This window comes from Lysinibacillus sp. JNUCC-52, assembly GCF_015999545.1.
In the GTDB taxonomy this organism is placed as follows: Bacteria; Bacillota; Bacilli; order Bacillales_A; family Planococcaceae; genus Lysinibacillus.
On the sequence record NZ_CP065546.1, the window covers coordinates 228,376 to 286,046 of the forward strand.

The following is a 57,671-nucleotide window of genomic DNA, read 5'->3' on the forward strand; positions in this document are numbered from 1 at the left end:
TAAGTATCAACTATATTATCCCTAATTTTTGGGTTTTTTGGAATACCGAAAGAAGACGTTTCGGAAAACCACTAACATTTTTTCGGAATAACGAAATAGTATTTTCGGTAAAAGCTGTGATAATGTGAATCTAGCTTGTGTGAAGGAAAGGGGAGCCTACATGAAAAGATGTGTGCTAACACTAATCCTATTATTCTTAGTCGCCATCGCAGTGTATCCGATAACAACAATGGCTAAAACTATTGTTGAAACGCCAGTTGAAGTGGATATTTGTATTATTGGAAGTGACAATCATTTTGTTTATAAAATTCCTAAACAGCTACATAACAATACGCCATATAATGAGATGAAAAATGATATCGAAGCCTCTTTAGCAAATCATTGGAAAGTGGAAGGTGCACATTTTGAAACGAATCAAAAGGATGTTGCCTATACATTTTTTATCGGAGATTTGTTTCAAGAAAAACAAGATGGTCAATTGAAATTGTCAATACCCTATCGCACGTTAGTTGGCATGTTTAGTGAAGATGAGTCTATTCAATTGCGTATTATGGCAAGTAAATTAACAAATTGGCAAATCAATGCTAAAGAATGGTCAACATTTGGATTTGTCCAACCACTAACATATTTGAGTGAACGTGAATACATCTATAATGGTGCAGTGAATGAACTGTTACAGCAACGCGTTGCCCATTTCGATGGGGCAATTGAAAAACAACAAATGATTTTACGCAGTATTATGTATTTTAGCTTTATTATCGTGCAAATTTTTGCCTGCTTGATTTTATCTAGACGTTTGAAAAAACGAATTCTTCAGCATCCAGAAAATATGCATCAATTTAGAAAACTAAACTACTTATATCAACTCATACCGTTGTTAATTGTTATTGCTCAAATTACTTTCTTAGTGATGTCTGGATTACTGACTGCATTTGGACTCTTTTTTAGCCCTGGTATTGATTTGTTATTTATTGTTGGTCCTATCCTTGTATCAATTATCCTGTTACCGATGTTTTTCGTTGCTACAGAAAATGAAATTTCTAAAGAATTACACGATAAAACATTGGGTTCAGACATGTAATTAGTTTGTTAAAGAGAAGTAGAAAAAAATAGCAGATTTTAATGTTGGAGTTAAAATGTCGTTTCTTTTTATTTGAGCGTTCATTTACTACCGTTAGATGGTATAATGTTCAACAGCATATTTGAAGGAGCTGGTGACAAATTGACGCATCCAGAAACTGCGTATTTAAACTTACTACAACATATATTAGAAAATGGAGTTAAAAGGGACGACCGTACTGGAACAGGCACATATAGTGTCTTTGGCTATCAAATGCGCTTTGATTTAAATAAAGGATTTCCACTATTAACGACAAAGCGTGTTCCATTTAAACTTGTAGCAAGCGAGCTTCTTTGGTTTATTAAAGGCGATACAAATATTCGCTATTTATTACAAAACAATAATCATATTTGGGACGAATGGGCATTTAAAAAATGGGTAGAATCCGATGAATATAGCGGTCCTGATATGACTGATTTCGGCAGACGTTGTCTAATGGATGAAGCGTTCAATGCGTTATATCAAGCAGAGTTGACATCGTTTTGTGACCGCATTGTACAGGATGATGATTTTGCGAAAAAATACGGAGATCTTGGCAATGTTTATGGCAAGCAATGGCGTAATTGGACAACATCAAATGGGGAAAGTATTGATCAATTACAAGATGTCATTCACCAAATTAAACATAATCCAGATTCACGACGTATTATTGTGAATACTTGGAATCCTGAAGATGTCATTAATGCAGGTGCAAAGGGGAGTAAAGCTGCTTTGCCACCATGTCATGTCATGTTCCAATTTTATGTAGCAAACGGGAAGTTAAGCTGTCAATTAATGCAAAGAAGTCTTGATACATTGCTTGGTTGTCCATTCAATATTGCTTCCTACGCATTATTAACACATTTAATTGCCCATGAATGTGGGCTTGAAGTTGGCGAATTTATTCATAGTATCGGCGATGCGCATATTTACGCAAATCACATAGAGCAAGTGAAAGAACAGCTTTCACGTGAGCCACGGGAACTACCAACCTTGAAAATAAACTCAAATAAAACGTCAATATTCGAAATAGAACTTGAGGATCTTTCCATCGAGGGCTACAATCCACATCCAGCAATTAAAGCACCAATTGCGGTTTAATAGAAGAAAGCAGCAACCAAAATGGTTGCTGCTTTTTTGAATAGTCGAATAAAATCGATCCATCTATTGAAAGAAATAGGAAAGAAGTCGGATGGTTAAGTAATGGTACGTCTATTATAGTGTTAATGGTATTAATAGGAATATTTTCTAATTAAATGTTTAGGGGTGGCTGTGTTGATAGAAAAAGTAATGCTTCAAACGACAAACAAAGCAAAAGTTCGTCGGTTGAGGAAAAATATACAAGAACCAGCATCGTTGGAAAAAGAACTGCAGACTCAACACGATAGCTTAAACATTTCAACAACTTTAACACAAGAACAATTAGTGAAAATGATGCAAATAGTTGAAGAAATACGGCTGAATGGCTATAAATAGCTTGAAATGTAAGCGCCTTCCATGATTGAAATAACGCTCATAATCTTAACCATGTTTCGAGTAATCATAAATGACTTCTCCAGTTTTATCATAAAAAGTAAACATTGCTGGGAAAGTATCTTCTACATTTTCAGGTAGTTTAAATGTTTTCATAAATGGAGCGACTGTATCAACTTCAATTTCTTTTTCGAAATTCTTCCAGTTTGGTGTCAATTTGATTTTGGCAACATTACTGTCTAGTTCGTGTACATATAGTGTGCCATAGTTGCCTTTATTTGTTTTATGTTCTCGATAAGTTACTGTGGGATCTGTTGCTAAATAAATAAATTTAAGTTTACCATTCCAACCTTTATTAAAACGTGCATGACCATATTTACTATCGTTAATTTTCAATTGTACTAGCCACATATTGGTTTCTTCTATTCGTTCAAAATGCATTATTTGTATGCTACTATCGATAAATTCCTCTATAAAATCTTTCACTGTCGTTTCGGATGATTTTAGATGATAGTCGTTATAATAAGCATTTCCGTAAATGAAAAGTCCTAATAATAGTAATGGTGAAAATGAGCATATTACGATTAATAATAATTTGATTTTCATACTAAATATCCTCCTTTTTTATAGAAAATCCTTTTACTGATTTTTTTTTATAATTTATCATTTAATTATGAAAAAAAACAAGGAGGAAACCAATATGAAAAAATTATTTTTTATCTTTATTATGATTATTTTCATAGGATTTAATTTGGGAGAAATTCAAGTGAAAGCTTCTAATTTAAGTGCAGAGCAAATGGAACATCTTGAGTCTCTTGGTTTTACTCAAGAAGAAATATTAAAGTTGTTGCAACTAGTACAAAATTTTTAAAAGTGATAGAAAATGATATTTTTAATGAGGAAGATTTAATCAATTTAATTATCGAACTTGATGAGGAGACTTATTTTAAGGAAGTTCAATTACAAGAAGAGAAAGAAAATAGGGGCTTTTTTTCAAATAAATCTATTGTAAAAAGGAATGCGCTACATAAAAAAGATATTGATAAAAGTACAACTTCATATAAAACAGTTACAACAACTATAGTTGCTTTAGAAGCAAAGAAAAAATATCGAGTAAAAACAGCTATTACATGGCATATTATGCCGAAAAATAGAAAAATAGATGTGATAGGGACAAGTATTAACAGTGCCTTCTGGTCTCCTACTCCTGGTTCACAATATGGACAGCAAAGTTGGTCAGTAAGACATTCATGTAATAAAACGAAACATTTAGTAAAAACTTATTCTAGCAGTAGTAATTCTTGGACAAAAGGTCCAACTGGTTATCCTTTAAGTATTGATTTACCTGATGATATTATGAAATCTTATGCATGTCATAGTGAAAAAGTGTTAACTTTATCTGCATTTTCATAATTTACAGTAGATAGATTAACTTCTGCAATTCCAACTCAAATAGATGCATTTGGTAAATATTTGCACCAAGAATCCGTTTGGCAAATTTCTCCTTCTATTAACTTTACCTCTTGGTCATTTGGAGTTTCAGCTAGTCAGTCCAGTAAATTTACAGAAGCTACGACACATGGAAAAGTAATATTTTAATAAAAGCCTTCCCTAGGCGAGTATAGAGACTCAACTTAATTAACGCTATAAATCCAAGCACCTTCTAAGCTATAATGGCTAAGGAGGTGTTTTTAAATGAACGTATTTTTTATTGAAACGATTTCAGGGATGGAACTTTTACATATAGTGTCACATGATGTGGCTGGTATACTCGCTGCAGCTCAAGGGGAGAGCGTGACGTTTCCTGTTGGCCATTTTAAATATGAATTTCATAACTTAGATTTTTATGAAGAAAATGGGCAAATCCAACAAGAGCTAGTTATTTATGTGTCAAAAATATAAGAGGGGTAGTTAGATTTCTCAACATGTATTGTGTTCAGTAAGAATGAACAGGTTATGATAAGAGCAAAATACTTGTGATTATCTCAACCTGTAACTATAATAGTTACAACAGGTGGTGATTCATATGGTGAATAGTCGATTCTCGGTCGCTATCCATATACTTTCGCTCATTGCTACAACATCTGATAAAAGTCAGCTAACATCTGATTATATTGCTGGTAGTGTCAATACCAATCCAGTAGTCGTGCGACGAATGATCGGTGTATTAAAAAGAGCTGGTTTGTTAACATCGCAGTCAGGAATTGCAGGCTATGGGCTCGTTTTTGAACCAAAAGATTTGTCGTTATTAACTATTTATCGTGCAATTGATGGTCCTGAACAACTATTTGCAATTCATGATGAGCCAAACCCAGCATGTGCGGTTGGTCGAAAAATTCAGCATACGTTAGAAGCCGTTTATATAGATGTTTGGCATGCAATGGAAAAACAGTTACAAGCACAAACGTTACAAGATGTGCTAGATCAACTTCGTTAATGTAAAACGAGGTCGGTCTTACTGTGATTAACCTGTAACTAAAATGGTTACAATAGAATTGAGGAGGAATTTAAAATGAAAATAGGGGTAATTGGAGCAACAGGGAAAGCAGGACAAAAAATAGTAGAGGAAGCATTACAACGTGGCCACGAAGTAACTGCTATTGTTCGTTCAGCTTCCAAAGTAAAAGAAGATATTAAAGTGATTGAAAAAGATGTATTGAATTTAACACAACAGGACGTTCAAGACTTTGATGTAGTTGTGAATGCTTTTGGGGCACCTTTCGGACAAGAGGCATTGCATGTGAAAGTTGGTCGTCATTTAATTAATATTTTTAATGGCATTACAACAAAACTATTTGTTGTCGGTGGGGCAGGAAGCTTATTTGTTGATCCAGAGAAAACTATTCGAGTTATGGATACACCAGATTTTCCAGAAATGTTCTTTGCAACTGCAAAAAATCAAGGTGAAAATTTAACTGATTTACAAGCATCCAGTATTACTTGGACATTTTTAAGTCCGTCTGCGATGTTTGATCCTGAAGGACCACGTACAGGTAGCTACATTACTGGGAACGATCATCTATTAGTAAATGCATCGGGTGAAAGTTATGTCAGCTACAGTGATTTCGCTATTGCTGTATTAGATGAAATTGAAAATCCGCAAAATATTAATAAACGTTTTACTGTTTCTTCAACGAAATAATAATGCTACCGAGCGTACGAATTGCGCTCGGTTTTTGTTGATTATCGTCAAAATTAAAAAAAACTTTTGCATTATGGCGAACTGACTGTTTACAAGACGGCATTTATTAGCTACTATCAGTGTGAGTATTACTTCAAAGGAGACGACAATAATGTCCACACAACGTATAGAAAAAGATTTTTTAGGTGAACGAGTATTACCAGGAGAAGCTTATTATGGGATTCAAACGCTTCGTGCAACAGAAAACTTCCCGATTACAGGTTACACAATTCATCCAGCACTTATTAAAGCAATGGGAATAGTTAAGAAAGCTGCTGCGCTAGGTAATATGGAAGTACACCTATTATCAACAGAAATTGGAGAGGCAATTGTCAAGGCTGCACAAGAAGTCATCGATGGTCAATGGGATGCAGAGTTTCTAGTAGACCCAATCCAAGGTGGTGCAGGCACTTCTATTAATATGAATGCAAATGAAGTTATTGCGAACCGTGCACTTGAAATTTTAGGTAAAGCAAAAGGCGACTATCAAACGATTAGCCCAAACAGTCATGTTAATATGTCACAATCAACAAATGATGCCTTCCCAACAGCTATTCATATTGCTGTTTTAAATTTGATAGATGAACTTCTTGTTACAATGGAAAACATGCAAGCTGTATTCCATCAAAAAGCAGAACAATTTGCACATGTCATTAAAATGGGACGTACGCATTTACAAGATGCAGTACCGATTCGTTTAGGACAAGAGTTTGAAGCATATTGTCGTGTAATTAACCGTGATATTGTCCGTATTCGACAAACACGTCCAAATTTATATGATGTAAACATGGGGGCAACTGCTGTTGGTACAGGGTTAAATGCTTTCCCAGATTATATAAAATCAGTAGACGAACATCTTGCTGAAATTTCTGGCTTGCCATTAAAAGGTGCTACACATTTAGTAGATGCTACACAAAATACAGATGCATATACTGAAGTGTCAGGTGCACTTAAAATTTGTATGATTAATATGTCTAAAATCGCTAATGATTTACGATTGATGGCATCTGGTCCACGTGCAGGTTTAGGTGAAATTATATTACCAGCACGCCAACCAGGATCATCTATTATGCCTGGTAAAGTAAACCCTGTTATGCCAGAAGTGCTTAACCAAGTAGCATTCCAAGTAATTGGTAATGACCATACGATTTCTTTAGCATCTGAAGCTGGTCAATTAGAGTTAAACGTTATGGAGCCTGTTCTTGTCTTTAACTTAATTCAATCTATAAGCATTATGAATAATGTTTTCCGTGCATTTACTGAAAACTGCTTAAAAGATATTGAAGCAAATGAAGAGCGCATGAAGGAATATGTAGAAAAAAGTGTTGGTGTCCTTACTGCAGTGAACCCACATATTGGCTATGAAGTAGCAGCACGTCTTGCACGTGAAGCGATTCTTTCAGGACGTTCGATTCGTGAGCTTTGTATTGAATCAGGTGTTTTAACAAAAGAACAATTAGATTTAATTTTAGATCCTTATGAAATGACACACCCAGGTATTGCTGGTTCTAGTATGATGAAATTAAAATAATATTGTACGTCCTTTGCTATATGTATAATATGTATAGCGTTGATAGAAGGCATCAGGAGTGAACTCTTGATGCCTTTTCTTATTGAAAGACATATTTTTAAATTTTTTTGAAAAAAGTCAGCGGAGTAAATTGTCCTCAGCTTTTTTTCATTTCTTAAATAAAAAGTAGGCGTTTTTCTGTGATTATTAGACTAAATCAACTATAATAATGGTATTATAGTAATATTATAGTTGGGGGAATTTAGTATGAGTTTGCGAAAAAAAAGCATTATCGGTTTTTCGGTATTAAATTTAATTATGATGGTTGTATTAATTATTGATTTGGCCAATTTAACATCTTTTGCTTGGCTTTCTACGATTTTAACAATCGTTGGTATTTCGATTACTTTATCTTATATGTTCTATGTCAAATATAAAGTAATTCTACCAATTAACCAATTATCAAATGCTGCGAAAGCGATTACAATTGGGGAATTTGATTCAGTTACAATTGCTACAGATGACAAAAGTGAGATATCAGAGTTAGCTAAAGCCTTTCATGAGATGAAAGAACAACTTCGTACGATGACGCAAACAATTGCGAACAGCTCGACAGATTTATCTGCAAGTATTGAGGAACTTTCAGCAAGTACAAATGACATTACGATTGCTGTAAAAGAGGTAGACCATCAAATGGAGAAGACGTCAACTGGATTAAAACAAGCTGCACAATCTGCTAATAATAGTGCTATTGCGATGCAGCACACGGTAGACGGCATTGAACGTATTACAACTGCAACACAAGGTGTTTACGACCATGCTAAAGAAGCAAATGATATCGCAGGAAACGGAGCAGAAATATTGCATGTTGCGAAAAAACAAATGGAGTTTATATCTTCTTCCACAGATAAAACGAGTGGATTAATGCAACAGTTAACAAATAAAATGACAGATATTAAAGCAATGACAGAAATGATTACAACTATTACAGATCAAACGAATTTACTAGCTTTAAATGCTGCAATCGAAGCTGCACGAGCTGGTGAACATGGCAAAGGCTTTGCGGTAGTTGCAGAGGAAGTTCGTCATTTAGCAGAGCAATCTAAACATTCAGCTACTCAAATTGTTGATCTTGTAGTAGGCATTGAAAGCGATACGAAACAAGTTGCTGTAGCTGTTGAGGAAGATTTAAAAAATGTCCAACAAGGTGTTTATGTTATTGATGAAGCAACAAAATCTTTTGGCAACATTTCAAATCATGTGAGCCAAATGACGAATCAACTCGAAGATATTTCGACTACTGCCAAACATTTATCGGGCAGTGCAAATGAGGTAGCCACATTAGTAACCAATATTGCTGGTGGTATGGATAAATTATCTCATTACACGGAAGCGGTGTTACAATCGATGGATGAGCAAACGGCATCTATGCAAGCAGTCAATCAAGTTTCACAGGAGTTAACGATTCAGGCGGATGACTTGCAAAAGGTTACAAATCGATTTCAAGTAGTTTAATGATTAGACGAGAAATTTTGCGTCAATAAATACTTCTTTAAAATAAAAATATAAGTTTTTTAATATAATTTTTTAAATGTTTCAAACACAGACATAGTAGGCTGTTTCACAAAAGTAATTTATTTTTGTGAAATAGTCTCTTTTTTTTACTTTTTATTCAGAAAACTTGTAAGTTGACAGACAAATAAAAATGTTGAATTTTTTAATATTGTTTCTTATAATAGACTAACTGTTACCTCTTCTAACACACTTCAACTATTGCAACCCGCATTCGCCGGGTCAACATGTCACTTCTATAACCTTCGCAAATCCCAGCGAATTCATAACTTATATGAAAAAACAAACTGTAAGTAAAACTAAATTGTAAGAAAATTGAAAGCCCATATTTTATCTAGAATCATTATAGAAAGATAATTCTGAATTTTTGAAAGAGAGAGATTGGATTGAAGCTATCACAAGTAGAACAAGAAAAATTACTCCTCCATGTGGCAGGAGAACTTGCGCTGAAAAGAAAAGCGCGTGGATTAAAGCTGAATTATCCAGAGGCTGTAGCACTTATAAGTAGTTACATTATGGAAGGTGCTCGAGATGGAAAAACCGTTGCTCAATTAATGAGTGATGCAAAACATGTTCTAACGGCAGAAGATGTTATGGAGGGTGTTGGCGACATGATTTCCGATGTACAAGTAGAGTGTACTTTCCCAGACGGAACAAAGCTTGTTACTGTACACCGTCCTATTCAGTAAAGGAGGAATTGATAATGATTCCTGGAGAAATCAGACCAAAAAATGATGTTATCGAAATTAATGTAGGTAGAGCAACAAAAAAAGTACTCGTTGCGAACACAGGAGATCGCCCGATTCAAGTAGGCTCCCATTTTCATTTTATCGAAGTCAATAGATTTCTAGAGTTCAATCGACAAGATGCCATCGGAATGCATCTTAACATTCCATCAGGTACAGCAGTTCGATTTGAACCTGGTGAAGAAAAGGAAGTAGAGCTTGTCGAGTTTGGGGGCAAACAACATGTTTTTGGATTAAATATGCTAACAGAAGGCTCTACTCATCATAAGGATGAAATATTAGATAAGGCAATTGAAGGTGGCTTTAAAGGAGCGGAAGACAAATGAAAGTAACACATGAAGCTTACGCGAAAATGTTTGGTCCAACAGTCGGAGATAAAGTTCGCTTGGCCGATACAGATTTGTGGATTGAAATCGAGAAGGACTATACAACATATGGAGATGAAGGCGTATTTGGTGGTGGTAAATCATTACGTGTCTCGATGGGACAAAACGGTAAGAATACGCGAAATGAAGGTGTGCTTGACACTGTTATAACGAATGTCATGATCATTGATTATACTGGAATTGTAAAAGCGGATATCGGTATAAAAGATGGACGTATTATAGGCATTGGTAAAGCAGGAAATCCGAATAGCATGGACGGGGTCGACCAAGATATGATCATTGGCGTTGGTACAGAGGTCTATGCAGGGGAAGGTTTAATTGCAACGGCTGGAGCAATTGACACACATATCCATTTTATTAGTCCAGATCAAGTAGAAACAGCATTATTAGCGGGAACAACAACGTTTATTGGTGGAGGTACAGGACCTGCAGCTGGTTCGAAAGCGACAAGCTTAACTGCTGGCGAATGGCATTTACATCGTATGTTACAAGCTGTTGAAGGTTTTCCAATAAATGTTGGTTTACTTGGGAAAGGGAGTGCATCTGATCCAGAGCCAATTATTGAGCAAGTTCGTGCGGGTGCGATTGGTATGAAAATACATGAAGACTGGGGAGCAACACCTGCTGCGTTAAACCAGAGCTTAATGGTTGCTGACGACTATGATATTCAAGTGGCATTACATTCAGATACTTTGAATGAGGCTGGATTTGTAGAAGATACGATTAATGCAATTGATGGTCGTGTAATTCACATTTTCCATACGGAAGGGGCGGGTGGTGGCCATGCCCCAGACCAATTAGTGATGGCATCATTACCGAATATATTGCCAGCATCTACAAATCCTACAAAACCGTTTACAACAAATACGATTGATGAGCATTTAGATATGTTAATGGTTTGTCATCATTTAAAGCATGACGTACCAGAGGACGTGGCGTTTGCCGATTCTCGTATTCGACCAGAAACGATTGCTGCAGAAGATATTATGCAAGATTTAGGGATTTTAAGTATTATGTCCTCCGATTCACAAGCAATGGGTCGTGTTGGTGAAGTGACAATACGAACATTTCAAACGGCAGACAAAATGAAAAAACAGCGAGGTCCTTTACCGCAAGATGAAGGGAAAGATCACGATAATTATCGCGTTAAGCGTTATATGGCTAAGCTCAATATTAACCCAGCGATTGCGCATGGAATTAGCCATGAAGTAGGCTCATTGGAAGAAGGAAAGCTAGCGGATATCGTGCTTTGGGATCCAGCGTTCTTTGGCGTAAAAGCGGAAGTGGTCATAAAAAGTGGTATTGCAGTTTACGGTATTACAGGTGATCCGAATGCGTCCATTCCGACACCGCAGCCGATGAAAGGACGTCGGACGTTTGGCTTCTATGGACAAGGCCCTCAAAATTGTGGCATGACATTTTTACCGAGCATTGCTGTAGAAGAGGGTTTACCAGAAAAATTAGGTTTAAAACGTATGATAGGAACAGTGAAGAATTGCCGAAATATTAGTAAAGCTGATATGAAGCTTAATAGTGCTACACCGAAAATTGATGTGAATCCTGAAACATATGAAGTAAAAATTGATGGTGAGCTAGCTACATGTGAGCCAGTGGATGTATTGCCAATGGCACAACGATATTTCTTATTCTAAAAGAAAAATAGAGAGTGTGTAACAGTATCAGAGGAACAGTAAAAAATTCGATGACGAGGAGCAACATAAATGTTAATTGAAAAAATTATCGGCAATATTGCCAACGAAGAAGAGCATGCACATAAAGCGACTGAGTGGATTGAGCTTGAGTGGGAAGAATTAAGCAAACGTATTCTTCGAACAGAAACTGATAAAGGCACGGATATTGCTTTACGTTTAGAGGGTGACGAGCCACTACAATATGGTGACTTATTATTTGAGGATGATAGCCGTCGCATTGCGATTCGTACAAAGCTCGAACCAGTTATCGTCATTTCACCGAAAGATATGTATGAAATGGGGAAATCTGCATTTGAATTAGGCAATCGCCATACACCTTGCTTAATTGAACAGAATGAAATCATCGTACGAGCTGATCATACGATTAACCCATTATTAGATGAAATAGGAGTGAACTATGAAACGACAGAACGACGATTTAAACAACCGTTTAAATACCGCGGACACGCTCACTAATTTTTCGTTATTGCGTCTATTACAAATTCATGATTCTGCATTTCCAATAGGCTCGTATACCCATTCATATGGGATGGAAACGTATATTCAAGAAGATGTTATTCGCACAAAGGAACAATTAATAGATTATTGCCAAGCGTATATATTTCATAATTTAGTGCATGGTGACGCCTTAATTATTCAGGATGCGTTTCATGCAGCAAAAGTACACGATGTTGCTCGTCTAATAGAACTTGACGAACTTTGTGGGGCTATCAAGCTAGCTAAAGAATCGAGAGATGCTAGTGTCAACGTCGGCAAGCAATTTATACGAACAGTGGCACCACTTATGGACAGCCCCTTATTATTGCAATGGCAAGAAAAGTTAGCAGAAGATAAGGTGCAAGGTCATTACGCTGTACTTTATGCAATTTATAGTGAAGCACTCGGTGTAGATGTCTATCATGCAGTGATGACATATATGTATGCCTCCATTAGCGGATTAGTACAAAATGCTGTACGCGCTGTGCCGTTTGGTCAAAATACAGGTGTACAAGCATTAAATAAACTGCTTGTCTCTATTGAGGAAGCAGCGGAAAAGGTCATGACATTAACGATAGATGACCTATCCAATAATGCTTTAAGTATTGAACTAGCATCGATGAAGCATGAATTTTTATTTTCAAGATTATTTATTTCATAGAAAGAGAGTGGATATAAATGACTCCAATTCGAATTGGTATCGGAGGCCCAGTTGGCTCTGGGAAAACATCTTTAGTAGATCAATTAACACGTGCAATGCATGAAAAATATAACGTGGCGGTAATCACGAATGATATATATACAAGGGAGGATGCCCAGTATTTAATTACTAATGGTGTTCTAGAAGAGGATCGTATTGTCGGAGTGGAAACAGGTGGTTGCCCGCATACAGCGATTCGCGAAGATGCATCGATGAATTTTTCTGCCATTGATGACTTGAACAAACGCTTTGAAGATTTAGATATTATTTTCATTGAAAGTGGTGGGGATAATTTATCGGCTACATTTAGTCCAGAACTTGTTCATGGCTATATTTATGTAATTGATGTTGCAGAGGGACAAGATATTCCTCGTAAAGGTGGACCTGCATTAACACGTTCGGATTTACTGTTAATTAATAAAACGTCATTGGCACCTCATGTTGGTGTTGATCTTGAGATTATGGATCAGGATGTGAAAAAAATGCGTGCTGGACGACCATATATTTTTGCAGATGTACGTTCACAAACTAATGTCGATAAGGTCGTTGAATGGATTCAGCATCACATGTTACTTGAAGGCGCCGAAGCAGTTGACGTGAATGCTTAATCAAGGAAAAGTAAATCATTACGGTAAATTAGAGATGGCATTTGAGCTGAGAAGGGGCTTTACACGACTAGTTCATGTGTATCAGCAACCGCCATTAAAGGCAAGTAGAGAGTTATACACAGCGAATCAGTCAACTGCTACCGTTTTTATAATGGAATCTTCTGGTGGTATGGTAGCGGGTGATCGAAATGACATCTCGGTAAAACTTGCGCCTGAAAGCCAAGTGAAATTACAACAACAATCTGCTCTAAAAATTTATCCTTCTCACACAGGTGAGCCATGCATACAGGAAATTACGGTGGAATTAGCAGAAGGTGCACGATTAGAATGGCTACCTGAAGTAACTATTCCTTTTGAACGAGCGAAATTCCAAGTGAATACAACGATTCGTATGACAGAAAGCTCTACATTAATATGGGGTGAAATAATTGCCCCAGGTAGAGAAATGCGAGGAGAACTCTTTGATTATCAATCTTTCCAATCAAAATACAAAATATTTGTTGAGGAAGCGCTCATTGCATTTGATTCGTTCCTGTTTAAACCACAGGAAATGAACCTTTCTACAATTGGTTTGCTGGAGAAGGCACGTTATATCGGCTCTTTATGGATAGTGTCTCCAAAAGTTGAGCAGCTCAATATTCGAGATTTGCAGGAAATGATTCAACAAGAAAGCTTGATTCAGGCAAGTGTTACAAAACTAACAGATCATGCAATCCATTGTAGATGGCTTTCACAAGAGCAGCGAACACTTCACAAAGAAATCAATCGCATGTTTGAACATGTTGCATCACTGCTTTAAATTTCTGAGGTAAATGAAGGAGATAGAGAATTGAAAAAGTTTTCAGTAGTTATTTTATTATTCATACTTAGTCTTGCGGGCTGTAGTAATGTGTCTAGTCAAGGCGAGGGAAAACAGCCATCCGCTGCTTCCTCCTCAAAGGCTAATGAGCTTATTTATGCATCAGAATCCGAATTTGCGGGGTTAAATCCTATTTTAGAGGAAACGAATTTAGATGCATTACTTTTTAGAGGTCTTATGCGCTTTGATGAACATAATGCTCCAGTAAATGACATAGCAAAAAGCGTTGACATATCAGATGACCTGTTGACATATACGATTTTGATTCGTGATGACGTGACATTTCATGATGGACAAAAATTAACAGTAGACGATGTTATGTTTACTATTGATAGCATTCTTGATGATGCAAATGGGTCTTATTTAAAGTCTGATTTCATCCATGTCCAAGCGATGAAAAAAGTAAATGATACTACAATGACAATTCAATTGGATGAACCATTTACACCAATGTTAGATAAATTAACAGTGCCAATTTTGCCAAAGCATGTCTTTGAAGGACAAGACATGAGAACGGCTACGTTTAACCAAGAACCAATTGGTGCTGGCCCATACATGTTTGAAAAATGGGATAAAGGGACAAGTCTAACGCTTCAAGCGTACACTTCTTTCTTCGGAACAAAGGCATCTATTGAAAAAGTTATTTTTAAATTTATTCCAGATAGTAATGTTCGTGCATTGCAGCTGAAATCTGGCGAGTTAGATATTGCGTTACTGGATCCGAATCAGGTTGAAGAGCTTTCGAAAGTAGAACAATTAAAAATGTACGAAGTAGAATCAGCCGATTATCGTGGCGTGTTATTTAATATGAACTATCCACTTTGGCAAGAAGTCGATGTTCGAAAAGCGATGAGCTATGCGACAGATCGAACAGGCATAGTTAAAGGCATCCTACATGGGTATGGGACAGAAGCTTATTCGCCACTTCAAAAGCATGCCTATGTAAACGAAAATATTGAACATTATACTTATGATGTAAAGAAAGCAAATGAATTGTTAGAAAAATCGGGATGGATATTAGCAGACGATGGGTTCCGCTACAAGGACGGTAATAAGCTTGCCTTTACCATTACGGCACCAATTACAGATTCTGTGCGTGTCAATATGGCGAATTATGTCGCTCAAGGCTATAAGGAAATTGGGGCAGAGGTAGAAGTAGCGGCACTTGATTGGAGCAATATCGTGATTGAAGAAACGGAAGCGTTTATGGTGGGATGGGGTAGCCCATATGATGCGGACCACCATACGTATAGTTTATTCTATTCGGGTGAATCGAGCGTAACAAGTGCGGGCTACAATTATGGAAGCTATGCCAATGCAAAAGTAGATGCTTTGCTTGATGAAGGACGAACAACTGTCGATCCTGAAAAACGCAAGGAAGTCTATATGGCATTACAAGAGGAGCTAGCAGAAGATCCACCGTTCGCTTATTTTGCCTATGTTGATGCTGTTTATGGCATTAATAAAAATATTAGTGGTGTGAAAGAGCGTATTTTAGGTCATCACGGTGCTGGCTTCTTATGGAATGTCGAGGAGTGGAAATGGAATGATCGCTAAGTGGATCGGGAAGCGAGTGATAATGGGGACAATTGTCCTCATTATCGTGAGCTTCCTCTCTTTTTTCATTATGCATGCTGCACCTGGCAATCCTGCTGCTGCTTATTATGGAGGCAATGCTCAAACATTAACAGTAGCTGAGCAACAACGAATTGAAAAAGCGTTTGGCTTAGATAGGCCAGTGCTTCTACAATATGGTACTTGGTTAGGCGAAGCGGTAAAAGGAAATTTAGGCTATTCTGCCAAAGAGGGAAGACCCGTCATAGCGATTTTATTAGAAAGGTTACCTAACACATTACAGCTAGTGGCGCTCACATTATTTGTCGTTACAATTGTCTCTACTTGGCTAGGTTTACGGGCAGGAATGAAGGAAGGTTCTTTATTGGATAGAGGATTATCCATCTTTAGTATAGCAAGCTCTGCGATTCCTCCTTTTTGGCTAGGTATTGTCTGTATAATAATTTTTTCGGTACAGCTTGGTTGGTTTCCTTCTTCAGGTATGAATGATGTGCGTGGTAATGGAGGTTGGCTTGATCGTTTAAACCATATGGTGCTTCCACTAATTGTTTTAGTATTTTCTCATGTGGGCATATTCGCACGCTTTTTACAGGACAGTGTTAAGGCAGAGAATCGTAGTTATTATGTACAAGTTGCGCGTGCAAATGGCGTTCCAGACCGACAAATAAGAAAACTCATACTACGGAATTCTGTTATTCCGTATATCAATTATATTGGTGTGACGATTCCTTCATTCTTTGGTGGTTCCATAGTAGTTGAAACACTTTTTGGCTGGTCAGGATTAGGCTCATTGCTTGTGAAATCCGTTATGGTTAAGGATTTTCCTGTACTTATGGGAGCCATTCTGATTATTGGTGTTGTGGTGGTCATTTGCTTATTTGTAATCGACGTTTTAATGATTTGCATCAACCCAAGATTGAGAAGAGGAAAATTAGTATGAGAAAACAACGGAAGATGCCACTCGTTTGGCTTGCGCTTCTTTGCATTATATTAGGAACTACCATCTTCTCCTCACTGTTGGCACCTTTTGAGCCAAATGCAATGGATATGAATCATATTTATGAAGCACCAAATCTTACACATATACTTGGTACAGATCAGCTAGGCAGAGATGTTTTATCACGGATACTTGTTGGGGGGAAAGTTACGCTTTTCATCGCCATAGTGTCAGTCGTAATTTCAAGCATTATAGGCATTATCTACGGTGGTATTAGCGGTTTTGTTGGGGGTGCCATTGATGTCATTATGATGCGCATTTTGGAGGCCTTTTTAACGATTCCATCCTTAGTAATTGTACTTGCCCTGCAAGCAATTATGCAAGGAAGTGTTTGGCGAATGGCCATGATTATAGGTTTCACAGGTTGGTTTGTTACAGCTCGAATCGTTCGCTCTGAGTTTATTCGCTTAAAGGAAATGGAATTTGTCCAAATGGCTACAATGTTTCGTACCCCATTATGGAAAATATTATTTGGTCATTTATTACGAAATAGTGTGCCTGCTATCTTTGTCGTGACAATATTTAACTTCGCAGGTGCGATTTTTACGGAAGTGTCTTTAAGCTTTTTAGGCATCGGTGTGCCGCCAGCAATCCCGTCATGGGGAACGATGCTGTACACAGCGCAAAATGATTTACTTGTTGGGGCTTGGTGGATCGGTCTTTTTCCTGGAATACTGATTTTTGTGACGATATTATGTGTACAAGCGATCGGGACCACTTTCAAACAAGGAGGAGAACGATCCCATGTTTAGTATCGATAATCTAACTGTTCAAGTGAACGATAAAAACCTCATCCACAATATTTCGTTAACTGTCCCGAAAGGCGAGATTACCGCAGTTATCGGTGAAAGTGGCAGTGGGAAAAGCACAACAATATCAGCTATTTTAGGGATGCTCCCGCCGCAAACTGAGGCAATGGGTGCAGTTTTCTTTAATGGGGAAAATATGCTGACGATGTCAAAAAAAGATAGGTTGTTATTAAGGTCAAAGCATATTTTCACGATTTTTCAAGATGCCACAAATAGCTTTTCACCTACGCAAAAAATGAAACAACAATTGTATATGTTTACTGCCTTACGAGTGGGTGATGACAAAGAGAGGTTTCTCTCTAAAATGACCGCTATATTAAAGGAGTTAAACTTATCAGTAGATATATTAGAAAGCTATCCATTTGAGTTGTCAGGTGGTATGCTACAACGCTGTATGTTAGCTTGTGCATTGTATAATGAGCCAGACATATTAATAGCAGATGAACCAACTTCTGCACTAGATATGCTGCATCAACAACACTTTATAACATTATTAAAAAAACTTCATGCGCAGCTAGGGACAACTATTATACTGGTTACTCATGATTTAGGGGTTGCTGTTTCACTAGCGAATAACATAGTAGTGATGAAAGATGGAGAAATCGTTGAGAAGGGGCAAGCGACAGAAATTTTTGAGCAGCCTAAACATCCGTATACGCTACGGCTTGTCGCAAATCATTTTTAGGAGGCGTATATGTATTGCTTCAGGTTGAAAATATAAGTAAAAGCTTTCGAGCAGGTCAGCAAGTATTAGCAAATATAAATCTTTCTGTAGGAGAAGGTGAAATCGTCGGTCTAGTTGGAGAGAGTGGCAGCGGTAAAAGTACTTTAGCGAAAGTCATTATGCAGCTAGAGTCAGCTAATAAAGGGACCGTCCATTTTCAACAACAACACATCACTAAGAAAAATCGAAAGTCCTTTTATGAAAATTGCCAAATTATATTCCAAAATGCAAGTAATGCTCTAAACCCTATGTGGACAGTCAAGCAACTATTAAGAGAGCCATTGCAACATCAAAAAGTGGTGACGGACAGCTATTTACAAACGATGCTTGCGAAAGTTAAGTTATCAAACGATGTTTTATATGCTTTGCCCTCTGAACTTAGTGGTGGTGAGAAGCAAAGAGTAAATTTATTACGCTCAATTCTTGTAGAACCGAAATTGATAGTGTGCGATGAAATTGTTTCAAGCTTAGATCGTTTAATTCAGCGAGAAATTATTGATTTATTAATGGCGTTGAATAAAGAAAGAAACATGGCTATTTTATTTATTTCGCATGATTTAAAAGCTGTTTCTTATTTAAGTGAACGGATATATGTAATGAGAGCTGGAGAAATTGTCGATGAACAGCACAAGGAACAAGATGGATTTCATTTCACTGATAGCTATGCACAAAAGCTATTCCAAGCAATGGAAGGTGAATAATATTTCGTTTTTTCGCAGCAGAAAACAATTAGATACCGTTTTCTGTTGATTGACTTTAAAATTCCATTACTTTACAATATGATTTAATAGTATACTAGTGAGTTTACTATTTATCTCAACAAAATAGCGTGTAGTAATAGGTGTAAATTGCGTGCAATTTACTGAAAAGGGAAGTCGGTGCGAGTCCGACACTGTCCCGCAACTGTAAATGTGAGTTTTCTTTTCGTATACCACTGTTAAATGACGGGAAGGGGAAAAGAAGCTGTGACCATAAGTCAGGAGACCTGCCTGTTACGAGTACACACCATAACCCTACGAGGAATAGGAGGTGGCATGTTGACAAAGCAGAATGTTCTGTTCGTCACAGTACGTCAAACGACCAATACCAAAGGAATTAAGGATATACGGCATCGAGCCAAATATCTCCCATTGGTTCATTGTTTGATGCTGCTTGATGAATGATAATGATTAGCTGAACGACGGATTTCCTCTCAAAGCAGGAAATCCGTATTTTTATGTGATCGCAACATTTGTTTTGAAAATATGTACGAACTGAGGTGCACGTATGACGAATATTCATGTATGTACAACACAAGAAAAGCAATATGTAGATATGAAGATTTGTAAACTGTCACGAGTTGAAGTTGCCAAGCAGCCTAAAACTAGAATGGTCATTGAAGCTCTTGTTGATCAGTTTTTAGCATCAGGACTTATTCGTAACGAACGTTTATTTAATCAAATATTTTTTAACAAAGATATCATTTGGATTCAAAATGAGGTGTATGACGGTTGTCTTTTTGCTAAAGCAAGCGTGGCGGACGAGCTCAAAACGAAAAAGAACGGCTTTATGATGTACATGCCAACAAATCCAATTGTTTATGAGGTCAATGGTGAGGCGTATCATTTAATAACACGTATTGATTCGATTCGTGCGAAACCAAATTTAGATAGGCTGAATATAGAGCCGAAACCTATTTTAAGTGCTGCGCGAGTCAATGATTTACTATGCTCAATGGTTATGCGTTTTTATATTACCTATTTAGAAGACTTGTCGTTAGTCGTTCATACAAATCAAGATACTAATAAAATATTAGATTTAATAAAATATGTAAAGCATGAATACCAACACTTTCTTGAAAGTGTGAAAGAATTAAATGACTATCATTTAAATTGGCACCCACGAGGTAATGGTCATCAATTATTGCTTCAACTGATCGAGCAATTACAAATTTTAAAGAGTAAACCTGGCACGGTTCTTGTAGATTTTACGAATAGTAATGGTTATGTAATTGTGGAATCGGCAAATAGCTTTGTTGCGAAAGTAAAGAAAGCTTTATAGGAAATATAAAAGGCATCGAGATGTTCTCGATGCCTTCAGTTATTTTTTAAGGAGAATAATATTGATGGATATTGCGGATAACTTTTGAAACCGCCGATAAAAGCCTAGGAATCGCCGATAGAACCGTTGAAACCGCCGATAAACCACTAAAAATCGCTGTGTTGCTATAGAAATGTGTGTCGTTGTTTAATTACAAGCAATGCATGGCTTCTTTTGCGTCATACCAAGGAACGGAATAGCCCTTACCCTTCGCACAAAAAATACTAGACGATGAATAGTCGGGATCAGCTTGCTTATTGTAATTGATTTGCGCTATTACTTCTTCACTATTATGGCATTTATCATAGCCATCAAATTGTAACGATATTGATCCTTTGCCGTTCGTATAAGCAGCGAAAGTAGTACTATAATGCATAAATGTTGCAACAGGAACGCGTCCTGTTAATGTTACTTGTTCCTCTGTTAAGACGGGTGCATCAAATGTACCGTCTGCTTGCTGGATATCGTTCATCATACGACCGATAAAATCATTCGATGCTTTCAATTTGAAGCGATAATACGGTTCAAGCAATATATTTTCGGCTTGTTCCAGCCCTTGTCGAAGTGCACGGAAAGTTGCTTCGCGGAAATCGCCTCCCTCTGTATGCTTGATATGGGCACGTCCTGTCAAAAGGGTGAAGCGTATATCCGTAACGGGGGAGCCTGTTAAAAGACCGTGATGCTCTCGCTCAAATAGATGTTTTTCAATTAGTCGTTGATTGCCAACTGATAAATCATCAGCATGACAAGCGTTAACAAACGTGTTTCCTGTACCTCGAATATTTGGCTCCATTAATAGGTGAACCTCTGCATAATGTTTTAACGGCTCAAAATGACCGTATCCTGTTACAGTTGTTGCAATTGTTTCCATATATAAAATTTTAGGTTCACCAAAAGTAATAGTAAGTGAAAAGCGACTTTTTAACACTTCAGCAAGCACTTCAAGCTGAATAACACCCATAATATGTACATGGATTTCTTGAAACTTCTCATGCCATACGACGCGCAACGACGGTTCTTCGGCTTCGAGCAAACGGAATACTTGTAATACTTCTTTTATATGCTGCTGCCCATCATACTGTACTTTAGCTTGTAAAGTCGGCACTAGCTCATATGGCTGAGGAGTCATTGTACTACCTAAAATATCACCGATTTTTGCTAGACTTAGCCCTTTTACAGCGAAAATTTCTCCAGCTTGCACTTTTTGTGTTGTGACAAAACGACTTCCATTATATAAGCGGATTTCAGTTACTTTTTCAGTCATATCACCAAATGTAAAGTCTTGGCGTGTATGTAAAGTTCCTTCTAAAGCTTTGATAAAGGTTAAACGTTGCATGCCATCATGACGGATTTTAAATACTTCACCTTGAAATGGTCGTTGATGGTCGAATTGCGTTTCTGTAAGTAGGGGTAGCTGTGATAAAAATTCTTTTATTCCAATATCCTTTAAAGCAGCACCAGTAAAGCAAGGAAATGCTTGCTCTTGTTTAATGAACTTTTGCAACTGCATTAGGCATGTTTGTGCATCGAGAGTTTCTGTCAAAAAGGCATCGAGTAGTTGTTCATCACGCTCAGCTAGCCACTCAGCAATGTGGTTTGGTACGTAATCTGCACACAATGGATCGTTTATTAAAAGTACATGCTCCGAACATTCTTTTTGAAGCTGTCCCACAACGGCACCCACATCAGCACCCTCACGATCTATCTTATTTATAAAGAAGAAGGTTGGTACGTTATATTGGCGTAGCAATTGCCACACTGTTTCAGTATGACCTTGTACACCTTCTACAGCGCTTACGATAATGATAGCGTAATCCATTACACGAATTGCACGTTCCATTTCAGGTGAAAAGTCGACATGCCCAGGCGTATCTATTAACGTATAGATATCACTTCCAATTTCCATCCTCCCTTGTTCAGCAAAGATGGTAATGCCACGAGCTTGCTCGATTGAATGATTATCCAAAAAAGTATCTTGATGATCGACTCTTCCGCGCGTTTGAATACTATTCGTGTGGAAGAGTAGTTGTTCACAAAAGGTTGTTTTTCCTGCATCGACATGTGCGAGCACACCAATCGTTTTATACATAAAAAATCCTCATTTCTATTTTTCCTATACGCTCATTGTAACAGATTCAGCTAAAAAACATTTCGTGTTTAATAGTGCTCGTTCATGTTAAAATAGTAGTAAATAATTCATAATTATTAGTTATGGATTTTTTGTGTGATTGAAAACAAAAATTAGTTCTGCTAGGCTATTTTTATAACTTAATACTGCTATATATTGGTGCAAATGGTTTTTGCCATTTGCTTAAAAGGGAAATCGGTGTAAATCCGATGCTGTCCCGCAACTGTAAATGGGGAGTTTATACAACAGTCACTGTAGTTTAACTATGGGAAGACGTATAAATGTTGAACCTAAGCCAGGATACCTGCCAATATGTATTTTTTACTTAATACCACGAGGATGGGAATAGTGATTGGTTCATTAACCATTGTTTTTTCACTATGTCGCCCTCTTGGAAACAAGAGGGTTTTTTTGTGTCTTTTTGAAGAATAGTAGCATGTTGAGTTTTCAATTTATATTAAGAAAAGTCAAGAATAAGCCGTGATCAGTAGCTAAGAAGTCTTTGATTTCTAACTATATAATGAAAAATTACAAACTAAAGGAGAAACAAACATGAAGAAATGGAAAGGCATGTGGTTAGTTCTTGCCATTGCACTATTAAGTATTTTAGGGGCATGTAGTGCAAAAAATGATTCACAAAGTGAAAATATCGAACCAGCACAAACAGGAGCAAAAGAAGTAACCATTGAAAATAATGAGACGACGCAAGTTTATAAAGATGCACCGAAAAAAGCGATTAGCTTAAATCAACACGTAACAGAAATTATGCTAGCACTAGGCTTAGAAGATTCAATGGTGGGTACTGCCTATTTAGATGATAAAATTTATGAACCTTTACAAGCAGCTTACGATAAAGTACCCGTTATAGCTGAGCAATACCCAACAAAGGAACAAGTCATTGATAGTGAAGCAGATTTTTTATACGCTGGGTGGAAAAGTGGTTTTAGTGAAAAGGGTGTTGGTACACCAGAAGAATTAGAGGCACTTGGTATTCACACCTATTTACATACTTCTTCAAGTATTACAAAACCAACATTAGACGATATTTTTACGGATATCCGTAATATTGCAAAAATCTTCCGTGTGGAAGAGCGCGGTGAAGCATTGATTAATCAGATGACAAATGATGTTGATGCTGTACGTGCAAAGTTACCAGAAGAGGATAAAGAACTACGTGTTTTAGTTTACGATAGTGGTGATAAGGAAGTTTTTACAGCGGCTCAAAACTTTATGGATGAACTTGTCACAGTAGCGGGCGGTAAAAACATTTTTGGCGATGTCGAATCGGGCTGGACAACAGTTTCGAAAGAAGAAACTGTTGAACGCAATCCTGAAGTGATTGTCGTAATTGATTATGGTTCCCAAACTGCAGAAGACAAAATTAAATTCCTGAAAAGTGACCCAGCATTAAAAGAAACAAATGCTGTGAAAAATGAGCGCTTTGTCATTTTACCACTTTCAGCCGCTTCAGAAGGGGTTCGGGCTGCAGAAGCTATTGAAATTTTAGCAAAAGGTTTTTATCCTGAAAACTTTTAAATAACAATCAAAAGAGCTAGCTATTTGCTAGCTCTTTTTCATAAGGAGCACAAATGATGAATGCCTTTCATTCGAATATACCAGATCGCACATTTGAAAAACTAAATGTTAATGGAAACTTTACACGCCTTGCAGTAAGTCCAGGTATTATCAATAAGCATTTTACACCAGCTCAATTTCAAAAAATTGCAGAGATTGTCGGTGAAAGTGGCGCAATTAAATATTCAGCTTCCTATAGTATTCTTTTATCTGTTCCAACTATAAAAGTAAAGGAGATTATCAATGAGCTTCAAACAGTGGGCTTATATATTGCTAAGCAAGGTCCCATTGTCGCGATAAAAGCTTGTGATTTTTGTGATGGGGATAAAATGGAGGCGGCTGAAATAACAGAACAACTATACGAAGCACTACAGGAAGAAACTGTGCCTTCTAGACTACGGTTAAATATTAATGGCTGTGCGTCTGCCTGCTATAATGCAGTATATGATGATATTGGACTTGTTTATCAAAAGGATAGCTTTGATGTTTACTTAGGTGCCGTGCCGATGGGGGCCCATGCAAAGGCAGGAACACTATTTGCTAAAAGGGTGTCAGTACAAATAATAGAAAGCTTTCTACAACAAATTATTGAGCTGTATCAAAAACATGCACGCCCAAATGAACCTTTCTATAAGTTTTATCGTAGAACAAATAGCGCCGAATATTGGCAAGCATTAAAGGGAAAGTGATTCTACTTATTTTATTTCTGCTTAGAACATAAGATTCACTGCTTAATAGAGATGATGTTGAATTTCTGCATATACGAAGAAGAGAGCTAGCTAAATGCTAGCTCTTTTTCAAATGGTAAACAATATGAGCAAAGACAGCATTTAGTTGTGCAGATTAACGTTTTTATGGGGAAGTATAAGTCTGAATGAAATGTAAATTTAGATTAAAATAATCAAAAATAGGGAAAGATAAGGACGGCAATCTAAAAATAGGGGGCGAAGAAATGACGACAATAAACGCTCATAAAAACAAACAAGTTTATGTAAGTCGAAATTTACTGTCAGGGTTTTTATTTGGGATAGGTCTAGTAGCTTTTATAGACGAGACTATTTTTCATCAACTATTTCGCTGGCATCATTTTTATGATAAGTCGACAACGGATATTGGCTTGATTTCTGATGGGATATTCCATGCGATTAGTTGGTTTGCAACTATTGCAGGATTATTTTTACTTGCAGATATTCGTCGTAAAAGTGGTTTTTGGTTGAAGAGATGGATGGGTGGTTTGATGCTAGGAGCAGGCGGCTTCCAATTATATGATGGGATTATTCAACATAAACTAATGCGAATACACCAGATTAGGTATGTTGAAAATGTCATCATCTACGATATCATTTGGAATGTCATTGCGGCTATTATCCTCATTATAGGACTTTATCTTACCATTCGCACTAGCAACAACAAAATAAAAGCAAAGGCTATTACTGATGAACGCTAACCATCATCAAATAGCCGAGAGTAGTCATAGTCAAAATCTTTTCGGAATAATACATCCTCAACTAATTTTTTTTATTGTATTTATTACTATATTGTTATTGTATATTTTGGCCGCAGTGATGACGAATCGTAAATATAAAAAATGGCCACATTATCGTATTGCAAGCTTTATTTTAGGGGTTTTATTGGCGATTCTTGCTGTTGTTGGTCCTTTAGCGAATCGTGCTACGGTAGATTTTACAGCACACATGTTTAGCCATTTACTTTTGGGTATGCTAGCACCGTTACTTATTGCTCTCGGCGCACCAATGACCCTATTACTTAGAACTTTAAGCACCCGATTAGCGCGGAAGCTTTCAAGTATGCTAAAAAGTTGGACTGCAAGGATACTTACGCATCCAATAATCACTTCCTTACTGAATATCGGTGGTCTTTGGATATTGTACACGACTAACCTATATTCATTAATGCACGACAATAGTCTAATACATCTATTTGTCCATTTACATGTATTTATAGCAGGCTATCTATTTACAATTTCTATTATCTATTTTGATTCTGTAAATCATAGAAAATCCTTTATGTACAGGGCGATTGTCTTAATTATTGCATTAGCAGGACATGGAATATTGTCTAAGTATATTTATGCTCAACCTCCTAAAGGTGTTCCGATAGAACAAGCAGAAATCGGAAGTATGGTTATGTACTATGGTGGAGATGTAATTGATGCCATAATAATTTTTATCCTTTGTTTGCAATGGTATAAGGCAGTAAGACCAAGAAATCATGAACTGCAAACAGTAAAGGCACATTAACAGTGAATCAAAGAAAGAGTGACTCTAGCGGAGTTACTCTTTTTTAGTGTAGTTTTTGAAGTTTCTATTATTGAGAATTTTTAGTTCAGTTATTAAAATAAAAATATAATCATGTGGTTAAATACTATCATAATGGTTCATTTTCATAACTCTAAGTTTTGTCCTCCATTTTCGCTAGGCGTTTTCCATGAGCATCCAGATTTTACTCGAACAGCTAACATTCTAACATCCCAGTCTAGCCTTTTGATGAGCCATAATAATGGTATTTTACCTAATAAAATATCGAAAGGGGCTAAGATTAGATAAAAAATAAGTTCGTTCTAAATGATTTGAAGAAGATAAAGGGTATTTTAGCTGTTCATGTGATTGGGAGCTTGTCGCTTATATAGATAGAAATTTTCATAGAATGGGACTTAAAGAAAAACTATTTGCTTCTGCGATAAAAATATATTTTAATAAAAACTTATGTAATCCGTTGAAATAAGGAATGGTTAAAATGGTGAAAGCATTAGCTGTAAGTACGATTATTATTTCTTTATTACTTTGGGTACCGAATATTGTGTTTCAAAAACCATCAACTTTATGGATTTTCACGTTTGTATTATCAGGCATAGGTATTGTCTTAGCTGCATGCGTTAAATCTAAAATTTTAATTATAGGGAATATCATCACATTCTTAAGTTTTTTTATCCTAATGTTTTTAGGTTATATTTTTGTTTTTTTAACAAAGTAATGGATACTTGCTTCAAAAAAAGTAGACAAAGTTGAATAACTCGACTTTGTCTACAGTCTAAGAGTGACTTGATGTAAGTCGCTCTTTTTTAGTTTAATTTTTCAATAAAAACAACTTTTAAGTAATTGAATTCAGGATGTTCACGTGGCACGCGGAAATCCCTTGGTAAACCGTATTCCTCAACGATTTTATAACGCGTATTTGTTTCTTTAAACGCTTGGTCAATAAAGCCTTTGAACTTTTTCATGCCAAAGCTTGCATTGTTTGTAGACGCAACAATAATACCATTTTTTTCGGTAATAGCAATTGTATCCTTTAATAACTTTGGATAATCCTTTGCAGTTGAAAACGTCATTTGTTTTGTTCGCGCAAAGCTAGGCGGATCTAATACAACAAGGTCGAATTTTAACTGATGACGCTGTGCATATTTGAAATAATGAAATACATCCATTACTTTAATGTCCTGTGCCTCATAGTCAATATGATTGACACTAAATTGCTCGATTGTTTTCGCTAAACTTCGTTTGGCTACATCGACACTCGTAGTTTTTGTTGCACCACCAAGTGCTGCTGCCACAGAGAAAGCACCTGTATAAGAAAATGTATTTAACACGGTTTTATGTTGAGAATAGCGTTCACGAATGGCAAGTCGCACTTCACGTTGGTCGAGGAAAATACCAGTCATGGCACCATCATTTAAATGAACAGCATAGTTCATACCATTTTCCTTAACGATAAGTGGGAATTCACCAGGTGTACCCATAACAAAATCGTCCTGTTCAATATATTGCCCTTTACTATCAAAACGTTTTTTCTCATAAATGGCTTTAAAGTTTACTGTTTCTGCAAGAGCCTCATAAATGGCTTCTTTAAATGAATAAATACCTGCACTATACCAGCTCACCATATAATAGCCTTCAAAGAAATCGATTGTCATGCCACCAATTCCATCACCTTCGCCGTTAAAAGCACGAAATGCCGTCGTATCAGGGTTATTAAAGAATGTCTCGCGATTTTGTAGCGCCTTGCTTATTTTTTTCGCAAAAAACGCCTTGTCAATTTCTTCATTAGCATCAGTAGTTAATAGCCAGCCGATGCCTTTATTTTGAATACCATAATAGCCTGTGCCGATAAATCGATTATGAATATCTAGTAGACGAAGTAGCGCACCTTCCTCAGCAGGCAGTTTTCGTGTATCAACTGCTTCTTTTGAGATTAGTGGGTAGCCTTTTTTCAATGGGCCTGCATATTGATTATTAATTTGTAATGCAATCGTTTGTGTCATGTTGTCATCCTTTAAAAAACATTTTGCTCTATTATCGCATTGTTTAGTAGCAATACACAAACTTATTTCACGAATGTCGCAATTTTTTCAACTGTCTCCATTGTAGCAGCCTCAAAAAACTCCATCTTACTAAAATAACTATGAATTAAACCTGCCATATGGACATGCTCAACGTAAACGCCCGCTTCAGTTAATTTTTGAGCGTAAGTCAGACCTTCGTCGTAAAGTACATCTGCTTCAGCCGCAATGATTATTGTTTTTGGAAGTACACCAAGGTTTTCAATATACATAGGTGAAACAAGTGGATTGTTAAAATTATTGGCCTCTGTATAATGCTCAGCAAACCATTGCATCCCTTGCTTATCTAAACCAAAATGTTCTCCGTAAGAACTATAAGAAGCCGTCGTAAAATCAAGGTTTGTAACAGGATAAATTAGCGCTTGTGCAGAAATAATTGGACCATCTAAGATTGCTGCTAAGTAGGAAACAATTGTTGCTAGATTTCCCCCAGCACTATCACCAGCTACTATTAATCGCGTGTTATCGCCACCGAACGCTGTTATGTTGTTATAAACCCACAGTAATCCATCATATGCGTCGTTTAGTGGGATAGGGAAGGGGTGTTCAGGTGCTAAACGATAATCTACGGATACGACAATAGCATGCGCTTTGTCAGCTAATAACTGACATCCCGCATCCGAGGACTCTAAATTGCCAAAGACCCATCCACCACCATGATAATAAATAATAACAGGTAATTTTTCTGTATGTTCGGGAATGTAAACGCGGATATTAATCTCGTGTCCATCTCGCATACGTATTTTTCGATTCTCGATAGATGCGAGCACAGGCATATGGACAGATTGCCATGTTGGTACTGCGCGCATAACTCTTGCTTCCTGTGGTGATTGTTCATAATAATGTGGTTTACAATCCGTCGCTTGAATATAGCAAACAGCCTCATTGGTTAAACGTGTCATAACATCATCCTTTAAAAATTTTTATTGTTACCTCTCATTATAAACTATTCTTATAAATTTACTATGATTTAAAACCGAAGAAGAAATTTATTTTAAAAATGAGCAGAAATATTCCGATAGTAAAGTAAAATTATGTTTATAATAGGATGAATGATATAACTTGGAGGGTAATGATGATTTCATTAATAGTAGCGCATGATAATAACCATGTCATTGGATATGAAAACGGGATGCCGTGGCATTTACCAGGTGATTTACAATATTTTAAGGAAAAAACGATGGGCAAACCAATGATAATGGGACGGAAAACATTTGAATCGATTGGTAGACCGTTACCAGGGCGACGTAACATCGTAATTACACGTGATGCCAACTATCGTGCTGAGGGTATTGAAGTAGTAACTAGTCTCGACGAAGCACTTTCTATAGCAGGTGATGTGCCTGAAATCATGATTATTGGCGGCGAACAAATTTTTAGATTGTCAATGGACATCACAGATCGAATTTATGCTACAAAAATTAATCATTCCTTTAAAGGGGATACATACTTCCCTAAATATGAAGAGGAATTTGTGCTCGTCTCGTCACAACAACCTGTAACTGCACCAGAAGGGTACACATTTCAATATCAAATTTTTGAACGTAAAGATTAATTAGATTGTTCTAAGCTCAATGAAGAACAAAGCACACGGATTTGCTTATGCCGTGTGCTTTGTTGCGTTACAAATACATATTCTTAAAATTATAAATAAAAATAAATACAGGCATACATCGAGCCACATCCAGCTAACACAAACAGATGCCAAATTGTATGATTATAAGGGAGGCTACGCCAAGCGTAAAAAATAGCACCAAATGTATAGAAAAGGCCGCCAGCTAATAAGAAACCAAAGCCATTACTTCCTAAGAAAAAATAAATCGGCTTAATGGCAAAGATAATAAGCCAGCCCATACCAATATAAAAAATAAGCGATAGTATTTCAAAGCGATTAATAAAAAAACATTTAAATACAACACCTAGTAAAGCAAGTGTCCAAATAACACACAATAAAGTGACCCCTAATGTTCCACCAATTGCGATTAATAAAAACGGTGTGTAGGTCCCCGCAATTAAAATATAGATAGAAGAATGGTCAAGAATAGCGAAAAAATACTTGTATTTTTCAGGCATACTATGGAGTAATGTTGACATTAGAAATAAGATGATAACAGAGGCGCCAAAAATGCTAAATGATGTAATATACAATGCACTTCCATTTTGGACAGCGGTTAATATTAAAATAACAAGTGCTGGAATACTTGCAAGTAAGCCTATACCGTGAGTAATGGCATTCCACAATTCTTCCTTCCATGTTTTATAGTCAAATGAATCCACCATAAACAACACTCCCTTCGTTCTGTATTTACTATAGCCCAATAATGTGCTTCTTACTATTTACATTTGTCACATATTTACTTATCTAAAATGTCATGTCGAATTTTAGAGGAAATTGTTAGACAAATTTAGTGGAAAAAGGCTATAGTATCGAAGGAAGTGGAATTGAAAAGACTTGAAATAGACACTTGAAATGACAAATGTCATGTTTACATATGGAAACATTAGTCTATATAATTAATTTCAATGATGTTAAAGGATGTGTCGAAGTGGGACGAATTCATATAGTAACGGACTCAACTTGTGATTTAACAAAAGAAGAAGTAGAGCAACACGGTATACATATAGTACCGTTAACAATTCAAATTGATGGGAAAACATATATAGATGGAGTAGATTTAGATCCACAACCTTTTTTAGGTCTGATGAAAAATGCTAAAGACCTGCCGAAAAGTTCGCAACCAGCACCAGGGAAGTTTAAAGAACTATATGACGAACTTGGCAAAGATGGGGACCAAATACTTTCTATTCATATGACAGGTGGAATGAGTGGGACAGTTGAATCTGCTCGACAGGCTGCTCAAATGACAGATGCTGATGTAACGGTTATTGATTCTCGATTTATCGCAATTGGGCTTGCTATCCAATTGAGAGAAGCGATAAAGATGCGCGATGCTGGTGCATCTGTTGAAGAAATCGTCACACGTTTAGACACGGTACGTGACAATACACATTTATATGTAATTGTTGACACACTAGAAAATTTAATTAAAGGCGGTCGAATTGGTAAAGGAACAGGATTTATCGGTTCTTTGCTAAATATTAAAGTAATTGCAAACCTAGAGGGCGGGGCATATAACCCTGTATCAAAAGTTCGCAGTCATAAACAAGTTGTAAACTACTTATTCAAACAATTCCAAGCAGATACTGCTGGTAAAACAGTTAAGGCTGTAGGTATTTCACATGCCGACGGTTTAATCACAATGGGTGGTCCATTAAAAGAGCTAATTGAAGGAACAGGCTTTAATGATGTTGAGATTGCTTTTACTTCACCAATTATTTCTACACATACTGGACCAGGTGCAATTGGTTTTATTTATTTTTCAGAATAATTAACAAGAGCTGCTACATAAGTAATTGTAGTAGCTTTTTAACGCTTTTCGTAGCAAGTTGTAAAAATGGTATACAGGTAATGTGATGATAATGCTTGGATTTTTCTTGATAAACTGAAGCGTCGTCACTTTTCATTGTAGCGACAACTATTTATAATAGAACTAACAGTAAATGATGGAAGGTGGTCAAATGGGCATCTGGCGAATTATTTTGTCATGTTTGATCGTCTTAGTACTAAGTGGTTGTGCAATATCAATAGATGAACCGATTGCGCCTGCAGACCAAGATAGTGAGCAGGCAGAGACGGAGCAAGATATGAGACAGGATGAGCAACAAGCAGAAGAGGAGGCAAAACCTTCTAGTAATGTATTGACGCAAATTTTTGAACATTTTTTTGAACCTTCAGAAGAGGATTTACGGCAAATTGATGATGATAACGCAAAGCAACTACATTACTTGGCACTTGGAGATTCATTAACAGATGGTGTCGGGGATGAGTATAGTCAAGACGGTTATGTTGGAAGATTAGCAGATTCAATGCAAGCTTGGACTTCGATTTCAGAAGTCGATGTGGATAATCGCGGAAAAAGAGGAAGACGGAGCGATCAGCTATTAAAATTAATAAAAAAAGGGCATTATGATGAAGAGCTGCAACAAGCACAGTTTATTTCATTAACTATGGGTGGAAATGATGTAATGAAAGTGGTCAAACAGGATTTGTTTAATTTAAAACGAGATGCGTTTGACAAGGAATTATTAACTTATGAGAATCGTTATACGAAAATTATTGATGGTATAAGGGCAAAAAATCCTACCGTGCCTTTATTACTCATTGGCTTTTATAATCCTTTTTCGATTGTTACAAATGAGGCAAATGAATTTGATACAATTATTACTGAATGGAATAGTGTCATAAAAAAAATCGCAAGTAAAGATTCAAATGCTTGTTATGTCTCAGTTGAAGACTTGTTTGATTCGAATCAAGAACTTGTCTATCATACAGATTTTTTTCATCCCAATGCAAAAGGCTATGATAAAATGACTGAGCGAATATTAGCTACAATGGAGCAATGTAAAATGGAACAAAAAATTAATAAGGCAATAGGCTTCGAGGAGTGACTAAATGAATAAATGGAAATTCGCATTTTTTGCGTTAGCAGGTATGGTTCTTTTTTCAATCCTCCTCGTCGTTTATTTAGCAACGAAACCAGTTGATGGATATGATTTAGCAAAGAGCTCAGACAAAGATACTGAAATAACAGGCAATGTGTTAGTTGTCCAAACGACAACGAAAGAATTAGAGTCAATTACAAAGAAATATTTAAAGGACAGTGCAAAAGGTTCGCCACTCCCATTGGATTTTACCATTGGGGATGATATTGAATTACGTAGTAAGTTAACGGTTTTTTATACTGAAATCCCAATTTCAATGAATTTTGAGCCAATTGTCGATGACAAGGGTAATATTATTTTAAAGCAAACAGGGATGAATGTAGGGCTATTAAATATTCCACCGGAGACGACAATGAAAATAATGAGAGATTCGGTGGATTTCCCATCGTGGATTACAGTGAATCCGAATAAGGCTGAAATTTATATTGATTTATCACGAGTTAATATAGCTTCAGGTTCTCGTGTACGTGCGAAGGAATTAGACTTACCAAACGATAAAATTTTATTGGAAATTATTGTCCCTGGAGAATAAGGAGTGATATATATGGCAATGAAAAAGGCAACATTTGCAGGCGGCTGTTTTTGGTGTATGGTTAAGCCATTCGATGAAACACCTGGCATTGAAGCTGTAGTTTCTGGTTACACAGGTGGACATGTGGAAAATCCAACATATGAACAAGTATGTTCGGAAACTACAGGTCATGTAGAAGCGGTTCAAATTACGTTTGATGATGATATTTATTCTTATGAGCAATTATTAGCTACATTTTGGACGTTAATTGATCCAACCGATGCAGGTGGACAATTTTATGATCGTGGACAATCCTACACTACTGCCATTTTTTATCATGATGAAGAACAACAAGAATTAGCGGAACGTTCGAAGGCTGATTTAGAGGCTTCAGGTAAATTTGATAATCCGATTGCAGTGAAAGTTTTACCTGCAAGTACATTTTATGCTGCTGAGGACTACCACCAATATTATTATAAAAAAAATCCAATGCATTATGAACGCTATGCAGTGGGATCTGGTCGAAAAGCATTTCAAGAACAACACTGGGGGCATAGAAAATGAATAAAGAACAACGAGTAAAACAACTAACAGATATGCAGTACTATGTAACTCAGGAAAATGGCACGGAGCCACCATTCCGAAATGAATATGATCAACATTTTGAAGAAGGTATTTATGTAGATATTGTTTCGGGCAAGCCATTATTTAGCTCGCACGATAAATTCAACTCAGGCTGTGGTTGGCCCGCTTTCTCAAAACCGATTGCAAACGAACAAGTGACGGAGCACTTTGATACATCCCATGGGATGCGCCGTGTAGAAGTACGAAGCAAGGATGCGGACTCTCATTTAGGACATGTCTTTCCAGATGGCCCTGCAGAATTAGGTGGCCTACGCTATTGCATTAACTCTGCATCACTTCGTTTTATCCCTAAAGGTGATTTAGAAAAAGAAGGCTATGCGGAATATTTATCATTATTTAAGTAATAAATCTGCGGACGTAAGCGAGTTACGGTAAACTTAGGTAAATCGCCGATAGAAGCCCGCGAATCGCCTGAAAGAAAGAAGAAATCGCCGATAAAAGTCTGTGAATAGACGGTAAACTATCAGCAAGGCGTGCCGTAGTGGACAAAGGGCACTGCAAAAAAGTGTTAGATTGATTGTAAACAATCTAACACTTTTTTTATTTGTCTCAACCTTGTTTTGAGGGCAATATTCGCAAAAAAAAGAATGCCTCTATAGAAAAGAGACATTCTTTTTTTTGTTAAATTTTGAATGCACCGACGACATTGCGTAAACTATCTGCTTGATGAGCTAATTCCGTAGCGGCTGCATTAATTTCCTGCATGGATGCAGAACCTTGTGTAGCAGCTGCAGCTGACATCACCGTATTGGAAGCGGTTTGTTCAGCATAAGCGTTAATATGCACGAAATCATTTGCTACAGCATTACTGTAATCAAGTGTTTGCGCAATTTTTTCAACCATTGTCGCAATAATTGTAGTCGTTTCTTTCGTGTGCATTAAAATATTAGACAATGACTGGTTTGTTTCATTTGTCACTTCGACTCCTCGTATAACAGTTGTGACACCATCATGATTTTGTGTAATTATTGATGCCACCTCATCTTGTATGGACGTTACAATTGTTGTTACTTCTTTTGCAGCAGTTTGTGATTGCTCAGCGAGTTTGCGTACTTCATCGGCTACTACAGCAAAGCCACGACCATGCTCTCCAGCACGAGCAGCTTCAATTGCCGCATTCAATGCGAGTAAATTTGTTTGCTCTGAGATGGCTGTAATAGTACCAATTATCGATGTAATATTTGCTGATTTACGACCAAGTGCTTCAATTGTTGTTGCAGTAGAAGCTATCGTTTCTTCAATAGATTGCATAACTAGTGTAGATTGCTGAACTGAACGACTACCTTCATCTGCCGCTTGTTGCATGGCAAGTGATGCACGTTGAACTGCATTCGCTTGCTCGTTTAATTGATGCATGGAATGATCTAAATCACTCATCTTTTGTTGTGCACTATTCATACTATTGATTGTATTTTCACTATCACTCGCTATATCTGCACTAGCATCCGCTATATTTTGAATTGTACGAGCATTATCATCCGCTAATGTCATCAACTCTTGGCTACTACTTGATACGTGATCAGCGAGTTCGCTAACACGTTTAATAAGGTTTGAGATAGAAATGATAAGGGTATTCGTAGAGTTAGCAATAATAGAAAATTCATCGTTATTACGTACATGGACACGCCTTGTTAAATCACCACCAGCTTGGGCAATATCAAGTATAGAGTGGTTAATCGCGCGCGTATTGTTTTTTAATGATTTAAATAGCATAAAGCCAAAAATAATGATTGCTATAAGACCGATGATTGAAATAATTAAGAAAGTACTATTTGACAAAGTAACCTGCTTATTCAACGTATTAAGTTTAGCTTTGTTGGATTTATCCATGACACTGTTGATGGCTTCAATATTTTGATCAATATGCAATTTCATTGTTTCGCCAGTACCTTCAATCATCAGCTTACGTGCTTGTTCTAGACCAAGCTCATCACGCATCGTCATGACCTTTTTCGAGTACTCAAGGTAATTTTTATAATATTGACCGATTGCTTGTATATGGCCAAGCTCAACTTGGCGGTCTGCAAATTTTTGTTGTAAAGCAGCTATTTTTTTATTGATAGAATCGATTTTCATTTTGTATGAAGTAGAATAACTACCATTTCCCGTAATTATATAGGCTTGTTCTAAGTTGGTTAATCTAGCAATTTCATAGGCTAGCTGATTAACGGTAAGTTGCTCCTGTACATTCTTCTCAGTAAAATCTTTCATTTGCTGTTGAAGATTCGTTATATTGTTGTACGACAATATACCCATAGAGGCGGTAATAAAAATAAGAAGAGAGAAAATTATAAGTACTTTGCCGCGAATTAAATGATAAAAACGTTGTCGTTTTTCTGTAGTAGGAGGGAGATTATGCCTACTAGCGTTAGAATCAATAGCTTTCTTTCTATTGAAAAAGCTAGAATCTAAGAGAGACGGGCGTTTTCTCGTTGGTTTACTTGATTTTTTCTTGTTTTTCATCGCCATCACCTTCCTAATTTTTGCAGTATTGTATACAATTCTAGCGTATAATACTAAAAAATTCTATCTTAAATTCACAAAATTTTCATTTTTCAGATAAAAAAGCGTAATATTTTTGCATGTCAAAAGTCTAATAAGGTGAAAAAGACTTTACGTAATTTACTTACTAGGAAAAATTACTTAAATAAAAATATAGTCCATTTTATGACGAAATGTATTTTTTTTGATAAACTAGCGGAAAGTAAAAATGACAAGAGGAGGGCACTTTTCAATTATGAAAAAGAGCTTTTATTTATATGTACTAACATTCCGTGGAGGAGACTGGTCGGATGCTAAAGTTCGCTTTGCTGAAGAAGTATTTCATGAACATAACTTCCCTAAACAAAGCATAGATTTTGATGAGCTATCTACATATATCGAAACATATGCAACAGATAACTTAAAAACAGATGTGTTTGATGAACTATGGGATTTATATATTGAACAAGGTCGATAATATTAGAATACTCTAATTATTCTTTCTTTTAGAGTTGCTAGACGTCTAGCATTGCGTAAATACGTGAAACAAAGTATTATTTATATTGATAACTGACAGAAAAGAGGGATTGCAGTATGAGTATTCATATTAATGCAAAAAAAGGCGAAATCGCTGACACTATTTTACTTCCGGGAGATCCACTACGTGCAAAATACATTGCCGAAACATTTTTAGAAGATGTTACTTGCTATAACGAAGTGCGCAATATGTTTGGTTATACAGGTACGTATAAAGGTAAACGTATTTCTGTACAAGGTACTGGTATGGGTGTGCCTTCCATTTCTATTTATGCAACAGAGTTAATGCAAGAATATGATGTACAAAAATTAATTCGTGTAGGTACTTGTGGTGCAATTCAAAAAGATGTAAAAGTACGTGACGTTATTTTAGCTCAAGGTGCGACAACTGATTCTCGTATGAATCAAATCATTTGGGGCAACAACATTGACTTTGCACCGATCGCAAACTTCGACCTATTATTAAAAGCGTATAATGCTGGGAAAGAAGCAGGCTTAAGCCTTCAAGTTGGTAACATCTTCACAGCTGACCTGTTCTACTCAGATGAACACCAAAATGAAAAGCTAGCTAAATATGGTGTATTAGCAGTTGAAATGGAATCAGCAGCACTTTATACATTAGCAGCGAAATTTGGCCGTCAAGCTCTTTCTGTCTTAACAGTAAGCGACCACATCATTACAGGTGAAGTAACAACTTCTGAAGAACGTCAAACAACATTCAACGACATGATCGTTGTTGCTTTAGAAGCTGCTATTCAAGAGTAGTTGATATAGCAAGGGTTTAAAGCAAGCAAAAACAATAACAATAAGAGCAACCGACCAAAAACCGACCATTTTATAAAATGGAATCGAAGAAGTCGGTTGCTTTTTTTCTTTAAAGGGATAGGGGCTATAGTCGACAAAAAGGAGCCATTTACAAGATATCATCGAACAAGTTACTTGCTTTAAGGATGCTTTGGAAAAAGAAAGTGCTAAACAATATAGGCACGAGAGTTAAAGAATGTTGTTGAACTCAAATTGTACAGAGATAATAAAGTTGTTAAATAATCCTTCTTCCACTCGCATGAAAGATCGCAATAAACTTTCATTTTCTGATGTGTAGGGTTGATGGTATATGACCTGGGCAGATAACCTGGCAGAATACTTGAAGAAGGGGATATTGAAAACAATGTAGAATATAAGCATTAATACAGAGCCCATGGTTGTACCCCAGCATAACGAGATAGTGGAGGTATTATCAGAAAAGGGTCTTTAAAGGAACGTTATATCCCTTGAAAGAAGCGAAAGGAGTAGAAATACACATGAAAGAACCAGCTGAACTACTCATTGAACTGCTCGGCCAACCGTATAATCCCAGGAATGTTCAAGCGTTACTGCAATCATTCGGTGTCAAAAGAATGCCATCCCCGAACAGCTATTTTAAAGACGATATTATCTGGTCTGTGAAAACATCGATACGCATTGATATTTATCGCCCACCAAAAATAAATGATTTGACTGGACTCAACTATACAAATCAAGACGAATGGATCATTGGTGCCGTACATTTTCTTGCGCCTGGGTCGGATGACAGAATTAAAGCTCCGTTTTCCGGAAAGCTTCCAAAGGGAATCACGATGAGCTCAACACCAGAGCAGTCGATAAAGGCATATGGTCAACCTGAAATGGATGAAGACTGTAGCTGGCCTGGATTTTCTGGTCGAATATTGGCGTGGCGCAAGTCATGCGTAAATATCGCAATTGAATATGCGAGTAGTGAAATCGAAAAGGTCATGCGAAGCTACACTGTCTGTCTAATTGGCTGCATAGGCGCATGGCGAGTCGATAATCCAGAAGTCTTTGCTCCTTGATAAAAGGTTGACATTACCGCGGCTGCGGATAGCAGTTTGGTACTCTCAAAAGAATGGCATTGCTAATCAAACTTGAATATCTTTACTTGCCCTTTTCTATGGTGAATGGAGTTCACTAGTAAAACAGTTGGCAGCATTTAGTGAATGCACTAGTAACCGAAATTAATTAATAGAATCAGCAGAGACCAAGAGGCTTATTTGATAGGCATCTTGGATTTCTTTATCTAAAAATGACAACAACTAAAAAAGATTTTTTAGTAGAAAACAAGCTTTACCACCATTAATGATGAAACGTGGTCCGTCTTCATAGTCGTGTTATAATTAAAAAAATCTTGTTTCTCACAAGGTATATTTCAATGAAATTTTCTGGGCGGTGAATTCATTTTCCATGTAATCACCGCATCCATAATAAAATTGTCACACAGAGCATTTAAACTAAAAAACGAAAAAAGGGGAACAATCTGCCCTCGTTTGGAGTGATAATATGTTTATTACTATATGTGATGTATTGAAGATGGAGAGGTTCGAAAACGTAGAAGTGATTGCTGGCCATTCTGGTTTGAGCCGCAGAGTAGAAAACGTGTATTTTATGGAAGTTCCTGATATTTATGCATATATCGATCAAAACGGATTACTGCTCACCACATTATATCCTGTTGCGGATAAACCAGCGCTTATTCAAACATTGATTCCGAAATTGGCTGAAATGAATCTTGCAGGTATTGCCATTAAGCCAGGAAGATATGTCGCTGAAATTCCAGAAATCATGGTGAAGCAAGCAAATGAACTTGGGATTCCATTGCTGAAACTCCCTAATGATGCAAACTTATCGACACTTGCCAATCAGGTACTAACAAAGTTTTTAGACGTAAAGACCTCACTTTTAGAATTCAGGAATAAGATGCATCAGCAATTGCTAGAGCTATTATTGGAAGGCACTGATGTAAACAAGTTCATTCATTCTATAGCTAGTCTTGTAAACGCACCTGTTCTGCTTCTTAACAATGATTTCGATTATGTTGGGTCGTCTATACAAAAAGGACACGAAATTATAGTTCATCACAAGCCAACTAATTCAAACTCGAACAAGAATACATTTTCTGTGCAAGTCGGTAAAGACATTTATGAAAAAAATGACCTTTTTATTCAGTGTATTTACGCTAGTGGTAATGAATATGGCTTTTTGGTCGTATTACTGGATAAAGAAAAAAATCTGACAGAAAATATGATTATCGCTATCGAGCAGGCATCTTTTATCATCGCTTTTTTATTTCAAACAGAGGAGACATTACTTCAAAAAGAAAGAAATCATTTAAGCAGTTTTGTCAGGGACATCATTCATAATCAATATACCTCCCAAACCGAAATGATTGAAAAAGCGAAGGTGTTTAGATGGAACTTGCAATTCCCCCTTGTTTTGCTAAACATTAAAACAAGTGAGAAAGAAAGCGAAAAGAAATTAGCTATATTTCACAAAATGCTTGATTCAGGCCATATTGAGAGAGCTGCTTCAAAAATTGTCGATGTGCCAATAGAAAATTGCAAGATATTATACATTAATGACTCTTTAGTATGTTTTATCAGTCTCGTTTCGGAAATACATGTTCGGCAAAAGCTTCATAATTTAGGGAATATGATTCTCTTTCTATTCGAGAAATACGGAAATCTTGGAGTCAGCATTTCCGATACAATTCACCATTTTAAACAAATAAAAGAGTACTACGATAATTCAACATTAGTATTTAAAGTGTATAAAGAAAATTTACATAAACAATCCTATGTGCATTTTTATAGTGATATCGGATTGTTCCGTCTTTTTCATTATGTTGAGAATCTTTTCATCTTGGAAGATTTCGTAAATGAAAAATTAGGTAAAGTGTTCGAATATGATAAAAAGAAGAATACTAATCTTTTAGAAACCCTTAGATACTATATACAAAACAATACAAATATGCATAAAACAGCAGAGGATATGTTTGTTCATTATAATACGATGCGCTATCGGATAAATAAGCTGAAAGAACTTGGAATAGACGGTGAGGACGGATTTGAATTAACAGAAATTGCATTGGCCTACCAATTGCATCAATACTTGCAACTGAAAAAAGGGTAAGGGTGGTGGAACGCCCAACTGTCGTTACTTTAGACATTGTCTATAAGACAATGTCTTTTTTTTGTTAAAAAGACGTTCCGATTCGTAGAAAGTTGCCAATTAAAAGTGAAATAAATATCAACTTCTTACAATGATTAAACCGCTTTCAAGTGCTATTATTTAGGTATTAAAGGATGGAGGTAATCAATATTCAGCCGCCATAGAAACAAGATTCAAGTAATAGGTTTCTGTTTACACTTTGGGATACAAGGAGTGTTTAAAATGCGTGACTATCTTTTGTCTTTAGCAGGTGGTTTGATTGTAGGCATTTTATTTTCATTAGTTAAGTTGCCGTTACCTGCCCCTCCGTTAGTTGGAATATTTGGAATGGTAGGTATATTTTTAGGAGGTGTACTAATGGATTCTCTTTTCAAAGCTCTTAAAGAAAAGAGAAAGGTGAGTACATAAAAAAATTAAAAGTGTATGATTGGTTGCTATGTTTTTTGATAAATACATCCCACATAAAAAGGAGCAAGTAAGATGTTGCAGATCGTTCTGTCTTTAATTGGAGGTTTACTAGTAGGCATATTATTCAAATTCATCAAGCTGCCAGTTCCAGCACCTCCTCTTATCGGAATTGTCGGGGTAATAGGAATCTTTCTTGGCGCAGAGTTAGTAAACGCTGTCCTTCATCTTTTCTAAAGAAGACATTAAATCCTCCTTCCTTTATTGTATAACCAGTTAAAAGAATAGTATCAGTTATTAACGTATGGAAGTTTGTGTATATCTCAAAATAATGAACTATAGTTTTTTCTGTATTTTATTCAGTCCAACAATAAGAATCCTTGTAAAAACAGATTGCGGGTAGTATCCAAGATCTATCTATTTTAAATTACATTTGAGAGGGAGATTTACATGAGTAAAGTATATACAATAGATGCGAAACCTTATAGTTTTGAATTTGAGTTAGAAAAAACTGCCCTAATTATCATTGATATGCAGCGTGACTTTTGTGCACCTGGCGGATTTGGCGAGAAGCTGGGGAATGATATTACGCTCACACGCGCCATCATTCCTACCACTCAGACAGTACTGGAAGTTGCACGTGAAAAAGGCTTGATGGTGATTTATACCCGCGAAGGGCATCGACTAGACTTATCGGATTGCCCGCCAAGCAAACTAAAACGTGGCAGCAAGCAAGGTGCAGGCATCGGTGATGAAGGCCCAATGGGAAGAATTCTTATCCGAGGTGAATATGGTCATGATATTGTCGATGAGCTAAAGCCAGTTGAAGGCGAGATTGTTATTGACAAACCTGGGAAAGGCGCTTTCTATCAAACAGACCTTGAAGTGATTTTGAAAAATAAAGGCATTACACATTTGCTTGTTGCTGGCGTAACGACACATGTCTGTGTGCAAACAACAATTCGTGAAGCGAATGACCGTGGATTTGAATGCTTACTGCTCGAAGATTGCTCTGCGGCATTTGATCCAAGAGACCATGAAGATTCCATACATATGATCAACCAGCAAGGTGGCATCTTTGGATGGACAGCATCTTCTCAGAATCTGCTTGCTTCACTAGGTAAATAAGGAAAGCAACTTTCAACCAGATAAATCCATGAAATTTTCTATTGTCGATAAAGCTTTTGAGGGCATGCGCTATTCCCATGTCCATAGCATGCCCCTATATACCTCTCAAACTCATTCTGCCCCATGATGATAAGTAAGAAGTCCGAAAATATCTATTATTGTTGTAGATAGGGAGAACAATTCTCGGTCGTTTGCTGAAATTGTCAATCTTGAAAATTTGGTGATATCAATGGTCAGAACAAATACATGTAAAATCAATCAGATGGACAGCCGTCTGCTTGAATGGTTACGCCACCAACCGATTGGCGAACAAATCGGAACAATCCACAGTATTTTTGATAAGGTGGTCAATTTCATAACCAATGACGGCACTTTGCTATTTTCTTTGGCAAAGAATGAGGTGATTCAATCACCAGGAATGATGAAAACCTTAGAAAATGATCTTTTTTCTGAGATGTGTTCAACTTTAAAGTCGACTAAAGAAATTTATTTAGTAGATTATAATCTTTTGAAAATTAGCGAATGGCAATTGGATTTTTCAAATGCGGCGCTTTGGAGCAGAGGTATTAAGCCGCGCTGGCAAGCTAAGCAAGAGCCAACTTGTTACCACTTGTCGCTATTGAACCATTTCATACTAAACAACGGAGCAACGGCAGGGATTTTTCCAGCATGGAAAAGTTTCACTTATCCAGATTGGGAAGTTCCTACTGCCACACAGAAGGATTTCTACTTTTCCTCTTTTTTGGAGGGGTTAAATCAGCTGAATCAGGAAATAAAGGCAGATAAGCTCGATACGTTTTTATTAAAGTTTGCGGGTCTTGGGATCGGGCTGACACCAGCAGGCGATGATTTTCTAACAGGGCTGCTGGCAACTTGGAAGTATTTTGAAGCCCCTCTTTATAAGAAAGTTGAAAGCTGTAGCGCCGAGTGGCTACAGAAGTTGAAAGGAAGAACAACCACTGTAAGCTATTTTATGTTAAAGCAATGCTTGGAGGGGCAGCTTAATGAAGCCTTGCTTGATGTATTGGACAACATGGATAGTAATCCAATTCCTCATTTACAAAGAGTGTTAAAAATTGGATCTACCTCTGGAACGGATATGTTGACTGGTGTCAGCATGGCATACCAACAGCTTATAGACCATAAGGAGGAAATACATAATGGCATCTAAAGTATTGATAGAAAGGAACGCCTATCATGATTCGGTAACGCTAATGTCACTGTCCAGCAAAATGAATAATATCGAAGGTGTCGAACAAGCAGTTATCTCGATGGCGACCCAAATGAACAAAGAATTGCTGGCAAACATTGGACTGCTGACAGATGAGGCAAAAGTAGCAACAGCAAATGATTTGATTATTGCTTTGATTACAGATACAGATGAGCGTGCAGAGGAAGTAATGGAGCTTATCTATACGGAATTAACAGCTAAGAAGGAAAAGAAAGGAAAAGAAAATAATCAAACAGCGAAAACTATAAATTCAGCATTGCATCTTATGCCCAGAGCTAATATGGCAATTATCTCTGTTCCTGGGAAATATGCTGCACGCGAAGCGAATCAAGCCTTAAAGAAAGGCATGCACGTCATGCTGTTCAGTGACAATGTTAGTATCGAAGATGAAAAAGTGTTGAAGGAAACAGGTAGAGACAATGGGTTATTTGTCATGGGACCAGATTGCGGTACAGCAATTATTAATCGCAGCGGACTTTGCTTTGCGAATAAAGTAAGCGAAGGAGGCATTGGTTTAGTCGCTGCTTCTGGTACTGGGCTACAAGAAGTGACAGTGCAAATCGACCGCCTCGGGTTTGGCATTACACAAGCGATTGGCACAGGTGGTCGCGATCTCCATGAATCAATCGGCGGTATTATGATGCTTCAAGGGCTTAAAGCATTGGAAAACGATGAGAATACGAAGGTCATCACATTAATTTCAAAGCCGCCTGCCCCAAGTGTTCAGGATAAAATTCTTACAGCAGTGAAAAAATGTAAAAAACCAGTAGTAGTCTGCTTCCTGGATGGAGATGCAAAAGCAGTAGAGGCAGCAGGAGCAACTTTTTCACCAACATTAATTGATGCTGCTCGCAAGTCTGTTAAAATACTTGATCCACAAGCAGTAATTGAAACGGAAATTACGGATGGTGTGCAAAGATGGATCACAGCAGAAAAAGCAAAATTAAAGGAATCCCAACAGGACATTCGCGGATTATTTTGCGGCGGTACGCTGACGGCAGAAGCATTGTCCATTATCCGATCTACAGGAAAAACTGTCAAAAGCAATATAGCAAAGAAAGTGGAAGAGAAACTTAGCGATATTACCTATAGTGTAGGCCATACGTTGCTGGATATGGGAGATGACGAATTTACAAATGGTAAACCTCATCCGATGATAGAGCCCTCACTTAGAAATGAACGAATTCTTCAAGAAGCAAAAGACCCAAAAACGGCTGTCTTATTATTGGACTTTGAATTGGGATTTGGTGCTCATGATGATCCAGTAGGTGTGACGCTAGATACGATTAAATTAGCAAGGGATGAGGCCGCACAGGCAGGAAGGTACTTGCCGATCGTTGCCTATATTTGCGGAACTTTCAAAGATAAGCAAGATTATCAGCAGCAGCAAAAAAAACTTCAATCTGTTGGTGTTTATGTGGCTGACAGCAATGAAATGGCAACGAGAATTGCAGCAATGCTTGTGCAAAAGGAGGTCAATTAAATTGAGTACGCTAAATGAGCTTTTTAATCAGCCATTACGTGTGATGAACATCGGAACGTCCAAATTTAAAGAAGATTTAGACCTGCAGGGCATCGAAACAATTCAAGTGGACTGGCAGCCCCCAGCAGGAGGCAATATTCAACTACTCAAAGCATTAGATTTCTTTCAGGACAATGAAAGAGTAGAAAAGGCAAACCAGGAAGCCATTCAACGCATTAAGGATGCCCATCCTTTCTTAATCGATATTGAGCGGGCTATCGATGTCATTCCAAGTATGCACAGCAAAAAAATACTGCACTCTGGACCTCCAATCGCCTGGGAAAACATGGCTGGTCCAATGCAAGGTGCAATTATCGGAGCGCTCATTTTCGAAGGAATGGCAGCGAACGCGGAAGAAGCGAGAGCATTAATTAATGCTGGAGAAATAGAATTTGGCTCATGCAATGAGCATTCAACAGTTGGGCCGATGGCGGGCATCGTCTCACCATCCATGCCAGTACATGTCATTGAAAACAGAACACATGGAAATAGAGCCTATTGTTCGATTAATGAAGGTCTAGGCAAAGTATTGCGTTTTGGTGCTTTTTCCAGCGAAGTAATTGATCGGCTAAAGTGGCTGCGCGATATTTTTGCCCCTGCATTGAAAAAGGTTCTTGTGCTAACAGGTGGTATTGATTTGAAATCCATTACTGCACAAGCGCTTCATATGGGGGATGAATGCCATAATCGCAATAAGGCGGCAACAAGCCTTTTCTACCGAGAGGTTGCTGATTATTTCATGCAGATCGATATCGAGACTGACACATTACGAGAGGTCTTGCGTTTTATCCAAAACAATGAACACTATTTCTTAAACTTGTCCATGCCAGCATGTAAAGCGGCACTTGATGCAGGGCAGGGTGTTCCATATTCCACTGTTGTCACGACAATGGCAAGAAACGGTGTGGAATTTGGCATTTGCATTAGTGGGCTAGGAAAAACAGAATGGTTTACAGCACCCGCAAACTACATTAAAGGTTTATTTTTCCCAGGGTATTCAGAGGAGGAGGCTACGCGGGATTTAGGAGATAGTGCCATTACAGAAACGATGGGAATTGGCGGATTTGCGATGGGCGGTTCCCCGGCGATTGTTCAATTTGTTGGAGGCGAGGTAAAAGACGCCATTCAATATAGCGAGCAAATGTATGAAATTACGGTAAGTGAAAATAGCAATTATTCCATTCCCACTTTAAACTTTCGCGGAGCTGCTTTTGGAATTGATATTAAAAAAGTAATTGAAACAAACATTCTTCCAGTCATTAATACAGGTATAGCACATAAAGTAGCTGGAATCGGGCAAATTGGTGCGGGTATCGTCCATCCTCCTATGGCATGCTTCGAAAAAGGTCTCCTTCGTTTCTATGAAGTTTATGGAGAGGGTGCTGTAAATGAGTAGAATATTAATAGCACTTGGAGGAAACGCTCTTGGTTCTACGCCCCAGGAGCAGCAGCAATTAGTACACGGTGCGGCAAAACCGATTGTCGATTTAATTGACCAAGGTCATGATGTAGTGATTGCCCATGGAAACGGGCCGCAAGTCGGTTCTATAAATCTTGCATTTGAAAAAAGCTCGAAGGAACATGCTAGCATTTCCAGCATGCCCTTTGCTGAGTGCGTGGCAATGAGCCAAGGGTATATTGGCTACCATTTGCAAAATGCAATCCAAGAAGAACTGTTAACGCGCTCCATCAATAAATCAGTCGCAACGATAGTCAGTCAGGTGGTGGTTGATAAGAACGATCACGCCTTTCAAAATCCTACAAAACAGATTGGTTCCTTTTATTCAAAAGAAGAGGCACAAAGATTAATGGCTGAAACAGGTGACATTTATATTGAGGATTCTGGCCGCGGCTATCGGCGGGTTATTCCATCGCCTGTTCCTATTAAAATCGTTGAAAAAGATATTATTAACGACTTGGTGAATGCAGGACGCATTGTCATTGCTGTTGGTGGCGGAGGTATTCCAGTAGTCGAGGAAAACAATCATTCCTTAATCGGCGTGGAAGCGGTCATTGACAAAGATTTGGCTAGTAGATGCTTAGCTGATGAGTTGAATGCAGACTTTTTGTTTATTTTGACAGCCGTCGAAAAAATCGCGATCAACTTTGGTAAGCCGAATCAGCAAAACCTTGATTATTTATCTGTTGACGAAGCGGAAAAATTGATTAGAGAAGGGCATTTTGCGCCTGGAAGTATGCTTCCTAAAGTCCAGGCAGCTATTTCATTCGTCAGAGGCAAGCAAGGCAGAAAGTCGATAATTACCTCGCTAGATAAAGCAAAAGATGCAATCCTTGGAAGGACAGGTACCGTTATATTCGACTAAACGAGGATCGCACGGACATGAAAATATCATATAAGGAGTGATTGGAATGACCGAAAAAAAGACAAAAGTAAAAATTGGTGATGAATTAAAATGGAATGTATTTACAGAGCACCGCAATGTCCATCACCATGAGCTCCTAAGTGCCAAAGAGGCGGATGAACTAGGTGTAAGTGTCAGCTCGGTCTTAAGAGAACGCATTGAGGTGGGCGGAGCCGTATTGCCCCATTATCACGACGTGGCTGAAGTGATTCATATTACAAAAGGAAAAGTAAAACTCCTACAAAACGGTGAATGGAAGTCCTATAAAGAAGGTGACACATTCCTAGTTCCAAAAGGAGTCGTTCACTCTGTTGCTAATGACGATGTCGAACCTACCGAACAGATAAGCATCTTCATACCAGTTCATGAAGGAATCCATAACGAAAATTTCACATCACATATGGTAGATGTAGAAAATTAAATTCATCAATACCAAAAAGGGCAAATCCCAAAAATAGTCGGGATTGCTCTTTTGTTGTGACGTGCATGGAGATTGGCTAGACAGTGAAAAATCGTTTTTTAATGGATTGGCGCCAAATTCAAAATAACCCTCATTTAATCTTTAAAAAAAGTAGGAAGCCCAACTTCTCTTAATAGGTCATTAAAGTTATATTTATGTTCTTCAAGTCCTGAGTCAGTTAGCACTTCTATAAGTACCAAGTACAATTGCTTTTCAACTAAACTAAATTCTGCTGTATTCTTTAACTGGATTAAATAATTTATTATTACATTATATAAAATTGGAAACTCTTGTTTAATCGCCTCTCTATGATCAATAAACGATCGAACATAATCTTCAACATTATAAATCCTGTCTTTAGAGGAATTGCATATTTGATTTTTATTTGGGTGAAAGATAATGCTTGAGCCCATTAACCAATTACCCAAACCAGCAGCAAAAATTAGAAGAGAATACTTCCTAACTTCGAAATTCGGATTTGAAAAGTATTGATAATACTCATCATAATTATCTTCATCCCAATTTTTAGCTGTATCAAAAAATCCAATTTCAATTCCTTCTAAAATACTCTTTGCCTTGTCAACTATAGTCTCTTTCATATGAAATTCCTCATTTCTTACTTTATTGGAAATCCTCTGTAAATATAATAATCTATTTAGAAACAGATTCACCATCAACTGTAAAAACCTTGTTAGATTAGAAAACTCATTAATTAGGGTTTTACAAGCTAAGGTATCCTTTTGTTAAAGAAAAAACCGCTCATTACACCATACTTTTACTAGCGTTCATAGTCACACTTTTTTAGCTTCAATTAACACGTTCTTATCAAATTTAATGGCTAATTTATCCTTTGAGCCAAAACATGGTCAACTGGAAATTGAGTTATGCATTTCTAATTACATTTCTAATTTCTCGTATAAGGAAATATAACCATAATTAATCTAAAAAATTGTAACTATATATTACCGTTTTATTATGGATTAATCATTGATAAAATAAATTCTTGATATTTATGGACAGAATATCGAAAATATATAATTTTTTAGGAGAGAAATGTAAGTGAAGGAATTTTGGAAAAAATGGTTAAGTTGTAGCGTTGTACTTGCGCTCTTTATAGCGTATATTCCATTTGGGAATTTTACGCTACACGCAGACGCAAAAAACAACAAAGAAGAAAATAAGCATGAACAAAAAAAGCCAACTGAATTAGTTGAGTTGCGAACGGAGAATGCAAAAACGTTTGATAATATGGATGGGACGTATACCGCAGAGATTGCACAAGAGCCTATTCACTTTCAGAATGAACAAGGTAAATGGGAAGACATTGATAATGATTTAGTTGAAACACAGAATGGTCAAACAGTGAAGAATAAGGCGAATGACTTCTCTATAGAGATTGATAAAGCTACGAGTTCTTCACAACAAAACATCACGATTACTGATGAAACGAGTAAAATCGATTTTGGCCTAGTTTCAGCCCAACATAAGAAGTCAAATAAAACAGAACCAGTTCGAAATACAGAAGGTCTTGTACAAGACAATACAATAAAATATCCGAATATTTTAGAGGATACTGATGTCATTTACACAGTAGGTTCAGATCGTGTAAAAGAAGATATTGTTTATCGTGAAAAGCCTACGGGTGGTTTTCCGCAGAAGCTTACTTATAAAGTAAATGTGGATGGGTTAACAGTCGAACAAGTTAACCAAACCATTTATTTAAAGGATGCCAATACAAATACTCCTTTATATTTAATTGAAGCACCGTACATGTATGATAGCTATAAACCTGAAGGATACCAAAGTGTTGATGAAATACAATCAGTTCCTGAAGAAGCAAAATCATATTTATTAACATTAAGTTATGAAGTAATTGGACAAGATTTATTTGTTTACTTAGCACCAGATGCTAATTGGTTAAATAGTGAGGATCGTGTATACCCAATAACGATTGATCCTGCGATTGTTCGCCTACAAACTTCAGCAAACATGGAAGATACGACAATCCGTAGCGCTGCACCTACACAAACTGGTGGAAATGACTTTGAACTAGGTGTAGGGACTGCAGTAGGGGGCAATACGGTTAGGAGCTTATTAAAATTTGATTTAAGTGCTGTACCTTCAAGTACAACAATCGTATCTGCTGATCTAAATCTATGGTTTTCATCGACAAATAATAATTCTCCTATTGCCATTAATTTGCACAATTTAACAAGCACATGGGAGGAAAATCAAGCTTCTTGGACCTATGCCAAAACAACTCCATACACAACATGGAAAACTGCAGGTGGAGATTTCTCAAGTAATAAACTTGGTACGGTAAAGGATATTGGCACACCACCAACATCTATAGCAGACGCAATGGTTAATTGGAAGGTTCCACTTAATGTTGTACAGGGATGGATTAATAATCCGTCTACAAACTACGGTTTGTTATTGAAGGGTGATAATGAAGCCTCACAAATTTATAAAAAGTTTGCTAGTAGTGAACAATCAACTTTAAATAAATACAAACCACAACTAGTAGTCACGTATAAAACAACTGCAAGACTAGGTTTAGAAGATTACTGGGATTATGATTCACGACCATTGGTGAATGGTACAAATTATGTAAACTTAACAACAAATAATAATATTTTACAATATGAAGATATGTTTATTTTAGGGCGTGCTGACACTAGTTTAACTTTTACTAGAACTTACAATAATAAGGACTATGAAAAATCAGCTTTTGGTTATGGCTGGAGCTTTACTGGTGATGAGAAGATTTTCATTAATACAGGAAGTCAAGGTAATCAACTACAGTATAAAGATGCCGACGGTACAATTCATGTTTTCACTTATGACACACCAACAAACCAGTATAAAGGTGACTACGGTAATTACGACAAAATAAAGAAAAATACAGAAGATACATTTACTCTTTACGATTTATACGGCAACCAAACAATTTTTAAAGTTCGTGAGTCCACAACTGATACAGATGTAAAGGTTGCTTATATTACGGCTCAAATAGATCGTAATAATAATAAAATTAGTTATGTTTATGATAGTAGTAATAAATTGACAGAGATTGCAACGGATTTAGGTAAAGATGTTTTGAATAAAACACTTCAGTTGGCCTATTATGATAATGGCCTTATTAGCACGATGACATACGGCGACCAGCAAATTACGTATCGCTATACGGCCGATGACTATTTACTATATGTAGATGTGTTGAAAGACCGTAAGGATAACAAAATTTCAAAAACTACAACACAATTTATGTACACGAATAAATTTCTAACGACAATTGTTGATGCAAATGAAAAACGAACAAAATTCGAATACAATGGTGCAGATTTAAAATATGTGTACGAACCAACTGAAGATACTGTAAATCAACCGAAAACAGAATATTCATTGGATCGAGCAACGGGCGTTGCAACAATTACCGACCCAGAACAAGGTGTAACAAGATATTTTGTTAACAATAATTATGTTGTAGAAAAAATCATTTCTCCTTCTGGGGAGGAGAGAACGTATAAACTCGATCAAAACTACAACCTTTTGCACGAAACAGAGACTATTAATGGTGTTTCTAAAGTTTTGCAGACGAATGAATATGATGTTAACGGTAATCTATTAAATACAACGGATGCGGAAAACAACAAGCAATCGTATACGTATACTGCATTCCAAAATGTTGAGACGCATACGGATTCGGGAAATAAGGTAAGTAAGTATTGGTATGATAAAGGGAATTTAACAAAGTCAGAAATACCATCTACTTCAGGTATTGCTACGACTAATTATAAATACGACAACTTTGGTGATTTAGAATGGATGGAGACATCCGATGGGGTTAGGGAAAATTACGCAACAAATTATAAGGATTCCCAAAAAGTCATTACCCATACGGATGCATTTACTAACATGACAACTACTGTGCAGGATTTGTCTGGCAACATTTTATCATCTAAAGACGGCAAGCTAAATGAAACAAAGTATCAATATAATTTGAAAAATGAACTAGAAACCGTAACCGATGCAAATCAGCAGAAAACTGCCTATGAATATGATGGAAATGGCAATTTAAATAAGATAACGAATGCAAAAGGTTTTACGACAACATTTGAATTTAATGGTAAAAATCAAATTACGAAAGAAACAAATCCCAATAATAATACAACTTCTTATCAATATGATGAAAATGGTGAGTTAGTCCTGCTTCAAACAGCTAATAAAAATCGTATTGAATATAAAATTGACCAAGAAGCTCCTAGTTCAACAGTTGTTATTAATGGAAAAGTAGTGTGGCGTTATACAAAAGATGGGGACGATCAGCTAATTTATGGAGAAAATGAATCTACTTTAAAACGAATTAGCTACTATGAAAATGGATTATTAAAATCAATCGATAAAGGGGATATTGACGGGGATATTAGCTACGAATATTTAGGTAATGAATATTTATCAAAACTGTCATTCCCAGGGTTTAAACGATATAATACATTAGAATATGAACCAGACGATGCTTATAATACTAAGCAGATAAAGTTAAACGACAAACCACTTGCAACATTTACTTATGACAATGTTACCGGACAATTAAAAGATACTAATTTCACAAACGGTAGCAAATTATCAAAAGTTTATCAAAAAGGCCGTTTACAAGAAGAGACATTATCGTTAGATAGTTTATCTGAATGGAATAAGTTCACATATGAGTATGATGCAAACAACAATATTAATAACATTGTTAATAAAGTAAATTACACTTATGATGCCTTAAACCAATTAACGCAAGAGACATATATTGATGGTCCACAAATGGACTATAAGTATGATGAGGTTGGAAATCGTCTTACAAAAAGCGTGAAAAATGCAGGGAAAACGGAATCCACTACGTACCAATATAATGATGCGAATCAAATATCGTATGTAAACAATCAGCAATACTTGTACGATCTAGATGGAAACTTAACAAGTGATGGAAAGTATACTTATGAATGGAATGCATTTGATCAGCTGACGAAAGTAAAAAGTAATTCAGGCACTATTATTGCAGAATATGGATATGATGAAAAAGGAAGAAGAATCTATAGTAAAGATAGTATTGGACCTATTTACTATGCTTATGATGGGGATAGCAATCGCGTTCTTTATGAAAAGGATAAGACCTCTTACGCAGTAAAAAGTTATGTTTACGATGATAACGGTCACCCACTCACAATGATTTACAAAGGCGAAACTTATCATTACCTTACAAACTATCGTGGTGATGTACTTGGGATGACAAATGCAAGTGGCAAGTTTGTTGCATCCTACACATATGACGCTTGGGGTAACATTTTAACGCAGAGTGGTATAGATGATATGGACTCTATCAACCCATATCGTTATGCAGGTTATCGATATGATGAAGATACAAAATTATATTATTTAATGGCGAGGTACTATAATCCAGATACTGGTGTTTTCTTATCATTAGATCCTGTGCGTGGTGATACAGGAAATCCTATAACATTAAATGGTTATAGTTATGCAAATAATAACCCAGTAATGAATATGGATCCAGATGGAGAGTTCAGTATTCGAACATCAGTCTTGATAACTGCAATTGATTTATTGGTTTCAACAATACCAGGATTATATGGGATAAACAAACTTATTAAAGCTGGAAAACCTAAAAAAATGGTTTTTAATTTGTTAAAGGGGAAACAGAATACTCTTAAATTGAAATTGAAAAGATATTTTACTCAATTAGGTGCAAAAATGAATGTAGCAATAGCTCTATCGGGAGTAATTGTAAATGGATTGATGACTGTTTTTAGTACTTCCGTAGGTGGTATTGCGGTATGGGTAGTAAAGCGCTATTTCTTCCAATCGTATTATAAAAAAGCAAAGAGATATGGTAGTTGGGGACCATTAGTGAAATATGAATATATTGACTTCGGTAAAAGAAAATAAGAAAGAGGCACACACATGCTCGAATTTTTCCAAATAGTATTTTTAAAGTCGATTATAGTAGTTTCAATAATCATATTAGTTTTGTTAATTTTCGGAAATAAACGAACAATAAAATTTATAAAAAAGGATCTCAATAGAACACTAAAAAATACTTATATTATTATTATGTTTTCTATAATAATTTGTGCCTTAAATATAAAATTAAGTATTATTTATTTAGAAATTAATGTTCTGTTTCTACTAAACATTATGATAGTTCTGATTAATTTCAAATTCAATAAGTTGAATAGATTTGGGGTGATAACTTTAATTGGAACATTTATAGCATTAACAATTATACGATTTATTTATCAAAATCAATGAGTAGTTAATAACTAAAATACTTATAATGTTAAATGTTTGATTTAATTACAAAAAGTTATAAACCTATTTTTAATAAATGAGTCAATTTATTTTAGAAAATTCATGTCTCTTTGAGAGGCATGAATTTTTTAATTCCACTTTCAGGTTCTATTGCTAATCAATAGTGTGTTTTAAAGATATTCTTCTCGAAAATGGTAGCAAACTATCAAAAGTTTATCAATCTAGTCGTTTACAAGAAGAGACATTATCGCTAGATAGTTTATCTGAATGGAATAAGTTCGCATATGTGTATGATGCAAACAACAATATTAAAAGCATTATTAATAAAGTAAATTACACTTATGATGCTTTAAATCAATTAACGCAAGAAGCATATATTGATGGTCCACAAATGGACTATACGTATGATTAAGTTGGGAATCCTTTTACAAAAAGCGTGAAAAATTCAGGGAAAACTGAATCAACTACCTATAAGTATAATAAGGCGAATCAATTATCGTTTGTAAACAATCAGCAATACTTGTACGATGCGGATGGAAACTTAACAAGTGATGGAACGTATACGTATGAATGGAATGCATTTGATCAGCTAACAAAAGTGAAAAATAATGCAGGTACTGTTATTGCTGAATATGGTTATGATGAAAAAGGTAGAAGAATCTATAGTAAAGATAGTAATGGGCCTATTTACTATGCATATGATGGAGATAGCAATCGCGTTCTTTATGAAAAGGATAAAAGCTCCTACGCAGTTAAAAGTTATGTTTACGATGATAACGGTCACCCACTCACAATGATTTACAAAGGCGAAACTTATCATTACCTTACAAACTATCGTGGTAGGTGCTATAGGAATGGGACTCCCGAGTCAGCTATAGAGCAGAAGCAAGTGATGTTTGGTATATGGTAAGTAGTGTAGTAAATAAATTATATAGAAAATATAGATAAATAGGTGAGATAAATGAGTGAAATTGTAAATGTAGTGCTTTTTTCTTTCATTGGTTTGATTGTATCGTTAGTAATAGTGGTTATATTTTTTAAAAGAAAAAAACAACACAAAGATTTCAAAGCAGTAATTTTTACTTTCAGTATCTTCTCATTAATTTGTATATACCTTAGTGTATCAGGGATAATTGATATTATGAATGTGCGGAATGGACAAACTCAATCTTCAAGTGGTTCCTGTGAAATTGTAAAGATGGACAATATTGGTGGTAGATTTGGCAGCGACGCGTTCTTTCAAGTATTAGTTAATAATTTAACAGTTGAAGCCAATTAGGAGGAATTCTCTTTTTTAGAAGAAGGAACATATAGCTGCACCATTCATTATAGTGAAAAATCCCGAAATTTGATAGATATACAATTTAATTAGTTGTAGCAATATTTTACTATGTGTGAGTATGATAAAAATCTGATGTTTGTTAAGAAGACTCCATACTCAGATAAAGCCTAAAGGTTTCTATCTGATAAAATTAACAAACTATTTAAGGTCGGAAAACCTAAAAATGGTTTTTAATTTGTTAAAGGGGAAACAAAATACTCTTAAATTGATATTGGAAAGGTATTTTTACTCAATTAGGTGCAAAATGAATGTAGCAATAGCTCTATCAGGAGTAATTGTATATGGATTGATGACTGTATATAGTACTTCTATAGGTGGTATAACGGTATAGGTATCTTTGCAATCATTTATAACCGAAAAAAGTCGAATTTTGTAACATTCTTCTCTATAATGAAAAGTAACGCCTGTTATACTAGAAAGGATGCTTTTTATGACACGAATTTTAGCCATTAGTGATATACATGGGGAATTAGAACTTTTAGAAGAATTATTAATAAAGGTAAAGTTTGATGCTACACAAGATAAACTATTTTTGCTCGGAGATTATATTGATCGGGGACCTGCTTCATGTGGTGTGTTGAATATAGTTGCTGAGCTACAAGCCACTGGGGCACGTGTGCTAATGGGAAATCATGAAGCACTTATGCTAAAAGCATGTCGTTTAGGGACTCCAAAAGCTTGGAATCATTGGGCTGCAGTCAATGGCGGGGATGCGACACTCGCTAGCTATGGCTATCATATGGAAGATTTTGAAGATGCTATTCTCACTAATACATTACCTAGTTACATTCAAACATTACCGAAGCTCGAAGAACATTTACAGCTTATAGAAACTTTTGAAACGTATATAGAGTTAGAAGATGCAATTTTTGTCCATGGTGGAGTTGTGCCGGGCGTAGCGTTAGCGGACACAGACCCCTTACGACTTTTATGGGTTCGAGAGGAATTTCATACTGGTTATAAAGGCGAGAAAACGGTGATTTTTGGGCATACACAAACATATGAGTTGCATAAAGACCCAACAAATTACGATGTTTATTTTGGTGACAATAATATTATTGGCATTGATGGCGGAGCTGTATTTGGAGGGCGACTTCACGCACTCGAATGGCCGAATCGTCAAATTATATCTGTTGAAAGTAAAAATCCAACAACGTTAGAATAACTTGTTGGATTTTTTTCGGTTTTACGTATATAACAGTTAACTTATAAACATGGAAGTGGCTATTCAGCAAAGCTGTTGTATAAAATACATGCTGGATACTCTGAAAAGTAGGGTGTGTAAAATCAACACGTTTAATGGACGACAGAGAATTAAATGTTGAGAAAATCAATATTACAAAGTTCAGTGCTACCCTCCAATAGGCGCATAAAGCCAATAAAAAACTACCTGTTTTTATAGGTGGTTTTTATTTATGTTTTAATTACATACAGCAACTAAATTAAAGTAGATTTGTATCTATCTTATTTACTTTTATAATTTGTTGATTTCCAACATAACGAGATTCATCTTTACTTTGCGTTATTCGTTCTACAAAATTTAAGTCATTTTCTCAATTCGGTACTATCAAAACTTAGAGCAGATGATTCCCTCAC

Annotated in this window: 58 protein-coding genes and 2 riboswitches; of the genes, 51 read left to right on the forward strand and 7 right to left on the reverse strand. The window is 36.5% G+C overall.

What is annotated here, in order from left to right:
• Positions 1 to 160 precede the first annotated feature (160 nt).
• From JNUCC52_RS01370 to JNUCC52_RS01380, 3 genes are all read left to right on the forward strand, one after another.
• Positions 161 to 1,081 (forward strand): hypothetical protein, encoded by a 921-nt coding sequence (locus JNUCC52_RS01370; RefSeq protein WP_337981122.1) that lies wholly within the window; start codon positions 161 to 163, stop codon positions 1,079 to 1,081.
• Positions 1,082 to 1,222: 141 nt separating this feature from the next.
• Positions 1,223 to 2,200, forward strand: a complete 978-nt coding sequence (locus JNUCC52_RS01375; protein ID WP_443136908.1) for a thymidylate synthase — start codon at positions 1,223 to 1,225, stop codon at positions 2,198 to 2,200.
• A 174-nt stretch (positions 2,201 to 2,374) separates the two neighbouring features.
• Positions 2,375 to 2,575 carry a hypothetical protein gene (locus JNUCC52_RS01380; RefSeq protein WP_337981124.1) on the forward strand — a complete coding sequence of 67 codons (201 nt, stop codon included), beginning with the start codon at positions 2,375 to 2,377 and terminating at the stop codon, positions 2,573 to 2,575.
• A 45-nt stretch (positions 2,576 to 2,620) separates the two neighbouring features.
• Here the strand turns inward: JNUCC52_RS01380 and JNUCC52_RS01385 are convergent, their stop codons facing one another.
• Positions 2,621 to 3,178 (reverse strand): hypothetical protein, encoded by a 558-nt coding sequence (locus tag JNUCC52_RS01385; protein WP_337981125.1) that lies wholly within the window; start codon positions 3,176 to 3,178, stop codon positions 2,621 to 2,623.
• Positions 3,179 to 3,272: 94 nt separating this feature from the next.
• Between JNUCC52_RS01385 and JNUCC52_RS01390 the strand changes: the two genes are divergently transcribed.
• The 20 genes from JNUCC52_RS01390 to JNUCC52_RS01485 all read left to right on the forward strand — a co-directional run bounded on the left by JNUCC52_RS01390 (position 3,273) and on the right by JNUCC52_RS01485 (position 20,468).
• Entirely contained in the window at positions 3,273 to 3,443 is a 171-nt protein-coding gene (locus JNUCC52_RS01390; RefSeq protein ID WP_337981126.1) for a hypothetical protein, read from the forward strand.
• A gap of 2 nt (positions 3,444 to 3,445) precedes the next feature.
• A complete protein-coding gene (locus tag JNUCC52_RS01395; RefSeq protein ID WP_337981127.1) occupies positions 3,446 to 3,985 on the forward strand; it encodes a hypothetical protein in 540 nt (179 codons plus the stop codon).
• 282 nt (positions 3,986 to 4,267) lie between these two features.
• Positions 4,268 to 4,474 (forward strand): thymidylate synthase, encoded by a 207-nt coding sequence (locus JNUCC52_RS01400; RefSeq protein ID WP_172771652.1) that lies wholly within the window; start codon positions 4,268 to 4,270, stop codon positions 4,472 to 4,474.
• 124 nt (positions 4,475 to 4,598) lie between these two features.
• Positions 4,599 to 5,009 carry an Rrf2 family transcriptional regulator gene (locus JNUCC52_RS01405; RefSeq protein ID WP_172771651.1) on the forward strand — a complete coding sequence of 137 codons (411 nt, stop codon included), beginning with the start codon at positions 4,599 to 4,601 and terminating at the stop codon, positions 5,007 to 5,009.
• Between the two features lie 75 nt (positions 5,010 to 5,084).
• Positions 5,085 to 5,714 carry an NAD(P)-dependent oxidoreductase gene (locus tag JNUCC52_RS01410; RefSeq protein WP_337981128.1) on the forward strand — a complete coding sequence of 210 codons (630 nt, stop codon included), beginning with the start codon at positions 5,085 to 5,087 and terminating at the stop codon, positions 5,712 to 5,714.
• A 151-nt stretch (positions 5,715 to 5,865) separates the two neighbouring features.
• On the forward strand, positions 5,866 to 7,284 hold the full coding sequence (aspA, locus tag JNUCC52_RS01415) for an aspartate ammonia-lyase (protein ID WP_172771649.1): 1,419 nt from the start codon (positions 5,866 to 5,868) through the stop codon (positions 7,282 to 7,284).
• Positions 7,285 to 7,530: 246 nt separating this feature from the next.
• Positions 7,531 to 8,778, forward strand: coding sequence for a methyl-accepting chemotaxis protein (locus JNUCC52_RS01420; protein ID WP_337981129.1), 1,248 nt, complete (start codon positions 7,531 to 7,533; stop codon positions 8,776 to 8,778).
• Between the two features lie 443 nt (positions 8,779 to 9,221).
• A complete protein-coding gene (gene ureA, locus JNUCC52_RS01425; protein WP_172771647.1) occupies positions 9,222 to 9,524 on the forward strand; it encodes an urease subunit gamma in 303 nt (100 codons plus the stop codon).
• Positions 9,525 to 9,538: 14 nt separating this feature from the next.
• Positions 9,539 to 9,907 carry an urease subunit beta gene (locus JNUCC52_RS01430; protein WP_172771646.1) on the forward strand — a complete coding sequence of 123 codons (369 nt, stop codon included), beginning with the start codon at positions 9,539 to 9,541 and terminating at the stop codon, positions 9,905 to 9,907.
• Complete coding sequence (ureC, locus tag JNUCC52_RS01435) at positions 9,904 to 11,619, forward strand: urease subunit alpha (protein ID WP_337981130.1); 1,716 nt, start codon at positions 9,904 to 9,906, stop codon at positions 11,617 to 11,619. Before JNUCC52_RS01430 ends, ureC begins: the two co-directional genes overlap by 4 nt.
• 69 nt (positions 11,620 to 11,688) lie before the next feature.
• The gene (locus JNUCC52_RS01440) at positions 11,689 to 12,135 is read left to right on the forward strand and encodes an urease accessory protein UreE (RefSeq protein WP_172771644.1); all 447 of its coding nucleotides are present in this window, start codon (positions 11,689 to 11,691) and stop codon (positions 12,133 to 12,135) included.
• Positions 12,077 to 12,817 (forward strand): urease accessory protein UreF, encoded by a 741-nt coding sequence (locus JNUCC52_RS01445; protein ID WP_337981131.1) that lies wholly within the window; start codon positions 12,077 to 12,079, stop codon positions 12,815 to 12,817. The genes JNUCC52_RS01440 and JNUCC52_RS01445 overlap by 59 nt, the downstream gene beginning before the upstream one ends.
• 17 nt (positions 12,818 to 12,834) lie before the next feature.
• Positions 12,835 to 13,464 carry an urease accessory protein UreG gene (ureG, locus tag JNUCC52_RS01450; RefSeq protein WP_172771643.1) on the forward strand — a complete coding sequence of 210 codons (630 nt, stop codon included), beginning with the start codon at positions 12,835 to 12,837 and terminating at the stop codon, positions 13,462 to 13,464.
• Complete coding sequence (locus JNUCC52_RS01455; RefSeq protein ID WP_337981132.1) at positions 13,457 to 14,263, forward strand: urease accessory protein UreD; 807 nt, start codon at positions 13,457 to 13,459, stop codon at positions 14,261 to 14,263. The genes ureG and JNUCC52_RS01455 overlap by 8 nt, the downstream gene beginning before the upstream one ends.
• A 30-nt stretch (positions 14,264 to 14,293) precedes the next feature.
• Positions 14,294 to 15,880, forward strand: coding sequence for an ABC transporter substrate-binding protein (locus JNUCC52_RS01460; RefSeq protein ID WP_337981133.1), 1,587 nt, complete (start codon positions 14,294 to 14,296; stop codon positions 15,878 to 15,880).
• Positions 15,870 to 16,838, forward strand: coding sequence for an ABC transporter permease (locus JNUCC52_RS01465; RefSeq protein WP_337981134.1), 969 nt, complete (start codon positions 15,870 to 15,872; stop codon positions 16,836 to 16,838). The genes JNUCC52_RS01460 and JNUCC52_RS01465 overlap by 11 nt, the downstream gene beginning before the upstream one ends.
• Positions 16,835 to 17,647: an ABC transporter permease gene (locus tag JNUCC52_RS01470; RefSeq protein WP_337981135.1), complete on the forward strand. Its 813-nt coding sequence runs from the start codon at positions 16,835 to 16,837 to the stop codon at positions 17,645 to 17,647. The genes JNUCC52_RS01465 and JNUCC52_RS01470 overlap by 4 nt, the downstream gene beginning before the upstream one ends.
• Complete coding sequence (locus tag JNUCC52_RS01475) at positions 17,640 to 18,389, forward strand: ATP-binding cassette domain-containing protein (protein WP_337981136.1); 750 nt, start codon at positions 17,640 to 17,642, stop codon at positions 18,387 to 18,389. Before JNUCC52_RS01470 ends, JNUCC52_RS01475 begins: the two co-directional genes overlap by 8 nt.
• A gap of 14 nt (positions 18,390 to 18,403) precedes the next feature.
• A complete protein-coding gene (locus JNUCC52_RS01480) occupies positions 18,404 to 19,129 on the forward strand; it encodes an ABC transporter ATP-binding protein (RefSeq protein ID WP_172771637.1) in 726 nt (241 codons plus the stop codon).
• Between the two features lie 121 nt (positions 19,130 to 19,250).
• A riboswitch (cobalamin riboswitch) is annotated at positions 19,251 to 19,435 on the forward strand.
• 259 nt (positions 19,436 to 19,694) lie between these two features.
• On the forward strand, positions 19,695 to 20,468 hold the full coding sequence (locus JNUCC52_RS01485; RefSeq protein ID WP_337981137.1) for a hypothetical protein: 774 nt from the start codon (positions 19,695 to 19,697) through the stop codon (positions 20,466 to 20,468).
• Between the two features lie 190 nt (positions 20,469 to 20,658).
• Here the strand turns inward: JNUCC52_RS01485 and JNUCC52_RS01490 are convergent, their stop codons facing one another.
• Positions 20,659 to 22,596 (reverse strand): elongation factor G, encoded by a 1,938-nt coding sequence (locus tag JNUCC52_RS01490; protein WP_337981138.1) that lies wholly within the window; start codon positions 22,594 to 22,596, stop codon positions 20,659 to 20,661.
• A 179-nt stretch (positions 22,597 to 22,775) separates the two neighbouring features.
• Positions 22,776 to 22,961: riboswitch (cobalamin riboswitch) on the forward strand.
• A gap of 226 nt (positions 22,962 to 23,187) precedes the next feature.
• Between JNUCC52_RS01490 and JNUCC52_RS01495 the strand changes: the two genes are divergently transcribed.
• The 5 genes from JNUCC52_RS01495 (at position 23,188) to JNUCC52_RS01515 (ending at position 27,204) form a co-directional block, all read left to right on the forward strand.
• Entirely contained in the window at positions 23,188 to 24,171 is a 984-nt protein-coding gene (locus JNUCC52_RS01495; protein ID WP_172771615.1) for an ABC transporter substrate-binding protein, read from the forward strand.
• 53 nt (positions 24,172 to 24,224) lie between these two features.
• Positions 24,225 to 24,899, forward strand: coding sequence for a precorrin-3B methylase (locus JNUCC52_RS01500; protein WP_337981139.1), 675 nt, complete (start codon positions 24,225 to 24,227; stop codon positions 24,897 to 24,899).
• A 263-nt stretch (positions 24,900 to 25,162) separates the two neighbouring features.
• The gene (locus JNUCC52_RS01505) at positions 25,163 to 25,657 is read left to right on the forward strand and encodes a DUF2243 domain-containing protein (protein ID WP_337981140.1); all 495 of its coding nucleotides are present in this window, start codon (positions 25,163 to 25,165) and stop codon (positions 25,655 to 25,657) included.
• A gap of 118 nt (positions 25,658 to 25,775) precedes the next feature.
• Entirely contained in the window at positions 25,776 to 26,471 is a 696-nt protein-coding gene (locus JNUCC52_RS01510; RefSeq protein WP_337981141.1) for a cytochrome c oxidase assembly protein, read from the forward strand.
• Positions 26,472 to 26,967: 496 nt separating this feature from the next.
• Positions 26,968 to 27,204 carry a hypothetical protein gene (locus JNUCC52_RS01515; RefSeq protein WP_337981142.1) on the forward strand — a complete coding sequence of 79 codons (237 nt, stop codon included), beginning with the start codon at positions 26,968 to 26,970 and terminating at the stop codon, positions 27,202 to 27,204.
• 88 nt (positions 27,205 to 27,292) lie between these two features.
• Here JNUCC52_RS01515 and JNUCC52_RS01520 read toward each other — a convergent pair whose 3' ends face one another.
• Positions 27,293 to 28,489: a class I SAM-dependent rRNA methyltransferase gene (locus tag JNUCC52_RS01520; RefSeq protein ID WP_337981143.1), complete on the reverse strand. Its 1,197-nt coding sequence runs from the start codon at positions 28,487 to 28,489 to the stop codon at positions 27,293 to 27,295.
• Positions 28,490 to 28,551: 62 nt separating this feature from the next.
• Positions 28,552 to 29,469 (reverse strand): alpha/beta hydrolase, encoded by a 918-nt coding sequence (locus JNUCC52_RS01525; protein WP_337981144.1) that lies wholly within the window; start codon positions 29,467 to 29,469, stop codon positions 28,552 to 28,554.
• A gap of 173 nt (positions 29,470 to 29,642) precedes the next feature.
• Here JNUCC52_RS01525 and JNUCC52_RS01530 point away from each other — a divergent pair, with 173 nt between their 5' ends.
• Positions 29,643 to 30,122, forward strand: a complete 480-nt coding sequence (locus JNUCC52_RS01530) for a dihydrofolate reductase (protein WP_172771608.1) — start codon at positions 29,643 to 29,645, stop codon at positions 30,120 to 30,122.
• Between the two features lie 89 nt (positions 30,123 to 30,211).
• On the opposite strand, the gene trhA is transcribed toward JNUCC52_RS01530, so the two are convergent.
• Positions 30,212 to 30,847 (reverse strand): PAQR family membrane homeostasis protein TrhA, encoded by a 636-nt coding sequence (trhA, locus tag JNUCC52_RS01535; RefSeq protein WP_172771607.1) that lies wholly within the window; start codon positions 30,845 to 30,847, stop codon positions 30,212 to 30,214.
• 266 nt (positions 30,848 to 31,113) lie between these two features.
• Here trhA and JNUCC52_RS01540 point away from each other — a divergent pair, with 266 nt between their 5' ends.
• From JNUCC52_RS01540 to msrB, 5 genes are all read left to right on the forward strand, one after another.
• The gene (locus tag JNUCC52_RS01540) at positions 31,114 to 31,956 is read left to right on the forward strand and encodes a DegV family protein (protein WP_172771606.1); all 843 of its coding nucleotides are present in this window, start codon (positions 31,114 to 31,116) and stop codon (positions 31,954 to 31,956) included.
• Positions 31,957 to 32,146: 190 nt separating this feature from the next.
• Positions 32,147 to 33,076: a GDSL-type esterase/lipase family protein gene (locus JNUCC52_RS01545; protein WP_337981145.1), complete on the forward strand. Its 930-nt coding sequence runs from the start codon at positions 32,147 to 32,149 to the stop codon at positions 33,074 to 33,076.
• Positions 33,077 to 33,080: 4 nt separating this feature from the next.
• The gene (locus JNUCC52_RS01550; RefSeq protein WP_172771605.1) at positions 33,081 to 33,662 is read left to right on the forward strand and encodes a YpmS family protein; all 582 of its coding nucleotides are present in this window, start codon (positions 33,081 to 33,083) and stop codon (positions 33,660 to 33,662) included.
• 12 nt (positions 33,663 to 33,674) lie between these two features.
• Complete coding sequence (gene msrA, locus JNUCC52_RS01555) at positions 33,675 to 34,205, forward strand: peptide-methionine (S)-S-oxide reductase MsrA (RefSeq protein WP_172771604.1); 531 nt, start codon at positions 33,675 to 33,677, stop codon at positions 34,203 to 34,205.
• Positions 34,202 to 34,630, forward strand: a complete 429-nt coding sequence (gene msrB / locus JNUCC52_RS01560) for a peptide-methionine (R)-S-oxide reductase MsrB (protein ID WP_337981146.1) — start codon at positions 34,202 to 34,204, stop codon at positions 34,628 to 34,630. The genes msrA and msrB overlap by 4 nt, the downstream gene beginning before the upstream one ends.
• A gap of 277 nt (positions 34,631 to 34,907) precedes the next feature.
• On the opposite strand, the gene JNUCC52_RS01565 is transcribed toward msrB, so the two are convergent.
• Positions 34,908 to 36,749 (reverse strand): methyl-accepting chemotaxis protein, encoded by a 1,842-nt coding sequence (locus tag JNUCC52_RS01565; protein WP_337981147.1) that lies wholly within the window; start codon positions 36,747 to 36,749, stop codon positions 34,908 to 34,910.
• Between the two features lie 274 nt (positions 36,750 to 37,023).
• Here JNUCC52_RS01565 and JNUCC52_RS01570 point away from each other — a divergent pair, with 274 nt between their 5' ends.
• From JNUCC52_RS01570 to JNUCC52_RS01625, 12 genes are all read left to right on the forward strand, one after another.
• Positions 37,024 to 37,245 carry a YozE family protein gene (locus tag JNUCC52_RS01570; RefSeq protein WP_337981148.1) on the forward strand — a complete coding sequence of 74 codons (222 nt, stop codon included), beginning with the start codon at positions 37,024 to 37,026 and terminating at the stop codon, positions 37,243 to 37,245.
• Between the two features lie 116 nt (positions 37,246 to 37,361).
• Positions 37,362 to 38,069, forward strand: coding sequence for a purine-nucleoside phosphorylase (gene deoD, locus JNUCC52_RS01575; RefSeq protein WP_172771600.1), 708 nt, complete (start codon positions 37,362 to 37,364; stop codon positions 38,067 to 38,069).
• Between the two features lie 536 nt (positions 38,070 to 38,605).
• On the forward strand, positions 38,606 to 39,154 hold the full coding sequence (locus JNUCC52_RS01580; protein WP_337981149.1) for a hypothetical protein: 549 nt from the start codon (positions 38,606 to 38,608) through the stop codon (positions 39,152 to 39,154).
• Positions 39,155 to 39,638: 484 nt separating this feature from the next.
• Positions 39,639 to 41,267, forward strand: a complete 1,629-nt coding sequence (locus tag JNUCC52_RS01585) for a PucR family transcriptional regulator (RefSeq protein WP_337981150.1) — start codon at positions 39,639 to 39,641, stop codon at positions 41,265 to 41,267.
• Between the two features lie 261 nt (positions 41,268 to 41,528).
• Complete coding sequence (locus tag JNUCC52_RS01590) at positions 41,529 to 41,714, forward strand: XapX domain-containing protein (protein ID WP_172771583.1); 186 nt, start codon at positions 41,529 to 41,531, stop codon at positions 41,712 to 41,714.
• 72 nt (positions 41,715 to 41,786) lie between these two features.
• Positions 41,787 to 41,948, forward strand: coding sequence for a XapX domain-containing protein (locus tag JNUCC52_RS01595; RefSeq protein WP_172771582.1), 162 nt, complete (start codon positions 41,787 to 41,789; stop codon positions 41,946 to 41,948).
• Positions 41,949 to 42,161: 213 nt separating this feature from the next.
• A complete protein-coding gene (locus JNUCC52_RS01600; RefSeq protein ID WP_172771581.1) occupies positions 42,162 to 42,839 on the forward strand; it encodes a cysteine hydrolase family protein in 678 nt (225 codons plus the stop codon).
• 229 nt (positions 42,840 to 43,068) lie between these two features.
• On the forward strand, positions 43,069 to 44,010 hold the full coding sequence (locus JNUCC52_RS01605) for an oxamate carbamoyltransferase subunit AllH family protein (protein WP_337981151.1): 942 nt from the start codon (positions 43,069 to 43,071) through the stop codon (positions 44,008 to 44,010).
• Complete coding sequence (gene fdrA / locus JNUCC52_RS01610; protein WP_337981152.1) at positions 44,000 to 45,553, forward strand: acyl-CoA synthetase FdrA; 1,554 nt, start codon at positions 44,000 to 44,002, stop codon at positions 45,551 to 45,553. Before JNUCC52_RS01605 ends, fdrA begins: the two co-directional genes overlap by 11 nt.
• 1 nt (position 45,554) lies before the next feature.
• Positions 45,555 to 46,988 carry a YlbE family protein gene (locus tag JNUCC52_RS01615; RefSeq protein WP_337981153.1) on the forward strand — a complete coding sequence of 478 codons (1,434 nt, stop codon included), beginning with the start codon at positions 45,555 to 45,557 and terminating at the stop codon, positions 46,986 to 46,988.
• On the forward strand, positions 46,981 to 47,916 hold the full coding sequence (gene arcC, locus JNUCC52_RS01620; RefSeq protein WP_337981154.1) for a carbamate kinase: 936 nt from the start codon (positions 46,981 to 46,983) through the stop codon (positions 47,914 to 47,916). Before JNUCC52_RS01615 ends, arcC begins: the two co-directional genes overlap by 8 nt.
• A gap of 46 nt (positions 47,917 to 47,962) precedes the next feature.
• Positions 47,963 to 48,376 (forward strand): cupin domain-containing protein, encoded by a 414-nt coding sequence (locus JNUCC52_RS01625; protein ID WP_337981155.1) that lies wholly within the window; start codon positions 47,963 to 47,965, stop codon positions 48,374 to 48,376.
• A 134-nt stretch (positions 48,377 to 48,510) separates the two neighbouring features.
• Here JNUCC52_RS01625 and JNUCC52_RS01630 read toward each other — a convergent pair whose 3' ends face one another.
• Entirely contained in the window at positions 48,511 to 49,014 is a 504-nt protein-coding gene (locus JNUCC52_RS01630; RefSeq protein ID WP_337981156.1) for a hypothetical protein, read from the reverse strand.
• A gap of 460 nt (positions 49,015 to 49,474) precedes the next feature.
• On the opposite strand from JNUCC52_RS01630, the gene JNUCC52_RS01635 reads away from it, so the two are divergent.
• From JNUCC52_RS01635 to JNUCC52_RS01655, 5 genes are all read left to right on the forward strand, one after another.
• Positions 49,475 to 54,370 carry a DNRLRE domain-containing protein gene (locus JNUCC52_RS01635; protein WP_337981157.1) on the forward strand — a complete coding sequence of 1,632 codons (4,896 nt, stop codon included), beginning with the start codon at positions 49,475 to 49,477 and terminating at the stop codon, positions 54,368 to 54,370.
• 526 nt (positions 54,371 to 54,896) lie between these two features.
• On the forward strand, positions 54,897 to 55,145 hold the full coding sequence (locus tag JNUCC52_RS01640) for a hypothetical protein (protein ID WP_337981158.1): 249 nt from the start codon (positions 54,897 to 54,899) through the stop codon (positions 55,143 to 55,145).
• Positions 55,146 to 55,169: 24 nt separating this feature from the next.
• The gene (locus JNUCC52_RS01645; protein WP_337981159.1) at positions 55,170 to 55,643 is read left to right on the forward strand and encodes a hypothetical protein; all 474 of its coding nucleotides are present in this window, start codon (positions 55,170 to 55,172) and stop codon (positions 55,641 to 55,643) included.
• A 51-nt stretch (positions 55,644 to 55,694) separates the two neighbouring features.
• Entirely contained in the window at positions 55,695 to 56,012 is a 318-nt protein-coding gene (locus JNUCC52_RS01650; protein WP_337981160.1) for a hypothetical protein, read from the forward strand.
• Between the two features lie 493 nt (positions 56,013 to 56,505).
• On the forward strand, positions 56,506 to 57,240 hold the full coding sequence (locus JNUCC52_RS01655) for a metallophosphoesterase (RefSeq protein ID WP_337981161.1): 735 nt from the start codon (positions 56,506 to 56,508) through the stop codon (positions 57,238 to 57,240).
• Positions 57,241 to 57,671: the final 431 nt, after the last annotated feature.

Excerpts from the sequence above, each read along its gene's own strand:
- JNUCC52_RS01370 (WP_337981122.1), top strand. The coding sequence starts at position 161 with ATGAAAAGATGTGTGCTAACACTAATCCTATTATTCTTAGTCGCCATC.
- JNUCC52_RS01385 (WP_337981125.1), bottom strand. The coding sequence starts at position 3,178 with ATGAAAATCAAATTATTATTAATCGTAATATGCTCATTTTCACCATTA.
- JNUCC52_RS01390 (WP_337981126.1), top strand. The coding sequence starts at position 3,273 with ATGAAAAAATTATTTTTTATCTTTATTATGATTATTTTCATAGGATTT.
- JNUCC52_RS01400 (WP_172771652.1), top strand. The coding sequence starts at position 4,268 with ATGAACGTATTTTTTATTGAAACGATTTCAGGGATGGAACTTTTACAT.
- JNUCC52_RS01405 (WP_172771651.1), top strand. The coding sequence starts at position 4,599 with ATGGTGAATAGTCGATTCTCGGTCGCTATCCATATACTTTCGCTCATT.
- JNUCC52_RS01410 (WP_337981128.1), top strand. The coding sequence starts at position 5,085 with ATGAAAATAGGGGTAATTGGAGCAACAGGGAAAGCAGGACAAAAAATA.
- aspA (WP_172771649.1), top strand. The coding sequence starts at position 5,866 with ATGTCCACACAACGTATAGAAAAAGATTTTTTAGGTGAACGAGTATTA.
- JNUCC52_RS01420 (WP_337981129.1), top strand. The coding sequence starts at position 7,531 with ATGAGTTTGCGAAAAAAAAGCATTATCGGTTTTTCGGTATTAAATTTA.
- JNUCC52_RS01430 (WP_172771646.1), top strand. The coding sequence starts at position 9,539 with ATGATTCCTGGAGAAATCAGACCAAAAAATGATGTTATCGAAATTAAT.
- ureC (WP_337981130.1), top strand. The coding sequence starts at position 9,904 with ATGAAAGTAACACATGAAGCTTACGCGAAAATGTTTGGTCCAACAGTC.
- JNUCC52_RS01440 (WP_172771644.1), top strand. The coding sequence starts at position 11,689 with ATGTTAATTGAAAAAATTATCGGCAATATTGCCAACGAAGAAGAGCAT.
- JNUCC52_RS01445 (WP_337981131.1), top strand. The coding sequence starts at position 12,077 with ATGAAACGACAGAACGACGATTTAAACAACCGTTTAAATACCGCGGAC.
- ureG (WP_172771643.1), top strand. The coding sequence starts at position 12,835 with ATGACTCCAATTCGAATTGGTATCGGAGGCCCAGTTGGCTCTGGGAAA.
- JNUCC52_RS01455 (WP_337981132.1), top strand. The coding sequence starts at position 13,457 with ATGCTTAATCAAGGAAAAGTAAATCATTACGGTAAATTAGAGATGGCA.
- JNUCC52_RS01465 (WP_337981134.1), top strand. The coding sequence starts at position 15,870 with ATGATCGCTAAGTGGATCGGGAAGCGAGTGATAATGGGGACAATTGTC.
- JNUCC52_RS01470 (WP_337981135.1), top strand. The coding sequence starts at position 16,835 with ATGAGAAAACAACGGAAGATGCCACTCGTTTGGCTTGCGCTTCTTTGC.
- JNUCC52_RS01475 (WP_337981136.1), top strand. The coding sequence starts at position 17,640 with ATGTTTAGTATCGATAATCTAACTGTTCAAGTGAACGATAAAAACCTC.
- JNUCC52_RS01485 (WP_337981137.1), top strand. The coding sequence starts at position 19,695 with ATGACGAATATTCATGTATGTACAACACAAGAAAAGCAATATGTAGAT.
- JNUCC52_RS01490 (WP_337981138.1), bottom strand. The coding sequence starts at position 22,596 with ATGTATAAAACGATTGGTGTGCTCGCACATGTCGATGCAGGAAAAACA.
- JNUCC52_RS01495 (WP_172771615.1), top strand. The coding sequence starts at position 23,188 with ATGAAGAAATGGAAAGGCATGTGGTTAGTTCTTGCCATTGCACTATTA.
- JNUCC52_RS01500 (WP_337981139.1), top strand. The coding sequence starts at position 24,225 with ATGATGAATGCCTTTCATTCGAATATACCAGATCGCACATTTGAAAAA.
- JNUCC52_RS01505 (WP_337981140.1), top strand. The coding sequence starts at position 25,163 with ATGACGACAATAAACGCTCATAAAAACAAACAAGTTTATGTAAGTCGA.
- JNUCC52_RS01510 (WP_337981141.1), top strand. The coding sequence starts at position 25,776 with ATGACGAATCGTAAATATAAAAAATGGCCACATTATCGTATTGCAAGC.
- JNUCC52_RS01515 (WP_337981142.1), top strand. The coding sequence starts at position 26,968 with ATGGTGAAAGCATTAGCTGTAAGTACGATTATTATTTCTTTATTACTT.
- JNUCC52_RS01520 (WP_337981143.1), bottom strand. The coding sequence starts at position 28,489 with ATGACACAAACGATTGCATTACAAATTAATAATCAATATGCAGGCCCA.
- JNUCC52_RS01525 (WP_337981144.1), bottom strand. The coding sequence starts at position 29,469 with ATGACACGTTTAACCAATGAGGCTGTTTGCTATATTCAAGCGACGGAT.
- JNUCC52_RS01530 (WP_172771608.1), top strand. The coding sequence starts at position 29,643 with ATGATTTCATTAATAGTAGCGCATGATAATAACCATGTCATTGGATAT.
- trhA (WP_172771607.1), bottom strand. The coding sequence starts at position 30,847 with ATGGTGGATTCATTTGACTATAAAACATGGAAGGAAGAATTGTGGAAT.
- JNUCC52_RS01545 (WP_337981145.1), top strand. The coding sequence starts at position 32,147 with ATGGGCATCTGGCGAATTATTTTGTCATGTTTGATCGTCTTAGTACTA.
- JNUCC52_RS01550 (WP_172771605.1), top strand. The coding sequence starts at position 33,081 with ATGAATAAATGGAAATTCGCATTTTTTGCGTTAGCAGGTATGGTTCTT.
- msrA (WP_172771604.1), top strand. The coding sequence starts at position 33,675 with ATGGCAATGAAAAAGGCAACATTTGCAGGCGGCTGTTTTTGGTGTATG.
- msrB (WP_337981146.1), top strand. The coding sequence starts at position 34,202 with ATGAATAAAGAACAACGAGTAAAACAACTAACAGATATGCAGTACTAT.
- JNUCC52_RS01565 (WP_337981147.1), bottom strand. The coding sequence starts at position 36,749 with ATGAAAAACAAGAAAAAATCAAGTAAACCAACGAGAAAACGCCCGTCT.
- JNUCC52_RS01570 (WP_337981148.1), top strand. The coding sequence starts at position 37,024 with ATGAAAAAGAGCTTTTATTTATATGTACTAACATTCCGTGGAGGAGAC.
- deoD (WP_172771600.1), top strand. The coding sequence starts at position 37,362 with ATGAGTATTCATATTAATGCAAAAAAAGGCGAAATCGCTGACACTATT.
- JNUCC52_RS01580 (WP_337981149.1), top strand. The coding sequence starts at position 38,606 with ATGAAAGAACCAGCTGAACTACTCATTGAACTGCTCGGCCAACCGTAT.
- JNUCC52_RS01585 (WP_337981150.1), top strand. The coding sequence starts at position 39,639 with ATGTTTATTACTATATGTGATGTATTGAAGATGGAGAGGTTCGAAAAC.
- JNUCC52_RS01590 (WP_172771583.1), top strand. The coding sequence starts at position 41,529 with ATGCGTGACTATCTTTTGTCTTTAGCAGGTGGTTTGATTGTAGGCATT.
- JNUCC52_RS01595 (WP_172771582.1), top strand. The coding sequence starts at position 41,787 with ATGTTGCAGATCGTTCTGTCTTTAATTGGAGGTTTACTAGTAGGCATA.
- JNUCC52_RS01600 (WP_172771581.1), top strand. The coding sequence starts at position 42,162 with ATGAGTAAAGTATATACAATAGATGCGAAACCTTATAGTTTTGAATTT.
- JNUCC52_RS01605 (WP_337981151.1), top strand. The coding sequence starts at position 43,069 with ATGGTCAGAACAAATACATGTAAAATCAATCAGATGGACAGCCGTCTG.
- fdrA (WP_337981152.1), top strand. The coding sequence starts at position 44,000 with ATGGCATCTAAAGTATTGATAGAAAGGAACGCCTATCATGATTCGGTA.
- arcC (WP_337981154.1), top strand. The coding sequence starts at position 46,981 with ATGAGTAGAATATTAATAGCACTTGGAGGAAACGCTCTTGGTTCTACG.
- JNUCC52_RS01625 (WP_337981155.1), top strand. The coding sequence starts at position 47,963 with ATGACCGAAAAAAAGACAAAAGTAAAAATTGGTGATGAATTAAAATGG.
- JNUCC52_RS01630 (WP_337981156.1), bottom strand. The coding sequence starts at position 49,014 with ATGAAAGAGACTATAGTTGACAAGGCAAAGAGTATTTTAGAAGGAATT.
- JNUCC52_RS01650 (WP_337981160.1), top strand. The coding sequence starts at position 55,695 with ATGAGTGAAATTGTAAATGTAGTGCTTTTTTCTTTCATTGGTTTGATT.
- JNUCC52_RS01655 (WP_337981161.1), top strand. The coding sequence starts at position 56,506 with ATGACACGAATTTTAGCCATTAGTGATATACATGGGGAATTAGAACTT.